The 54,414-nt window shown below is 59.6% G+C and carries 60 protein-coding genes and 3 tRNA genes (2 of these 63 only partly in view); 30 read left to right on the top strand and 33 right to left on the bottom strand.

All coding sequences use genetic code 11. From position 1 onward, the window contains the following. Positions 1-309 carry the 3' end of a DeoR/GlpR family DNA-binding transcription regulator gene (locus tag ACR0MO_RS05665; protein ID WP_480890079.1) on the top strand. It extends 471 nt beyond the left edge of the window, so the window shows 309 of its 780 coding nt (coding positions 472-780); its start codon lies off the left edge, out of view; the stop codon is at positions 307-309. A 39-nt stretch (positions 310-348) separates the two neighbouring features. Here the strand turns inward: ACR0MO_RS05665 and ACR0MO_RS05660 are convergent. From ACR0MO_RS05660 to ACR0MO_RS05635, 6 genes are all read right to left on the bottom strand, one after another. After that, positions 349-423 (bottom strand) — tRNA-Glu (locus ACR0MO_RS05660). 26 nt (positions 424-449) lie between these two features. Next, positions 450-524: transfer RNA gene (locus tag ACR0MO_RS05655), tRNA-Glu, on the bottom strand. 107 nt (positions 525-631) lie between these two features. Beyond that, positions 632-2,374, bottom strand: a complete 1,743-nt coding sequence (recJ, locus tag ACR0MO_RS05650) for a single-stranded-DNA-specific exonuclease RecJ (protein WP_170517690.1) — start codon at positions 2,372-2,374, stop codon at positions 632-634. Positions 2,375-2,468: 94 nt separating this feature from the next. Beyond that, a complete protein-coding gene (gene glpX, locus ACR0MO_RS05645; RefSeq protein WP_170630339.1) occupies positions 2,469-3,449 on the bottom strand; it encodes a class II fructose-bisphosphatase in 981 nt (326 codons plus the stop codon). Between the two features lie 71 nt (positions 3,450-3,520). Further along, positions 3,521-4,807, bottom strand: a complete 1,287-nt coding sequence (locus ACR0MO_RS05640) for a homoserine dehydrogenase (protein ID WP_480890075.1) — start codon at positions 4,805-4,807, stop codon at positions 3,521-3,523. A gap of 118 nt (positions 4,808-4,925) precedes the next feature. Next, on the bottom strand, positions 4,926-5,174 hold the full coding sequence (locus ACR0MO_RS05635; RefSeq protein ID WP_170621565.1) for a hypothetical protein: 249 nt from the start codon (positions 5,172-5,174) through the stop codon (positions 4,926-4,928). Between the two features lie 102 nt (positions 5,175-5,276). On the opposite strand from ACR0MO_RS05635, the gene ACR0MO_RS05630 reads away from it, so the two are divergent. Beyond that, on the top strand, positions 5,277-5,864 hold the full coding sequence (locus ACR0MO_RS05630) for a TetR/AcrR family transcriptional regulator (protein ID WP_170621566.1): 588 nt from the start codon (positions 5,277-5,279) through the stop codon (positions 5,862-5,864). 23 nt (positions 5,865-5,887) lie between these two features. Here ACR0MO_RS05630 and ACR0MO_RS05625 read toward each other — a convergent pair whose 3' ends face one another. Beyond that, the gene (locus ACR0MO_RS05625; RefSeq protein WP_480890073.1) at positions 5,888-6,799 is read right to left on the bottom strand and encodes a pirin family protein; all 912 of its coding nucleotides are present in this window, start codon (positions 6,797-6,799) and stop codon (positions 5,888-5,890) included. A 221-nt stretch (positions 6,800-7,020) separates the two neighbouring features. Here ACR0MO_RS05625 and ACR0MO_RS05620 point away from each other — a divergent pair, with 221 nt between their 5' ends. After that, positions 7,021-7,434, top strand: coding sequence for a hypothetical protein (locus ACR0MO_RS05620; protein WP_170734489.1), 414 nt, complete (start codon positions 7,021-7,023; stop codon positions 7,432-7,434). On the opposite strand, the gene ACR0MO_RS05615 is transcribed toward ACR0MO_RS05620, so the two are convergent. Genes ACR0MO_RS05615 through ACR0MO_RS05605 form a run of 3 tightly spaced genes read right to left on the bottom strand, consistent with a single transcriptional unit; the run spans position 7,431 to position 10,520 of the window. Continuing rightward, positions 7,431-8,033 carry a hypothetical protein gene (locus ACR0MO_RS05615; RefSeq protein ID WP_170451602.1) on the bottom strand — a complete coding sequence of 201 codons (603 nt, stop codon included), beginning with the start codon at positions 8,031-8,033 and terminating at the stop codon, positions 7,431-7,433. The genes ACR0MO_RS05620 and ACR0MO_RS05615 overlap by 4 nt on opposite strands. Next, a complete protein-coding gene (locus ACR0MO_RS05610) occupies positions 8,020-8,622 on the bottom strand; it encodes a TadE family protein (RefSeq protein WP_170517710.1) in 603 nt (200 codons plus the stop codon). Before ACR0MO_RS05610 ends, ACR0MO_RS05615 begins: the two co-directional genes overlap by 14 nt. Further along, positions 8,619-10,520 carry a pilus assembly protein TadG-related protein gene (locus ACR0MO_RS05605; RefSeq protein ID WP_170451598.1) on the bottom strand — a complete coding sequence of 634 codons (1,902 nt, stop codon included), beginning with the start codon at positions 10,518-10,520 and terminating at the stop codon, positions 8,619-8,621. The genes ACR0MO_RS05610 and ACR0MO_RS05605 overlap by 4 nt, the downstream gene beginning before the upstream one ends. A gap of 327 nt (positions 10,521-10,847) precedes the next feature. Here ACR0MO_RS05605 and ACR0MO_RS05600 point away from each other — a divergent pair, with 327 nt between their 5' ends. The 4 genes from ACR0MO_RS05600 (at position 10,848) to rpoD (ending at position 16,837) form a co-directional block, all read left to right on the top strand. Continuing rightward, entirely contained in the window at positions 10,848-12,278 is a 1,431-nt protein-coding gene (locus tag ACR0MO_RS05600) for a Glu/Leu/Phe/Val family dehydrogenase (RefSeq protein WP_170451596.1), read from the top strand. Between the two features lie 130 nt (positions 12,279-12,408). After that, positions 12,409-12,705: a hypothetical protein gene (locus ACR0MO_RS05595; protein ID WP_170451594.1), complete on the top strand. Its 297-nt coding sequence runs from the start codon at positions 12,409-12,411 to the stop codon at positions 12,703-12,705. 79 nt (positions 12,706-12,784) lie between these two features. Beyond that, positions 12,785-14,734 carry a DNA primase gene (gene dnaG, locus ACR0MO_RS05590; RefSeq protein WP_480890070.1) on the top strand — a complete coding sequence of 650 codons (1,950 nt, stop codon included), beginning with the start codon at positions 12,785-12,787 and terminating at the stop codon, positions 14,732-14,734. 114 nt (positions 14,735-14,848) lie between these two features. Next, positions 14,849-16,837 (top strand): RNA polymerase sigma factor RpoD, encoded by a 1,989-nt coding sequence (rpoD, locus tag ACR0MO_RS05585; protein ID WP_480625839.1) that lies wholly within the window; start codon positions 14,849-14,851, stop codon positions 16,835-16,837. A gap of 174 nt (positions 16,838-17,011) precedes the next feature. Here the strand turns inward: rpoD and ACR0MO_RS05580 are convergent, their stop codons facing one another. Continuing rightward, the gene (locus tag ACR0MO_RS05580; protein ID WP_480890068.1) at positions 17,012-18,031 is read right to left on the bottom strand and encodes a helix-turn-helix domain-containing protein; all 1,020 of its coding nucleotides are present in this window, start codon (positions 18,029-18,031) and stop codon (positions 17,012-17,014) included. A 320-nt stretch (positions 18,032-18,351) separates the two neighbouring features. Between ACR0MO_RS05580 and ACR0MO_RS05575 the strand changes: the two genes are divergently transcribed. The 6 genes from ACR0MO_RS05575 (at position 18,352) to ribD (ending at position 21,933) form a co-directional block, all read left to right on the top strand. Further along, positions 18,352-18,789 carry a DCC1-like thiol-disulfide oxidoreductase family protein gene (locus ACR0MO_RS05575; protein WP_170451586.1) on the top strand — a complete coding sequence of 146 codons (438 nt, stop codon included), beginning with the start codon at positions 18,352-18,354 and terminating at the stop codon, positions 18,787-18,789. Further along, positions 18,790-19,332: a DUF4166 domain-containing protein gene (locus ACR0MO_RS05570; protein WP_170621572.1), complete on the top strand. Its 543-nt coding sequence runs from the start codon at positions 18,790-18,792 to the stop codon at positions 19,330-19,332. Positions 19,333-19,411: 79 nt separating this feature from the next. Continuing rightward, positions 19,412-19,810, top strand: coding sequence for a hypothetical protein (locus ACR0MO_RS05565; RefSeq protein ID WP_170451582.1), 399 nt, complete (start codon positions 19,412-19,414; stop codon positions 19,808-19,810). A 21-nt stretch (positions 19,811-19,831) separates the two neighbouring features. Further along, on the top strand, positions 19,832-20,245 hold the full coding sequence (locus ACR0MO_RS05560; RefSeq protein WP_170451580.1) for a secondary thiamine-phosphate synthase enzyme YjbQ: 414 nt from the start codon (positions 19,832-19,834) through the stop codon (positions 20,243-20,245). Between the two features lie 120 nt (positions 20,246-20,365). Further along, entirely contained in the window at positions 20,366-20,836 is a 471-nt protein-coding gene (gene nrdR, locus ACR0MO_RS05555; RefSeq protein WP_170451578.1) for a transcriptional regulator NrdR, read from the top strand. After that, complete coding sequence (gene ribD, locus ACR0MO_RS05550) at positions 20,833-21,933, top strand: bifunctional diaminohydroxyphosphoribosylaminopyrimidine deaminase/5-amino-6-(5-phosphoribosylamino)uracil reductase RibD (RefSeq protein WP_480890064.1); 1,101 nt, start codon at positions 20,833-20,835, stop codon at positions 21,931-21,933. Before nrdR ends, ribD begins: the two co-directional genes overlap by 4 nt. Before the next feature lie 8 nt (positions 21,934-21,941). Here ribD and ACR0MO_RS05545 read toward each other — a convergent pair whose 3' ends face one another. The 3 genes from ACR0MO_RS05545 to ACR0MO_RS05535 all read right to left on the bottom strand — a co-directional run bounded on the left by ACR0MO_RS05545 (position 21,942) and on the right by ACR0MO_RS05535 (position 26,457). Then, positions 21,942-23,930 (bottom strand): capsular polysaccharide biosynthesis protein, encoded by a 1,989-nt coding sequence (locus tag ACR0MO_RS05545; RefSeq protein WP_480890061.1) that lies wholly within the window; start codon positions 23,928-23,930, stop codon positions 21,942-21,944. A gap of 15 nt (positions 23,931-23,945) precedes the next feature. Next, positions 23,946-25,079 carry a polysaccharide biosynthesis/export family protein gene (locus tag ACR0MO_RS05540; protein WP_480581718.1) on the bottom strand — a complete coding sequence of 378 codons (1,134 nt, stop codon included), beginning with the start codon at positions 25,077-25,079 and terminating at the stop codon, positions 23,946-23,948. Positions 25,080-25,158: 79 nt separating this feature from the next. After that, positions 25,159-26,457 carry a capsular biosynthesis protein gene (locus ACR0MO_RS05535; protein ID WP_170451570.1) on the bottom strand — a complete coding sequence of 433 codons (1,299 nt, stop codon included), beginning with the start codon at positions 26,455-26,457 and terminating at the stop codon, positions 25,159-25,161. 163 nt (positions 26,458-26,620) lie between these two features. Between ACR0MO_RS05535 and ACR0MO_RS05530 the strand changes: the two genes are divergently transcribed. From ACR0MO_RS05530 to nusB, 4 genes are all read left to right on the top strand, one after another. Then, the gene (locus tag ACR0MO_RS05530; RefSeq protein ID WP_170451568.1) at positions 26,621-27,208 is read left to right on the top strand and encodes a riboflavin synthase; all 588 of its coding nucleotides are present in this window, start codon (positions 26,621-26,623) and stop codon (positions 27,206-27,208) included. Positions 27,209-27,316: 108 nt separating this feature from the next. Beyond that, complete coding sequence (ribB, locus tag ACR0MO_RS05525; protein ID WP_170621575.1) at positions 27,317-28,438, top strand: 3,4-dihydroxy-2-butanone-4-phosphate synthase; 1,122 nt, start codon at positions 27,317-27,319, stop codon at positions 28,436-28,438. A gap of 2 nt (positions 28,439-28,440) precedes the next feature. Next, positions 28,441-28,992: a 6,7-dimethyl-8-ribityllumazine synthase gene (locus ACR0MO_RS05520; protein ID WP_170621576.1), complete on the top strand. Its 552-nt coding sequence runs from the start codon at positions 28,441-28,443 to the stop codon at positions 28,990-28,992. Then, entirely contained in the window at positions 28,989-29,471 is a 483-nt protein-coding gene (gene nusB / locus ACR0MO_RS05515; RefSeq protein WP_170621577.1) for a transcription antitermination factor NusB, read from the top strand. The genes ACR0MO_RS05520 and nusB overlap by 4 nt, the downstream gene beginning before the upstream one ends. A gap of 156 nt (positions 29,472-29,627) precedes the next feature. Here the strand turns inward: nusB and ACR0MO_RS05510 are convergent, their stop codons facing one another. Continuing rightward, on the bottom strand, positions 29,628-30,407 hold the full coding sequence (locus tag ACR0MO_RS05510; protein WP_170621578.1) for a helix-turn-helix transcriptional regulator: 780 nt from the start codon (positions 30,405-30,407) through the stop codon (positions 29,628-29,630). Between the two features lie 94 nt (positions 30,408-30,501). Between ACR0MO_RS05510 and ACR0MO_RS05505 the strand changes: the two genes are divergently transcribed. Continuing rightward, positions 30,502-30,807, top strand: coding sequence for a hypothetical protein (locus tag ACR0MO_RS05505; protein WP_170621579.1), 306 nt, complete (start codon positions 30,502-30,504; stop codon positions 30,805-30,807). A gap of 213 nt (positions 30,808-31,020) precedes the next feature. On the opposite strand, the gene ACR0MO_RS05500 is transcribed toward ACR0MO_RS05505, so the two are convergent. Then, on the bottom strand, positions 31,021-31,446 hold the full coding sequence (locus tag ACR0MO_RS05500) for an SRPBCC family protein (RefSeq protein ID WP_170621580.1): 426 nt from the start codon (positions 31,444-31,446) through the stop codon (positions 31,021-31,023). Next, entirely contained in the window at positions 31,443-31,763 is a 321-nt protein-coding gene (locus ACR0MO_RS05495; RefSeq protein WP_480625847.1) for an ArsR/SmtB family transcription factor, read from the bottom strand. Before ACR0MO_RS05495 ends, ACR0MO_RS05500 begins: the two co-directional genes overlap by 4 nt. A 115-nt stretch (positions 31,764-31,878) precedes the next feature. Between ACR0MO_RS05495 and ACR0MO_RS05490 the strand changes: the two genes are divergently transcribed. Further along, positions 31,879-32,310, top strand: coding sequence for an MmcB family DNA repair protein (locus ACR0MO_RS05490; protein WP_170451551.1), 432 nt, complete (start codon positions 31,879-31,881; stop codon positions 32,308-32,310). Between the two features lie 6 nt (positions 32,311-32,316). Here ACR0MO_RS05490 and ACR0MO_RS05485 read toward each other — a convergent pair whose 3' ends face one another. Then, positions 32,317-32,505: a DUF6324 family protein gene (locus ACR0MO_RS05485; RefSeq protein ID WP_170451549.1), complete on the bottom strand. Its 189-nt coding sequence runs from the start codon at positions 32,503-32,505 to the stop codon at positions 32,317-32,319. 77 nt (positions 32,506-32,582) lie between these two features. Between ACR0MO_RS05485 and ACR0MO_RS05480 the strand changes: the two genes are divergently transcribed. Then, positions 32,583-33,065, top strand: a complete 483-nt coding sequence (locus tag ACR0MO_RS05480; RefSeq protein WP_170451547.1) for a GNAT family N-acetyltransferase — start codon at positions 32,583-32,585, stop codon at positions 33,063-33,065. A gap of 47 nt (positions 33,066-33,112) precedes the next feature. Continuing rightward, positions 33,113-33,189: transfer RNA gene (locus tag ACR0MO_RS05475), tRNA-His, on the top strand. Positions 33,190-33,261: 72 nt separating this feature from the next. On the opposite strand, the gene ACR0MO_RS05470 is transcribed toward ACR0MO_RS05475, so the two are convergent. The 10 genes from ACR0MO_RS05470 to secG all read right to left on the bottom strand — a co-directional run bounded on the left by ACR0MO_RS05470 (position 33,262) and on the right by secG (position 41,698). Continuing rightward, positions 33,262-34,068 (bottom strand): ABC transporter permease subunit, encoded by an 807-nt coding sequence (locus ACR0MO_RS05470; RefSeq protein ID WP_170451545.1) that lies wholly within the window; start codon positions 34,066-34,068, stop codon positions 33,262-33,264. Between the two features lie 91 nt (positions 34,069-34,159). Beyond that, positions 34,160-35,047, bottom strand: coding sequence for an ABC transporter permease subunit (locus tag ACR0MO_RS05465; RefSeq protein WP_170517773.1), 888 nt, complete (start codon positions 35,045-35,047; stop codon positions 34,160-34,162). A gap of 82 nt (positions 35,048-35,129) precedes the next feature. Further along, positions 35,130-35,879 (bottom strand): transporter substrate-binding domain-containing protein, encoded by a 750-nt coding sequence (locus ACR0MO_RS05460; protein WP_170451541.1) that lies wholly within the window; start codon positions 35,877-35,879, stop codon positions 35,130-35,132. Positions 35,880-35,912: 33 nt separating this feature from the next. Further along, on the bottom strand, positions 35,913-36,689 hold the full coding sequence (locus ACR0MO_RS05455; protein ID WP_170451539.1) for an amino acid ABC transporter ATP-binding protein: 777 nt from the start codon (positions 36,687-36,689) through the stop codon (positions 35,913-35,915). 125 nt (positions 36,690-36,814) lie between these two features. Beyond that, positions 36,815-37,567, bottom strand: a complete 753-nt coding sequence (locus ACR0MO_RS05450; protein ID WP_170451537.1) for a PhnD/SsuA/transferrin family substrate-binding protein — start codon at positions 37,565-37,567, stop codon at positions 36,815-36,817. Next, positions 37,564-38,001 (bottom strand): tellurite resistance TerB family protein, encoded by a 438-nt coding sequence (locus ACR0MO_RS05445; protein ID WP_170451535.1) that lies wholly within the window; start codon positions 37,999-38,001, stop codon positions 37,564-37,566. Before ACR0MO_RS05445 ends, ACR0MO_RS05450 begins: the two co-directional genes overlap by 4 nt. A 20-nt stretch (positions 38,002-38,021) precedes the next feature. Beyond that, complete coding sequence (locus tag ACR0MO_RS05440) at positions 38,022-38,471, bottom strand: tellurite resistance TerB family protein (protein WP_170451533.1); 450 nt, start codon at positions 38,469-38,471, stop codon at positions 38,022-38,024. Between the two features lie 183 nt (positions 38,472-38,654). After that, the gene (locus tag ACR0MO_RS05435) at positions 38,655-39,431 is read right to left on the bottom strand and encodes an isocitrate lyase/PEP mutase family protein (RefSeq protein ID WP_170451531.1); all 777 of its coding nucleotides are present in this window, start codon (positions 39,429-39,431) and stop codon (positions 38,655-38,657) included. Between the two features lie 97 nt (positions 39,432-39,528). Then, positions 39,529-41,172: a CTP synthase gene (locus tag ACR0MO_RS05430; protein ID WP_170451529.1), complete on the bottom strand. Its 1,644-nt coding sequence runs from the start codon at positions 41,170-41,172 to the stop codon at positions 39,529-39,531. Between the two features lie 160 nt (positions 41,173-41,332). After that, complete coding sequence (secG, locus tag ACR0MO_RS05425) at positions 41,333-41,698, bottom strand: preprotein translocase subunit SecG (RefSeq protein WP_170453086.1); 366 nt, start codon at positions 41,696-41,698, stop codon at positions 41,333-41,335. A 151-nt stretch (positions 41,699-41,849) separates the two neighbouring features. On the opposite strand from secG, the gene nthA reads away from it, so the two are divergent. The 5 genes from nthA to ACR0MO_RS05400 all read left to right on the top strand — a co-directional run bounded on the left by nthA (position 41,850) and on the right by ACR0MO_RS05400 (position 45,220). Beyond that, positions 41,850-42,464: a nitrile hydratase subunit alpha gene (gene nthA, locus ACR0MO_RS05420; RefSeq protein WP_170734508.1), complete on the top strand. Its 615-nt coding sequence runs from the start codon at positions 41,850-41,852 to the stop codon at positions 42,462-42,464. Further along, a complete protein-coding gene (gene nthB, locus ACR0MO_RS05415; protein ID WP_480890056.1) occupies positions 42,461-43,138 on the top strand; it encodes a nitrile hydratase subunit beta in 678 nt (225 codons plus the stop codon). Before nthA ends, nthB begins: the two co-directional genes overlap by 4 nt. Further along, positions 43,135-43,473, top strand: a complete 339-nt coding sequence (locus ACR0MO_RS05410; RefSeq protein WP_480890054.1) for a nitrile hydratase accessory protein — start codon at positions 43,135-43,137, stop codon at positions 43,471-43,473. The genes nthB and ACR0MO_RS05410 overlap by 4 nt, the downstream gene beginning before the upstream one ends. 215 nt (positions 43,474-43,688) lie before the next feature. Beyond that, entirely contained in the window at positions 43,689-44,984 is a 1,296-nt protein-coding gene (locus ACR0MO_RS05405) for an adenylosuccinate synthase (RefSeq protein WP_170451521.1), read from the top strand. After that, a complete protein-coding gene (locus ACR0MO_RS05400; RefSeq protein ID WP_170451519.1) occupies positions 44,984-45,220 on the top strand; it encodes a DUF2842 domain-containing protein in 237 nt (78 codons plus the stop codon). Before ACR0MO_RS05405 ends, ACR0MO_RS05400 begins: the two co-directional genes overlap by 1 nt. An 89-nt stretch (positions 45,221-45,309) precedes the next feature. Here ACR0MO_RS05400 and ACR0MO_RS05395 read toward each other — a convergent pair whose 3' ends face one another. After that, positions 45,310-46,860, bottom strand: coding sequence for a midas domain-containing protein (locus ACR0MO_RS05395; protein WP_170451517.1), 1,551 nt, complete (start codon positions 46,858-46,860; stop codon positions 45,310-45,312). 153 nt (positions 46,861-47,013) lie between these two features. On the opposite strand from ACR0MO_RS05395, the gene ACR0MO_RS05390 reads away from it, so the two are divergent. After that, the gene (locus ACR0MO_RS05390) at positions 47,014-47,691 is read left to right on the top strand and encodes a thiamine diphosphokinase (RefSeq protein ID WP_480890052.1); all 678 of its coding nucleotides are present in this window, start codon (positions 47,014-47,016) and stop codon (positions 47,689-47,691) included. Here ACR0MO_RS05390 and ACR0MO_RS05385 read toward each other — a convergent pair. Genes ACR0MO_RS05385 through ACR0MO_RS05370 form a run of 4 tightly spaced genes read right to left on the bottom strand, consistent with a single transcriptional unit; the run spans position 47,636 to position 51,110 of the window. Beyond that, entirely contained in the window at positions 47,636-48,550 is a 915-nt protein-coding gene (locus ACR0MO_RS05385; RefSeq protein ID WP_480625853.1) for a DMT family transporter, read from the bottom strand. The two genes, ACR0MO_RS05390 and ACR0MO_RS05385, sit on opposite strands and share 56 nt — an antisense overlap. 45 nt (positions 48,551-48,595) lie before the next feature. Beyond that, positions 48,596-49,012 carry a GFA family protein gene (locus ACR0MO_RS05380; protein WP_480890049.1) on the bottom strand — a complete coding sequence of 139 codons (417 nt, stop codon included), beginning with the start codon at positions 49,010-49,012 and terminating at the stop codon, positions 48,596-48,598. A gap of 21 nt (positions 49,013-49,033) precedes the next feature. Next, positions 49,034-50,407 carry an L-serine ammonia-lyase gene (locus ACR0MO_RS05375; RefSeq protein ID WP_170517814.1) on the bottom strand — a complete coding sequence of 458 codons (1,374 nt, stop codon included), beginning with the start codon at positions 50,405-50,407 and terminating at the stop codon, positions 49,034-49,036. 1 nt (position 50,408) lies between these two features. After that, a complete protein-coding gene (locus ACR0MO_RS05370) occupies positions 50,409-51,110 on the bottom strand; it encodes a glutathione S-transferase family protein (RefSeq protein WP_480890046.1) in 702 nt (233 codons plus the stop codon). A gap of 169 nt (positions 51,111-51,279) precedes the next feature. Between ACR0MO_RS05370 and rpiA the strand changes: the two genes are divergently transcribed. From rpiA to hflK, 3 genes are all read left to right on the top strand, one after another. Next, positions 51,280-52,068: a ribose-5-phosphate isomerase RpiA gene (gene rpiA / locus ACR0MO_RS05365; RefSeq protein WP_170517820.1), complete on the top strand. Its 789-nt coding sequence runs from the start codon at positions 51,280-51,282 to the stop codon at positions 52,066-52,068. A 125-nt stretch (positions 52,069-52,193) separates the two neighbouring features. Beyond that, the gene (gene gor, locus ACR0MO_RS05360) at positions 52,194-53,552 is read left to right on the top strand and encodes a glutathione-disulfide reductase (protein ID WP_480780423.1); all 1,359 of its coding nucleotides are present in this window, start codon (positions 52,194-52,196) and stop codon (positions 53,550-53,552) included. 72 nt (positions 53,553-53,624) lie between these two features. After that, positions 53,625-54,414: the 5' portion of an FtsH protease activity modulator HflK gene (gene hflK / locus ACR0MO_RS05355; protein WP_170517826.1), read on the top strand. It continues 353 nt past the right edge of the window; the window shows 790 of its 1,143 coding nt (coding positions 1-790); the start codon lies at positions 53,625-53,627; its stop codon lies off the right edge, out of view.

The raw sequence follows: 54,414 nt of genomic DNA, 5'->3' as shown, positions 1-54,414 counted from the left end.
GGGCACGTGGCGCACCGGCAGCTGCAGCGTTATGCCTTTGACCTTGCGATCCTCAGCACCGATGCGATTTCGGACAGCAAAGGGTTTTTGTATCAAAGCCTTGGCGAGGCGGATCTTGCGTCCGCCGTGGTGCAGAATGCGGATCAGGTTGTAATGGCGGCAGCGCATTACAAATACGACGTATCGGCACCCTATGTGGGCCCGGATCCGCGCCGGATTCACATATTGGTAACGGACAAAGCCCCGGACGGAGCGCTGGCCGATCAGATCGCAGAATGGGGCATAGACATGCAAATCGCGTCTGCCTGAGCCATCGCAGCCGTTTTCGTTCGCGATATAGGAAGGAAATGGCAGCCCGTAGGGGAATCGAACCCCTCTTTCCAGGTTGAAAACCTGGCGTCCTAACCGATAGACGAACGGGCCACTGGGTCTTGGCACACAAGCAAAAATGGCAGCCCGTAGGGGAATCGAACCCCTCTTTCCAGGTTGAAAACCTGGCGTCCTAACCGATAGACGAACGGGCCACGCTGGCTTGTGGAGGGCCTTTTACGGTTTCACCCCGACCCCCGCAAGCCGAAAAATGCAGGGATGCGAAAGTTTTTTGGTGGCTCGAAACAGACCGGAAATCCACTCAATTGGCCTCCGCCGCATCCTCAAGCCGAAGCTGTACGTTTTGACGACCACCCCAGGAATTTACTTCGAGCCGGCCGGCAAAATGAAAGCGCGCGCCGCCGTGGTTCGAAAGCCTCTCGCCCAAGGGCCCGTCGAATGCCCCAAAGGCGATGGCGTCCAACCCGCTGCTCAGCCCGTCGGACAGGGAAAGTTTCAGATGCGACTCGCCCACGCGCTTGGCAAACCGTACCTGCAGATCGGGCATGGCATAGCGTGGGGCAGGGGCGCTGGCCCCGAAAGGTCCAGCCTTTTCAATCTGTTCGATCAGGTCTACGGTGGCTGCGCCGGGCATCAGGGCTCCGTCCAGTTTCAGGTCCGCCGGGCCGCCTTGCCCGGCACCCTGTTTCGCCAGCAATTCCGACAGACGCGCCATCGCCGGTTCCAGTTGGTCCCGCATCACGGTCAGCCCCGCCGCCATTTTGTGGCCGCCGCCTTTGACCAGCAGCCCCTCGGCCGCCAGCCGTTGGATCGAGGCCCCCAGATCAACGCCCGACACCGACCGACCCGAGCCCTTACCCTCATCGCCGTCAAAGCCGATCACGATGGCTGGGCGGTTCGCGGCTTCTTTTAGGCGCGAGGCGACAATGCCGACCACACCAGGATGCCAGCCCTCGCCAGCGGCCCAAACCAGCGGCGCGTCCAGTCCGCGTTCCTCAGCCTGTTCCAGCGCTGCAGCACGCACGGCATTTTCAATGTCACGTCGTTCGGAATTCAACGCATCCAGTCGCTGTGACAGGGCCTCGGCCTCGGTCATCGAGTCGGTGCTGAGCAACCGCGCACCCAGATCGGCCTGACCGATGCGCCCGCCCGCATTGACCCGAGGCCCCAGCAGAAATCCTAGGTGATAGCTGTTGGGGGCGGAATCCATCCGCGCGACATCCGACAGGGCAACAAGACCGGGCCGTTGTCGCCCGGCCATGACCTTCAACCCCTGCCGGACCAAAGCCCGATTGGCCCCGATCAAAGGGGCCACATCGGCGACGGTGGCCAGAGCGACGAGATCCAGCAAAGACACCAGATCCGGTCCCTGCGCCCCAGCTTCGCGCATTTGCCGCCCGGCCTCAACCAGCATCAGGAATACGACACCAGCCGCGCAGAGATAGCCCAGATCGCCGCTTTCGTCCTGACGGTTCGGGTTCACCACAGCGACACAGTCAGGCAGGGTCTCACCGCCCAAATGGTGATCCAGAACGATGACATCCGCGCCTTGGGCCGCCGCGATCGGCTCATGACTCAAAGTGCCGCAATCAACGCAAATGATCAGATCATGCCGCGCCGCCAATTCCTGCATGGCGGGAACATTCGGCCCATACCCCTCATCAATCCGGTCGGGCACATAAAGCGTCGCCTGCAACCCCATCTGACGTAACCAAACCAGCAGCAAAGCTGCCGAACTGCCGCCATCTACGTCATAGTCCGCGAAAACCGCGATCCGCTGTTTGTCCCGAACAGCTTTCAGAAACCGCGCCGCCGCAACTTCCATATCCTTCAAGCTGCGCGGATCCGGCAACAGCTCTTTCAGCTTCGGCTCCAGAAACCCCGCCGCCTCCATCGGAGGAACACCGCGCCGCGCCAGAACCTGACAAACCGCGCGCGGCAGGTCGGCTTGTTGGGCCAGCATCTCGGTCGCGCGCTCAACCTCGGGCGAGGGGCCCACCCAACGCCGCCCCGTCAAAGATTGCTCCACCCCAAGAAAACCCATCGCGCCCCTCATGTGCCAAGGCCGGACCCAATCGGACCCGGCCTCTTCATCTTTTTACAAATACTCGCGCCGAAGGCAGCGGCGCAAGCCGCTATCAGGTGTCGTGCGACCACATCGGCGTGCGATATGACATACGCCGAACCGACCCGGTTTTGGACCGCATCAGCAGCGTCGTGGTCTCAACCCAACCCGGTTCGCGCTTGATGCGCGGCAGCAGCGAGCCTCCGGTCACGCCGGTCGCGGCAAAGATCACATCTGCGGTCACCATTTCATCGCGCGCATAGACGCGGTCCAGATCGGTGATGCCCGCTTTGGCCGCACGGCCACGTTCGTCATCATTGCGGAACAGCAAGCGGCCAAAAATCTGACCCCCCATGCATTTCAGCGCGGCTGCGGCCAAAACGCCCTCGGGCGCGCCGCCTTGACCCATATACATGTCGATGCCGGTCACTTCGCTTTCGGCGCAATGCATCACGCCCGCCACGTCACCATCGGTGATCAGGCGGATCGAGGCTCCGGTTTCACGCACTTCGGCAATCATCGCCTCGTGGCGCGGGCGTTCCAGAATGCAGACGGTGATATCGGCAGGCTCGCAGCCTTTGGCCTTGGCCAGGGCCTCAACACGCTCACGCGGGCTCATGTCCAGATTAACGACGCCTTCAGCGTAGCCCGGACCCACGGCCAGCTTGTCCATATAAACATCCGGCGCGTGCAGCATCGACCCGCGCGGACCCATGGCGATCACGGTCAGCGCATTGGGCATGTCCTTGGCCGTCAGCGTGGTGCCTTCCAGCGGGTCCAGCGCGATGTCCACTCCGGGGCCGTTCCCGGTGCCGACCTCTTCACCGATATACAGCATCGGTGCCTCATCCCGTTCACCTTCACCGATGACGACCACGCCCGCGATATCCAGCAGGTTCAACTGCTCGCGCATCGCGTTGACTGCGGCCTGGTCGGCGGCTTTCTCGTCACCGCGCCCCACCAGCGAGGCCGAGGCAAGCGCCGCCTGTTCTGCGACACGCGCAAGTCCCAATGACAACAGGCGGTCGTTAAAATCGATCTTGGCAGCACTCATGCGATGTATTCCTTTGGTCGGCAATGACGGTACGTCTGGCATAGCCTGCACAAGGCGCAGGCCGCAAGGGGTCAGACCTGTTCGATCCGCAAGGCAACAGGCTCACCGGCAACAACATCCGTGTCGCGGAACCCGTCCAGCGCCACGTCAAGGGTCGCGCGGGTGGTCTTATGCGTCACGATCAGAACAGGCGCGGTATCTTCGCTGTGCCCATACTGACGCATCCGGTCGATCGAGACACCCGCATCGCCCAGAATGGCGGCGATTTTGGCCAGTGCGCCCGGTTTGTCGAACAGGGCCAGCCGCAGATAGTAAGGGGCAGGCAGGCCGGTACGGGCCGGGGTGGCGTCTTCCAGCGTGGTCGCCGGGCGTCCGAAGGTCGGGATCTGAAAGCCACGAGCCAGATCACAGACATCGCCCATCACCGCGCTTGCGGTCGGGCCTTCGCCCGCACCCGGGCCACGCAGCACAACTTGTTCCACCGCGTCGCCTTCGATCACGACCATATTGGTTCCGCCTTCCAACTGACCCAGTGGCGAGTCGCTGGGCACAAGGCAAGGCTGCATCCGCTGCTCCAACCCGCGCGCAGTGCGCTGAGCCACGCCCAGCAGTTTGATGCGAAAGCCCATGTCATGGGCCTGATCGATATCTTCCAGGCTGATCTGCTGAATGCCTTCGATCTCGATCCCATCGAAGTTCGGTTTGGTGCCGAACGCAATTGACGACAGCAGCGCCAGCTTATGCGCGGCGTCAATGCCGCCCACATCGAGGTTCGGATCCGCTTCCAGATAGCCAAGTTCGGCACATTCGTCGAACAGCGCGTTATAGCCCTGACGCTGCGATTGCATCCGGGTCAGGATATAGTTGCAGGTGCCGTTCATGACGCCCATGACGCGGGTAATTTCGTTCCCGGCCAGACCTTCGGTCAGCGATTTGATCACCGGGATACCGCCCGCCACGGCGGCCTCGAACCGGATGACGCGCCCTGCGGCCTCGGCCTGTTCCGCCAGGTCCTGACCGTGGATCGCCAGCAGCGCCTTGTTTGCGGTGACCACATCCTTGCCACTGGCCAGTGCCGCCTCGACCGAGGCTTTGGCCGGGCCGTTCTCGCCGCCCATCAGTTCCACATAGACGTCAATGTCGTCGCGCTTGGCCAAAGCGACCGGATCAACCTCCCACGCATAGTCAGAGAGGTTCACGCCGCGATCCTTGTTGGGGTCGCGGGCCGACACGGCCACGATTTCGATCCGACGCCCCGTGCGGGCCTGCAGCAGATCCGCATGACGGCGGATGATCTTGACGACACCCACACCAACCGTTCCCAAGCCCGCAATTCCAAGCCGCAGCGCCTGTGTCATTCCGTGGGTTCCTTTCCGCTCGACATGTTCTGAAACCGGACGCTTTTGTCCGTTCAGCGCTGCCTTAGCGGGTTCAGGCCGGGGGTGCAATCCGTCACTAGGCCCTGACCGGTTTAAGCTAGTTGGTTTCAGCGTTCTGAAGCGCTTCGGCCTTTTTCTTCAGCGCCTCGCTGCGGGTGGTCAGGTCTTCTTCGACCTCTTCCGCCTCGCTGACAGGATCCACCGGTGCGCCCAGCGTGTCCTGCAGCGGGATCAGACGTGGATAGGCGGCTTTTTGGATCCCGCGCGGTTCGACCCCGTCCAACTCCGGAATATCGGCACAGCTTGCCAGAACAACCGTCAGGATCAAAAAGGGCAAAGCTTTCATCGACAAAGGCTCTCTCTGGCGCAGGTCCCCCCGTGATGCACCTTTTGCCGGATCGGATCAAGCGGGCTTCTATCTGAACGTTTGTTCAGATACGGTGTTTTCATGGCACGCACACAGGGATCACATTCGGACATCACCGGACCGCGCATTCGCGGCGCCGCGTTAAGGCTTTTTGCCCGTCACGGCTATGCGGCGGTGTCGATGCGCCAGATCGCAAAAGAGGTCGGGGTACAGGCCGGGGCGCTTTACAACTACACCCCGGACAAACAAAGCCTGCTGTTCCGCCTGATGCGCGAACACATGCAGGATCTGTTGCAGGCCTATGCCGATTTGAACACCGCATCCGATCCGCAAGAGGCGTTGCGCCGCTTTGTTGGTTTCCATATCCGCTTCCATCTGGAACGCCCGGACGAGGTCTTTATCGCCTATATGGAGTTGCGCAATCTGACGCCCGAGAACTTTACCGAGATCGAAGACCTGCGCCGCCGATACGAAGACGCGCTGGAAACGATCCTGCACAAGGGCCAGCAAGCGGGTGAATTTGCGATTTCGGACACCAAGATCGCGACGCTTGCGGTGATCGCAATGCTGAACGGCGTCATGACATGGTATCGGGCCGGAGGGCGGCTGTCGCTGGACGAGGTCGAGCAGATTTACTGGGACATGGTTCGCCGCGCGGTCGCGGCCTGACCGAAGCCAGGCCGCTTTGACGGCTAATGCGCCGGGCGGATGAAGGTGCCGTTGCGCAGTTCGCGAAACGCCTGTTCCAGTTCGGCCCGCGTGTTCATCACAATCGGTCCATGCCAGGCCACAGGCTCATCAATCGGCGCGCCCGAGATCAGCAGAAAGCGCACGCCCTCGGGCCCGGCCTGAACGGTGACCTCATCGCCTGTTCCAAAGCGCACCAGAGTACGGTCGCCGGACATATCGCGGATGTTCACCTCTTCCCCGGCAACCTCTTTTTCCAGCAACACACCGGTCGGTTGCGAGGCGTCCGCAAACGCGGCCTGCCCCTGAAAGACATAGGCAAAGGCACGGCGGTAGGTGTCGATGCGAAAGGTCTTTTTCACACCCGCCGGGATCTGAACGTCCAGATACTGAGGGTCTGCCGCAATGCCATCCACCGGGCCGGTCTTGCCCCAGAACTCACCCACGATCACGCGCACAATTGTGCCGTCATCGTCAATGACCTCGGGGATATCCCTGCTTTGCACATCCTGATAGCGCGGCGCTGACATCTTCTGCGCCGAGGGCAGGTTGCCCCAAAGCTGAAAGCCATGCATCTGACCGCTGGTATTCCCGTGCGGCATCTCCTGATGCAGAATGCCTGACCCGGCGGTCATCCATTGCACATCGCCTGCGCCCAGCGTGCCGCTGTTGCCCAGCGAATCCGAATGCTCGACCGTTCCGGCCAGCACGTAGGTGATGGTTTCGATCCCGCGATGGGGGTGCCATGGAAATCCGGCCTGATAGTCCTGCGGACGCTCGTTGCGGAAATCATCGAACAGCAGAAACGGGTCCAGTTCCGACGGATCCTGAAATCCGAACGCGCGATGTAATTTGACGCCAGCCCCTTCCATCGTGGGCATGGCTTTGCGGGTTTCCAAAGTGGGTCTCAGGGACATGAGTGCCTCCTATTCCTTTGCACAGCATGTAACCCCTGCATTGCTGCGGTCAATTTGCATAAACCCACTGGACTTGTGCGAATTTGTGCAGATATCGGTGGCCCTGTTTTTCCGTGGAAAAAGCGGATAGACGGGTCCCGTACAAAGCGGAGGCATCCATGCAAGATGAAGTGCTGGCAACAATAGAGGCCTCTGCGCCCAGACGCTGGGCGGGGGTTGCTATGTTGTCAACTGTTGGCCTTCTTGTTCTGTATGTCGCCTTTGCCACCCCACCCGCGCTGGTGTGGCAGATTTTCCTGCTGATCGTTGGTGGGGCGGCTATGTGGCTGGCCTATCGCGTCTGGCACGCAACGCAGGACCGGATCGAACTGACCCGTACCGAACTGCGCACCGGAACAGGGCAGGTGATCGCAATCGTGGACGAGATCGAAGCGGTGGACCGGGGCGTGTTCGCCTTCAAGCCGTCAAACGGATTTCTGGTCCGCATGCGGTCGAAACCGGGTAACACCTGGGCACCAGGATTGTGGTGGCGGCTTGGACGACGTGTTGGCGTCGGCGGCATGACCGCCGCCTCCGAGGCCAAGTTCATGTCAGAAATGCTCTCGGCCATGCTGATGGAGAGGGAAGGGGTTTAGCAGTCGTCAGCTGCGACAATCTGCGTATATCCACGCGGTTGAGTGAAAATAAACTTGTCGATGGCGAACGAATGATCCCCGTACCCGATTCTGAAGGGTCGAGTATACCAGTCTTTTGTTTCGACCAGGATCATTGTGGCCCTGTCCGCCATTACAGGAATACGCCCTTTGAATTCTTCGTTAAGAGTTTGGTTATCCAATTCGTCAAAGCTGTCGCCTCGGACGCAAGACCAGAGCTTTTCGTAGCTTCCTCCGTCCGCTTCGTTTTCGCCCGCGTTAAAGCGGACGAAAGAAATTCGCATAGACACAGTTGACCGGTCTGCGACCATGAATTTTTGCAGGTCATACATGTTCGAAATGTAATTGGCCGTAACCAAGTTCTTTTCGCGAGAAAGAATGTCAGCGACTGCATAGGCCGCCTTCAGGTTTCGAGCGCTTTGACGATAGCCGTCAAAGAATGTGTAGGAGGCCCAGATTGACCAGAACAGAAGCGGAAAAATCATGACCGCCTCGATGCTCACGATCCCGTCCTCCTTGCGGAAGAAACGTGCGAGCCGATTGGCTGTTGGTTGAACGATGTACTTCTTAAAACGGTTCATGGACAAACACCGTTGTTGAATGCAGTTCGTACTGGCCGTCTGGGTCTTGTTGGGCCAATCGTCCCAGCGTTGTGCCAAAAAACAGCGGATCGACTTCAATGCAAGCCCGAACGACCATCAATTGATTGGACGTACCGGGCGTGAACAACTGGTCTTCTTTTCCGCGCACTTCTTCAGGCGTATCAACGCAATAAGGGTTGCTGAATACGCTGCCGAGATCTGACTCGGGATTGTCGCTGAAGATACTGTCTTCTGCGTAAGGATTGATCGAGAGCATTTCCAATGCCAGATTGTCGAAACAATCCGGGATGACGCCAGCCTTGTCGCAAATGATCTGTTTCAGCAAGGTATGCGTCCACACTGCGCCGATGCTAGAATCGTATTCTTCAATACGGTTCATACGGACGTCCTGAATGGTCTCATCCAGTGCCCGTTCCAAGTTGGTGTGGTTCCAGGCCACGATCCCCATTTCGACACCGGAATAGGTTGTCATCATGAAGACCGGGAACCAAAAGACGAATTCGATGGTGGCCATTCCGTCTTCTTTGCTGCGAAATCGGCGCAGATTATTTACAAGACGTTTGATCATTGTGTGAGCCTCAGGTTCCGAATGCTCGATGTAATCGAGGCAAATACGTTTGGCAGATCTTCTGGTGTCGCTTCATAATATGTTCCGACGTCCGTGCGGCAGTGCTGCATTATCGCACGGCCTGCGCTCGGGGCTTCCAATGAGATAGTAAAGATTACGACACCCATTTGGTCTTTCGCGTAGGTGCACATCGAGCGCACACGAGGATCTTTCGTACCCTGGCCGCTTGACGAAACGGCGTCATAGTAAAAGTCGTAGGCCCAGCTAGAACCGTAGTAGTCATAGAAGCGCTGGTACAGGTTGTATCGCGTTGCTCGTTCCCACAACTCTGGCCACGTCAGATTGTCCGAAGGCTGTACGTCTAAGTCGAGGTAGGTTTTTACGCGCGGATTGTCCCTATCAAGGCTTACGCATTCACCCGTGGTACCGGAGAAGGCCAGGCAGCGGTACTGAATAAACCCCCTTACGTACTCACCGGTTGGGTCTACTTCTTCAGCTGTCGCGACGCTGTCCGCGTTTACGTAAGTGAGGGTATCGGTGTTTACAATCGTGTTGCCAAAACAAGTGGGCTGGAGCTCGTCTCTAACCCAATACGCGCCGCCATTTGACGAGTCCCATTCGATCATGTCGACATCTGGCCAGATGTAGTCTGTACCGAATTCAATGGTGATTTCGTCATTTTCATCCAACTCTGCGTATGAAACGTATTCGTTCAGCCCATCGTTCCAGCAAACGCCGGACTTACCATCGCGGTAGGGATCGTTCGTCCAGTATTGGGTCGTATTCGCACCGTCCGTCATAAGTATCATAACTTTGAGTGTATCACCGCTTCGCGGGTTGTCTGGGCGAGATGCGAACTCAGATGGAACATCACCTGCGGCCGCCATCTGCGCAACTACGGGTTGGAAGCTGTCGTCAAGCAGGGTCAGGCCCCATTTAACGCCAAGGTCGATCGACGTATTCCCATCCGCGACAAACGATTCAATTTTATCTTTTAGAAGGTCTGCATCCTTCTGAAAGATCATTGCTTCACGGTTCTCGTCGGTCTCACAAATTTCGCTGTAGACCAGATTGTTATTCACCGGGCGCTGGTCGTAATTGTTCCAAGGAGTGAAATGCAGTGTGCGATCATACACCAGGTTCAGATCGAAATCGCTGGTCTGAAATTGAGCGGTTTCAAAGTTGATGCAATTTGCATGCGGATTAACACCGTCGGTGTTCAGGTATCCCATCACAGAATCCGGCAGCGCAACTTGCGTCGCGTAAGGAATGATCGAAATCGACATTTTGCCGTCTTCGGATTTATCGACCATTTCCTGCACAAATTCCTGTGCCGCCAGTTTCAGCGTCGTAAGGCGGCTGTTCCGGTTCATCGAGCCAGAAACATCCAGAACCATCGAAATCTCGACATTCCCCAGCGCTTCTTCCGCGGCGCTGACAACCGAAGTCGTGATCGTATCAACGTCCCACCACTGCATGAAGTGCATTTTGACGGGCATAACTGCGGTCGCCTCGACGCGACGGAAACCTTCAATGGTCACAGCGTCGGAACCGCAAAGGTTTGCAGGTTCGATGACAATTTGATCCTTCAGAAGAAATTCTTTTAAACCTTCTTTATCCAGATAATCTTCGATGACTTCTGTGGGGCAAAGGTCCTGCGCCAGGTCGGTCGCCGCCAAAACTGCACGATCCAGCGAGTATTGAAGCCGCGCGCGCTCGTGGTCAAAGCGCATGATGTCAACGGCAAATCCTCCGACGGCAAATACGATCATTATAAGGACCAGCGTGAAGATCGTCATGGTTCCGTCTTCTGACCGGACAAACGAATGCGGCGCAGATCCATGCCGGTCTGCGCGCTTTGTTTTGTCGATAATCCGCTTCCAGTCAAATTTCTTCATAACGAGTCCCTCTGCCGGTCAGGCACACTGATCTCAGTCCGTCGCAACTTTAATAAATTAGCCGTGGAACGTGGCGAGATTTGGGCGCCTTTGCCACTATGATGCTATTATTGAATGAAAATCGGCCGCAGTTTGGGGCTGCTTGTCAGCTTTGTTTCGTCAGGGAGAACAATTCCGGGGCAAGTCTTAACCGGACGACTCAGCCCCTTAACCGATAACCAATCCTTCAGGAAGTGATGAAAAAAAGTGCAAGAGAAGATTGCAGCATCGAGTAAGTGGTGCGACAAAACGTCATGACGTTTGTCAGTTACCGGTACGGAGGATTTTATGACCGGCATCAAAGAACCCAGCTTTCGTGAGAGTGTTGACCTGATGTTCAACAGGGCAGCGTCCCTGATGGATATGCCCCCGGGGTTGGAGGAAAAGATACGGGTCTGCAACGCCACCTACACGGTGCGGTTCGGTGTTCGATTGCGCGGCGAAATTCACACGTTCACCGGTTATCGCTCGGTTCATTCCGAACATATGGAGCCTGTAAAAGGCGGTATTCGTTACGCCACGGCGGTCAACCAGGACGAAGTCGAGGCGCTGGCCGCGCTGATGACCTACAAGTGTGCGCTGGTTGAAACGCCCTTTGGCGGCTCGAAAGGCGGGCTATGCATCGATCCGCGCCAGTATGAGGAACATGAGCTGGAACAGATCACGCGACGCTTTGCCTATGAGCTTGCCAAGCGTGACCTGATCAATCCGTCGCAAAACGTTCCAGCCCCAGACATGGGGACCGGTGAACGTGAAATGGCCTGGATGGCCGACCAATACGCGCGGATGAACACGACCGATATCAACGCTCGGGCCTGTGTGACCGGCAAGCCGCTGAACGCGGGCGGCATCGCCGGGCGGGTCGAGGCAACGGGGCGCGGCATTCAGTATGCTCTGCGCGAGTTTTTCCGCCACCCGGAAGACATCGCCAAAGCCGGGTTGTCCGGCAAATTGGACGGGAAACGCATTGTGGTGCAGGGGCTCGGCAATGTGGGCTATCACGCTGCGAAATTCCTCAGCGAAGAAGATGGCTCGCGCATTGTGGGGATCATTGAATGGGATGGAGCGCTGTATAACCCTGACGGTATCGACGTCGAAGCCGTGCGCCAGTGGATCGTCAAGCATGGCGGCGTCAAGAATTACCCGGACGCGACCCACTCTGCCGAAGGCGGGGCCGTGCTGGAGGCCGAATGCGACATCCTGATTCCGGCTGCTTTGGAAGGTGTGATCAATCTCAGCAACGCTGAGCGCATTCAGGCGCCGCTGATCATCGAAGCCGCGAATGGTCCGGTGACGGCCGGGGCAGATGAAATCCTGCGCAAAAAGGGCACGGTGATCATCCCTGATATGTATGCCAATGCGGGCGGTGTGACGGTGTCCTATTTCGAGTGGGTCAAGAACCTCAGCCATATTCGCTTTGGCCGGATGCAGCGCCGTCAGGAAGAGGCGCGGCATGAGCTGATTGTCAGCGAATTGGAGCGGCTCGATCGCTATCTCGGTGATGCCTGGTCGATGTCGCCGGACTTCAAGGCCAAGTACCTGAAGGGCGCGGACGAGCTGGAGCTTGTGCGGTCGGGCCTGGATGACACCATGCGCATTGCCTACCAGTCGATGCGCGAGGTCTGGCACAGCCGCGACGATGTCGAGGATTTGCGGACCGCGGCCTATATTGTCGCAATCGACCGCGTGGCCAGCAGCTATCGGGCCAAGGGACTCTGATCTCGGCCGGAAGGGGGGGCGGTTGGTCCGCCCCCTCATGAAACACCAACAACCTTTCCGAAATGGGCAATGGCAGGTCTGGCTGCGGGCGGGTAAGCTGCCGTCGAACAAACGATTCCGGGAGACCTAAATGTTGCGTATCGCTATCGCCGCCGCTGTGCTTGCCACGCCCTTGGCCGCTGCTGAAACCAAGGAAGAAAGCTGCAAGTATCAGGCCGATGTGGTTGCCGCGATTCAGCAGGCGCGTTTGGACAGGGTGAAGGAACGCGATGTCCCGCAGGCCGTTGCCGACAGCAGTCCGACCTGGCCCGAGAACTACAATGCCGCGATCCCGCTGATCACGCCCTGGGTCTACGAACAGAAGATGCGCGACGTGCGTAAAAAGGACCTCGGTGCCGCCTGGTTGGAGCTGTGTTTGCAGCAGTAATCCACAATCCCGCATTTCCTTGTGGATAAGCCCGTGCCTTCCCCTTGGCGCGGGTTTTCATTTCTGGCAGGTTTGATCCATGTCTTTGCCCCCCGGATTTCTGGATGAGTTGCGCACCCGGCTGAGCCTGTCTCAGGTCGTTGGCCGCAAGGTCATGTGGGACCCGCGCAAATCCAATCAGGGCAAGGGAGATATGTGGGCGCCGTGCCCGTTTCACCACGAAAAAACCGCGTCATTTCATGTAGATGATCAAAAAGGATTTTATTACTGCTTTGGCTGCCACGCGAAAGGCGATGCCATCAGTTTCGTGAAAGAGACCGAGAATGTCTCGTTCATCGAAGCGGTCGAGATTCTGGCGCGCGAGGCCGGGATGCCGATGCCTGCCCGTGACCCCAAAGCGCAGGAAAAGCAGGATCGCCGCTCGCAACTGGCTGATGTGATGGAGCAGGCGGTGCAGTTTTTCCGCCTGCAACTGAAGACCGGGGCAGGGGCTGCCGCGCGCGATTACCTGACACGGCGCGGGCTGGATGCTCAGGCGCTGGATCGGTGGGAGATCGGCTTTGCCCCCGATGGCTGGCAGGCACTGTGGGATCACTTGACCAATAAGAACGTGGCCGAGGACTTGATCCTTGGCGCAGGTCTGGCCAAACCGTCGAACAAGGGCAAGAAACCCTATGACACATTCCGCAATCGGATCATGTACCCGATCCGCGATCCACGCGGGCGCTGCATTGCCTTTGGTGGCCGCGCGATGGACCCCAATGACAACGCCAAATACCTGAACTCGCCCGAGACGGACCTGTTCGACAAGGGCCGCAGTCTTTACAACCATGGCCCCGCGCGTCAAGCGGCGGGCAAGGGGCAGCCGCTGATCGTGGCCGAAGGATACATGGACGTGATCGCGCTGGCCGAGGCCGGGTTTGGCGCGTCCGTGGCCCCTTTGGGGACGGCGATAACGGAACATCAACTGCAACTGCTGTGGCGTGTTTCGGACGAGCCGATCATTGCGCTGGATGGTGACACGGCGGGCCTGCGTGCGGCGATGCGAGCGGTTGATCTGGCCCTTCCTTTGCTGGAGGCCGGGAAGTCCCTGCGCTTTGCCATCATGCCCGAAGGGCAGGACCCAGACGACCTGCTGCGCGCCGAGGGGCCGGGGGCCGTACAGGCGGTTCTCGATGGCGCGGTCCCCATGGTCAAGTTGCTGTGGCAGCGTGAAACCGAAGGCAAAGTGTTCGACAGCCCCGAACGCAAGGCGGCGCTGGACAAGGTGCTGCGCGACAAGATCAAGCTGATCCGCGACCCATCGATCCGCTCCCATTACGGGCAAGAGATCAAGGATTTGCGCTGGCAACTGTTTCGCCCGCAGCGACAGTCACAAAACCGTGCGTGGCAACCGCGTGGCAAATGGCAGCCGCCGAAACAACCGGCAACGCCGGGCGCGCGGTCGTCATTCCTGGCCTCTTCGGAGAATGCGGATATCCACCTGCGCGAAGCGGCCATTCTGGCCATCGCCATTCTGAACCCGCAGGTGGTTGTTCAGTTCGAACACCAGCTTGAGGATATGGAGTGCCGCGATCCGGATCACGCGGCCCTGCGCGATGCCATTCTGCGCCACGCCATCGACGACCCGGACAATCTGAAAGACCACATCGCTGAAACTTTGGGGCCCGAGCCCCTTGAAAACCTGCTGGGCCTTCGCCATGTCGCAGTGATCCCCTGTGTGTTCAAACCGGGCGACGTTGAAAAGGCCGAGATGACGCTGGCCGAGGAACTCGCGAAAATCAAAGCGCTCCGGGGGTTGGATGCTGAGATTGCCGAAGCAACTGAGGAACTGTCCGACTTGGCTGACGAGTCACTGACGTATCGGGTGGGTCAGGCCGCCGAAGAGCGTAACCGCGCAAGCCGCAGCCAGAACGAGGACAGGGCCATTTTCGACATCGCCGACAACGGTGCGCGAATCAACCGCGACGAGAAGGATGCGTTTGAGGCGATCATGTCCGGTATCAATTTCGAGCGGAAACGCCGGTAAAGTGGTGTTTTCATAAGGCACTGGAAAAGAAAAACGGGTAAACGGGTGGCCGAATCAGTTTCACGCGCTAATGATTCGGTTCCAACGAATCACCCATCCCTGCAGGAGCATTGAATGGCCGCCAAGGATACGAACGAAGACCGCAAATCCGACGAGCAGGAACAGGAAATCTCGCTGGACATGAGCCAGGCCCAGGTCAAGAAGATGATCGCCGAGGCCCGCGAGAAAGGTTACATCACCTACGATCAGCTCAATCAGGTCCTGCCGCCTGATCAGGTCAGTTCGGAACAGATCGAAGACGTTATGTCGATGCTGTCCGAAATGGGCATCAACATCATCGAAGATGAAGAGGCCGAAGAGGAAGAGAACAAGGGCTCGACCGAACTGACCACCACGGAAAGCAACCGTGAGGTTGCGCTGGCTGGTGCCGCCACCGAAAAACTGGACCGTACCGACGATCCCGTCCGTATGTATCTGCGCGAGATGGGTTCGGTCGAACTGCTCAGCCGCGAGGGCGAGATTGCCATCGCCAAGCGGATTGAGGCTGGCCGGAACACCATGATCGCCGGTCTGTGCGAAAGCCCGCTGACCTTCCAGGCGATCACCATCTGGCATGACGAATTGCTGTCCGAAGACATCCTCTTGCGCGATGTCATCGATCTGGAGACCACTTTTGGCAACCAGATGGACGAGGACGGCGATGTTCAGGAGCCTGTGGTGGATACTTCCGCCGTTCAGGCCACCAAACCCGCCAAGGACACCGGCCCCGAACTGGATGCCGACGGTAACCCGCTGAACAATGACGACGATGACGACGACGACGATCAGGCCAACATGTCGCTGGCCGCGATGGAAGCCGCGCTGAAAGATCAGGTTCTGACCACGCTGGAACGGATCTCGACCGACTTTTCGATGCTGTCGGAAATGCAGGACAGCCGGATTTCAGCGACTCTGAACGAGGATGGCTCGTTCAGCGAAAAAGACGAAGAGACCTATCAGAAACTGCGCGCTGAAATCGTCGAGCTGGTGAATGGCCTTCACCTGCACAACAACCGGATCGAAGCGCTGATCGACCAGCTTTACGGCATCAACCGCCGGGTCATGTCGCTGGACAGCTCGATGGTGAAACTGGCCGACCAGGCCCGTATCAACCGTCGTGAGTTCATCGATGCCTATCGCGGGCGCGAACTGGACCCGAACTGGCTGGCCGAGATGACCGAAAAGCCGGGCCGGGGCTGGCAGATGTTCATTGAACGCTCGACTGACAAGGTTGAAGAGCTGCGCAACGACATGGCTCAGGTCGGTCAGTATGTCGGTCTGGATATTTCTGAATTCCGCCGCATCGTGCAGCAGGTTCAAAAGGGCGAGAAAGAGGCGCGTCAGGCCAAGAAGGAAATGGTCGAAGCCAACCTGCGTCTGGTGATCTCGATTGCCAAAAAATACACGAACCGTGGCCTGCAATTCCTTGATCTTATTCAGGAAGGTAACATCGGACTCATGAAGGCGGTGGACAAGTTCGAATACCGCCGCGGGTACAAGTTCTCGACCTATGCGACATGGTGGATCCGTCAGGCGATCACGCGGTCCATCGCGGATCAGGCGCGGACGATCCGTATTCCGGTTCACATGATCGAAACGATCAACAAGCTGGTCCGGACTGGCCGCCAGATGCTGCACGAGATTGGCCGCGAGCCGACGCCGGAAGAACTGGCCGAAAAGCTGCAGATGCCGCTGGAAAAGGTTCGCAAGGTGATGAAAATCGCCAAGGAACCGATCAGCCTGGAAACACCCATCGGCGACGAGGAAGACAGCCAGCTTGGCGATTTCATCGAGGACAAGAATGCCGTTCTGCCGCTGGACAGCGCCATTCAGGAAAACCTCAAGGAAACCACGACTCGCGTTCTGGCCTCGCTGACCCCGCGCGAAGAACGGGTTTTGCGGATGCGCTTCGGCATCGGCATGAATACCGACCACACGCTGGAAGAGGTCGGCCAGCAGTTCAGCGTGACCCGCGAACGTATTCGCCAGATCGAGGCGAAGGCGCTGCGCAAGCTGAAACATCCCAGCCGGTCGCGCAAACTGCGATCTTTCCTGGATCAATAGAAATCAAAGGCGCCCCGGATCCGAGGCGCCTTTTTTCTTTGCCATCACGGTTGGCTAGCACGCCAAACACATTGGCGCGAACTCACAAGGATCGGGTTCAGCACATCCTTATATCGGCCCTGTCCACTCATGGGACGGGCCGGGGCGAGGCGCAATCGCTGATGACCCCCGGTTCTAGTTGCGGATCGGATGTTCGACACGGGTTTTGAAGGCGCTGGGGGCCTGACCCGTCCACCGCTTGAACGCGGTCGAAAATGCCGCCTGATCCGCATATCCCAGCGAATAGGCGATCTCGGCCAGCGGCATCCGGTTGGTGATGAAGGTCTGCGCAAGATCGCATCTCAGGTCTTCGACAATCTCGCGGAAGCTTGTGCCTTCATCCTTTAACCTGCGCGCAAGAGTTCTGGGACTCATGCCCAGATTGGCGGCGGCCTCTTCGGCCTGAATGATATGGCCGGGCAGCGAGCGGGTGATCAGCCCTTCGACCTTGGCGCGGGTCTTTTGCTGGGGGGACCGGCGCTCGGCCAGGATACGCTCGCCATATTCCAGCAGATGCGCGCGCAGCTTTGGGTCATAGGTTGGGACGGGCAGGTCCAATGAGGACAAGGACAGAATGATCTCCATCCGCTCTGCACCAAAAACAACCGGAAAGCCTGCAAGTTTCTGAAAGGCCTTCGCGTTTTCGCCGATCTCGTGCTGAAACCGCATTTCGATGGGATAGAACTGTGTCTGGGTCAGGTTCCGCATTCGCGCCAGCGCGGCGAACAACAGAAACTCGGTTCTGCGATGATAGCGGGCAAAGCCGGGGTCTTTCCAATCCGCCTCGAACGCTGCGAAATTCCCGGCCATGCGCAGACTGAACGCTATGGAGGGATCAATTATGCCGTGAAACCGGGACGTGTTTTCGGTCACTTGCTTCAAATCGCGGGAATACTTGCTGATATATCCTGTCAGGGTTGAAACCGAGGTCACGTCCAACCCGGCCCGTGCGGCAAAGGTGATGTCGCGAAGCGCGTCGCAGGCATAGCGGACAAACAGCGCTTCTTTATGCGCGTCATAGGTGGTGGCGGCGGGATCCATATGGTCGGGTGCCAACCCGCTTTGCGCAAGAACACGTTGCGAGGTCGAGGCATTGCCGCTGTGCCGGTCCAGCGATTGGGTCAGGATATGAAGACGGCCGATATCAACATCCATTGCGGTGCCCTAATGCAACTAACCAAAACCGCCCTAGGTGGTGTGAAACCTGTTAGGCGCATTGGGATCATAGGCTGAAATGTCCGGAAATCGAATGGAATTGTCCGATGCGATCAAGAGATTGCCCCGAACGTATCCTACATCGTCAGTGCTGTCGGGTCGCGACCTTTATGGGGATGAGGTCAGAGCCACCATGCGATCGCCGCGATCGCGCGGAGGCTCCCCGGCACGCGCGCCGTCCCGCCATTCTTGTCGCATTGCCTGATCGAACGCTGCGTGACACCGTATTTTTGCGCAGATCGCGGAAAGGCGGTGATGTCATGCAAAAGTCTGATGTTTCGCGGAAAACTCACGATGGCAGCCTCATCGTCTTTGATGGGGTCTGTGTCCTGTGTTCCGGGTTTTTCCGCTTTATGCTGCGGCATGACAAGGCGCAAGTGTTTCAGTTTGCTACAGCTCAGTCACCATTGGGGCAGCGCCTTTACCGGGAACTCGATCTGCCAACGCAGGATTTTGAAACCAATCTTGTGATTGTGAATGGCGTGGTTCATCAGCGCCTCGATGCCTTCGCAGTGGCGATGGGGCAGTTGCGCGGGCCATGGCGTATTCTGTCGCTGTGCCGGATCCTGCCTAGGTTTGTGAAGGATCCGCTTTATCACGCGATTGCACGCAACCGATATGCCATCTTCGGAAGGTCGGAAACCTGCCTTGTGCCGGATGCGGCGACCCGCTCGCGCTTTGCTGTGCAAGGGTTTTAGATGGATCCATTTTTGCAGGCTGCGGCGGAACCGACAGGGCTTCCCGAGGCGTTACATGACTTGCACAGCAAGGAAGGCACATACATCGGTCGCTGCGATATTCAGCGGGGACAAGGGTGGCTGGCCGGTTTGTCTTTGTGGTTAGGGGGGTTCCCCCACTCCGGGCGCGACGTTTCGGTCAGGGTCACGGTGTCTCGGCGCGGGCCGGGATGGGAATGGAGGCGCGATTTCGGAGGGCATATCACCCAGTCCCGCTTGTCTTTTGATCGACAGTCCAACTGCGTGCGAGAGGATTTTGGTGCCTTGTCCATCTGGTTGAAACCGGTTGTGGCCGGGGCGCGTTTGCAGATCAATATCCGGCGTTTGACCCTGTGGGGCATTGCCGTTCCAAACGCGCTGCTTCCGCAGTCGTCAACGGTCGAATGGCAGGACGATCAGGGCCGGTTCCGGTTTGACGTGTCCGCCCGCGCACCGATGGTCGGGCAGTTGATCCGCTATCATGGCTGGCTCACGCCAGATCACAGTCACCCGCCAGTGGTCTGAACAGGTTGTGAGGGTGCCTGTTCTGCGCCGGACCCGATCCTAATATTTTGACCACACACAATCAGGGAAGAGATTAACAATGAAACAGATTTTAGCCTGCGTAACGCTCGCCGCCTTTGCCCTTGGCATTCCCGTGACCGCGGACGCCGCCCGCAATGGGTACCGAACCGAGCCGATCAACAGCACCGATTTCGAAGTCATCCCACGCGCCCAGCAATTCACGGACGGGTATTGGTGTGCGGCCGCCGATTTTGCCCGGCGCAAATTGGGTGCCGGCTGGCAGCAGCAAATTTACGTCCTGCGCGGATATGGGCCCAGCGTGACCACCGGGCGCAAAACGGCCGTTCAGTTTACGCTGAAAAAACCGGCCGAGGTTCCCGCGCAACCCAGCTTTGTCTTGACGCCCTTCGTTCCGGGGTCCAGCGTATCTGTACAAGGGGCCGAGGCACGGTGCAGGACGCGCCCGTTCATAAACTGACGCAGTGGTGAAACAGCGCGGATGCAGGCAGAATTCTCGATCCAGACGCAAGGCCCCGGACTCTATGAATTCACCAAGGATGTGCATCGCTGGCTGAACCCGGTGGCGAAGGATGGCGTATTGACGCTGTTCGTTCGCCACACCTCATGTTCTTTGCTGATTCAGGAAAACGCTGACCCCGAGGTTCAGACCGATCTGCACGCGTTTTTTGAACGGCTTGTGCCGCCCTCGAACCACCCTTCGATGGCCTATCTGCACCACACATATGAGGGGCCGGACGACATGCCAGCGCATATCAAGGCGGCGCTTATGCCGGTCTCGCTTTCGATCCCGGTCTCTGGGGGTCGTATGGCACTTGGGACATGGCAGGGGATTTACCTGTTCGAACACCGGACCGCACCGCATCGCCGTTTGGTCGCTGCGCATCTGGGGTAACCCTTTATCTAGGGGTTGAAAATTCCGACTACCCAAATCCTAGCGGCTGCCCTATAGTTGTGGATAAGTAAGCCGTAGCGCTTACAAAAAGAGGCCGAACATGGGACGAGGAGACGGCGGATGCGCTGCCCGTTTTGCGGAAATATCGACACTCAGGTGAAAGATTCACGCCCGGCAGAGGATCACGTCGCGATCCGCCGACGCCGCTTTTGTCCGGCCTGTGGGGGTCGGTTCACCACCTATGAACGCGTGCAACTGCGCGATCTGGTGGTGATCAAAACCAACGGCAAACGCGAGGATTTTGACCGCGACAAGCTGGAACGGTCAATCCGCATCTCGATGCAGAAACGCCCTGTTGATCCCGAGCGGATCGATCAGATGATCTCGGGGATTGTCCGGCGTCTGGAAAGCATGGGAGAGACCGACATACCCTCCGAAAAGATCGGTGAGATTGTCATGGAAGCTCTGGCGCGGATCGACACCGTCGCCTATGTTCGCTTTGCGAGTGTCTACAGAAACTTTCAGGCGGCCGATGATTTCGAGGAGTTTGTCCACGAACTGCGCCCGCCGCAGCCTCCGACGGACGAGTGAGCGAAACAGATAAGCGATTTATGGCGCTGGCCTTGTCATTGGGTCAGCGCGGCCAAGGGTCATGTTGGCCTAACCCGGCAGTCGGGTGCGTTGTCGTGCAGGGTGGCAGGATTGTCGGGCGAGGCTGGACCCAGCCCGGCGGGCGACCCCATGCGGAAACCGAGGCTTTGGCTCAGGCAGGAGACGCGGCCAGGGGCGCGACGGCCTATGTGACGCTGGAACCCTGTTCGCATCACGGTAGGACACCGCCTTGCGCTGCAGCCCTGATCGAGGCTGGGGTCGGGCGTGTTGTTGCAGCCGTGGAAGACAGTGATCCCCGCGTGGCGGGGCAGGGCTTTGCCATGTTGCGCGAAGCCGGGATCGAGGTTGAAACCGGCGTTCTGGCCGAGCAGGCCGAACGGGATCTGGCAGGCTTTTTCCTGAAGACCGAGCAAGGCCGCCCCTTTGTTACCCTGAAACTGGCCAGCAGCTTTGACGGGCGCATTGCAACCCAGACCGGGCATAGCCAGTGGATCACGGGCCCCGAGGCGCGCCGCGCCGTTCACGCGATGCGCGCGCGTCATGATGCGGTGATGGTGGGTGCAGGCACGGCGCGGGCGGATGATCCGTCGCTGACCGTGCGTGATCTGGGCGTCGCGCAGCAGCCTGTGCGCGTTGTCGTGTCCCGCCATCTCGACTTGCCGCTTATGGGGCAGCTTGCGCGCACCGCAGCCGAGGTTCCGGTCTGGCTGTGCCACGGCCCCCATCCCGATGCCGAACGTGCGCGCGCATGGGACGGGCTGGGCGCGCGCCGGATCCCCTGTGCCTTGCAGGATCACCATATTGATGCGGCGGATCTGTTGCAGCAACTGGGTCAGGCCGGGCTGACCCGAGTGTTTTGCGAAGGCGGGGCCGCGCTTGCTGCCTCACTATTGGAAAAGGACCTGGTGGATGAGCTGGTCGGCTTCACCGCGGGCCTGACCATCGGGGCCGAGGGTTTGGCCGCAGTTGGTCGGTTGGGGCTGGAAAAGCTGGACGCGGCCCCCCGGTTCGAACTGATCGAAACCCGCGCTATCGGTCCCGACATTCTGCATCGTTGGCGACGTCCAACGCAGTGACGTTCCGGTCAGCGCCACAAATGCGCATGTGTGGCAAACGCCCCCTGAAGCTTGGACAGAAACCGGTTCAAAGGCCCCGTTGGCGCGGCCGTGTCACTCACCAACCGATCAACGGCGACTTCGACCGGGCAGGGCTGTCCGGTCAACGGATCCATGTAGCGCGGGTAATCAATCAGCGTCGCATGAACCAGCCCTATCAAGGACGGGCGCGCGCCGCGCCGGACAGGCACCGCACCCAAATCGGTTGTCAGCCCCCAACCGGCATAAAAGGGCGCGCCCAGCGTCGTGACCTGAACACCGCGTAAAAGCGCCTCGAACCCCAGTAGCGAGGTCATGGTCCAGACTTCGTTCACATGAGGCAGCAAAGACGCCGGATCGCAATTGTCGAGGATCAGATCCGCCAGTTCCTCCGCCTCAATGCGCCCCTCACGCAGCCCGGCTTCGACATCGGGATGAGGTTTGTAGATCAAAACGGCGTCCGGATTCGCTTCCCGCGCGGTTTGCAGCAACTCAAGATTGGTGCGCACGCCGCTGGTGCCCAACAGGATCGAGGCATCATCCTCAACTTGTCCCGGCACAAGAATGCGGTGCCCATCTGGCAGGGTCGGCGCGGGCTGGCCGGTGTTGTATTTGCTCAGACCGTCCGAGAGCAGCCTGCTGACCAGCCGCTCGGCCCGCCGTTCCTGATCGGGGCGCAGGGTTTCGCGCTGGGCGATCAATTCCTCCAACCGGCTAGGCCGTGTGGGGTCGTAGTAAATCCCCAGATCGTCCGTCACCAGTGACAGAGGCGGAACCAGCTCGGCCCCCAATCCGCGCGAGCGCAAAAAGCCATCCTCGACCCGAATGGCCCCTTCGGCATCCCGGGCCTGATTGGCCCAGACCATGTGGGGGCGATCGGACGTTGTCGGCGGGGCCGAGGTGAATTGCATCTTTTTGTGACGCCCAAACATCTGTTGCAGATGCTTGCGCTTCCACAGCCGCATGCCCGACGCGGTCCAGCCAAACCGATCCTGCCGCCACGCGCGGCTCAGCGCTTCGAGCGTGTCCAGAACGGTTTCCAACTCGCACAATTGGTCCTGATATGGGTCGTACCAGACTGGGTAAAGCAGCATGGATGCCGCGAACAATTGCGGTCGGGTCAGATTGCGGGTACGGCGCGGGATTGGGTCTTCATCCTGCGTCAGTCCCCAACCCGCATAGAAAGGCTGCCCAAAGACGCGGGGCTTGTGTCCGGCCAGAATAGCCTCGAACCCCAGTTGCGACGATAGTGTGTAAACAGCAACCGCGCCTTCCAGCAGGGACCACGGGCTGATCGGGTCGCTTAGAAAGGACACCCGGTCAGACAGGTCCTGATCGCTGAAATGCCCCGCGCGATGACCGGCCTGCGTTTCCGGGTGCGTTTTGATGAGAATCCTTGCGCCCGGGTTTTCCTCTTGCGCGATCACCAGCATTTCTCGGAAGCGGGCATAGTCGCCGCCACTGGCCGTAACTGCCGCATCGCCTTGGGTCTGATCGATGACCAGCACATATCCGGGATCGGGCGGTGCAATATCCAGATCAAAGGCCGAGTATTTGCTGAGATGCAGGTCTTTCAGTCGCGCGATTGCCCCCCGAGCCCGGTCCAGCAGCGCAGTGTCATCCAGCGGGTGCGTGGCCAACAGGGTCTCAAGATCAGATCGCGCAGACGGGTCGAAATGCAACCCGGTCCGATCCACCAGCAAGCCCAGCGGCGCTTCGCCCTGACGACCGGGGTGAAGCGAGCGCAGAAACGCGTCTTCGACCCGCAGGACCGGGGCATCGTACTTACTCGCAACGCGCAGGCCGCGATGGGCGGTCGGACTATTGCCCCAAACCCCAACTATGTCGCCGGGTTTCGGCAGGCCCAGACGAATGTCATAGCCAGCCAAGGACAGGATGTGCCGAATGCGCCGATTGGTCAGAAATCCCCCATTATACACAAACAGCCGAAAGCGATCCGCCCCGGCTGCGGTGTCCATTTCGGGGGTCACGGATCAGTTGCCGGTCAGGGTCGCGACGTTTGCAACCGGAGTCAGCCCGCCCGCGATAAGCGAGATCGATTTGCTCCACTGCGCATAGGGTGCTTCGGTCACGTAGATCGTGTCGTCGTCGCGGATGACAAAGTCACGGGCGATGAACAGGCCATTCGGCGCGGTGAGGTTGAGCAGGTAGATCATCCGCTGATCGCCCTGCAGTTCGGCCCGGCCCGTAACGCTGCGGGCGATGTCCTGACGTTCTTTCCGCAGGATGAAAATCCCGGTCGGATCCGATGACAGGCCTTGCAGGCCGCCGACCTGCGCCAGGGCTTCCAAAGCTGACAGGTCCTGAGTGTCAAAGGCGATACGAGATTGCCCGCCGGTTGCGCCAAGCGCGATGTAGGATCGGCTGTCCGCCTCGACCAGAATACGGTCGCCGCCACGCAGCGCCACATCCAGCCTTGGATTGGTGAACAGGTCTTCATACCAGACCGTGCCCTTTTGGTCGCCCCGGATCAGGGTGACCAGCGCAATGTCCGATCCGACGGCCACGCCGCCCGCCTGAGACAACATGCCCAGCAAGGTGCGGGTGGGGCGTTCGATCGGGTAAATGCCGGGGGCTCCGATTGTGCCTGTGAGAGACACGGTCGAGCCATCGCCGGCAACGCGGCGCACCTCGACCTGCGGGTCAGGGGTTTGTTCTTGCAAGCGGTTGGTGATCAGGATGCGCAACTGCTCGGGCGTGTTCCCGGCGGCGCGCAGGCGTCCGGCATAGGGTACAAAGATGAAACCTTCGCTGTCGACCTGCACTTCGTCCAGCGCAGTGGCCGAGCCGGTTTCGCCCGCCAGCAACCCGTCATCCACGTTTTCCCAGATGGTCAGGCCCAGAACATCGCCGGGGCGCACCGTATCGGCCGCCACGCTTTGCGCACTGCTGAACGACGACGAAAAGCCAAACTGCGGAACGCTGGAGGTTGCCCGTGTGACGCGATCATCAACTTCAACCACGAAGGCATTGCCGCCATTTTCGACCGAGCCTGCCAGAATCTCTGATTTGTTCGGTCCGGATTTGGGAAGCTGACACGCGGCCAAAAGGCCGCAAAGGCCCACAAGGGTAATCCCCCGCATCCATCGGATTGGAAAGCTCTGCACTGCCGATGATCCTCAGTATTCTTAGTTTTGGGAAACTTACCCGCTTCGGGATACAACATCCAGCAGAGGATGCCCCATTTCACTCAACGAGCCGCAACTGTGGCGTCAGTGCCTCGTTGTTTCTGAGGACACTCTGATAAGGATCGTTGGCGCGCAACATCATATCTGCGGCGCGGCGCAGCAGTTGCCGGCGCCCCCGGCGCGAATAGAACCCGCCCGGAACCTGACTGGTTTCCAACAGGAACTGACGATAGATGCGGTAGGCCTTGGCGTCCGGCATATCGGGATTTGCATAGAAGTCTTCGATGGCTTGATGCGACACGAATTCTGGCTTGTCATAGACCGATTTGCCGAAGATCCGCAGCGGAATGCCTCGCCACAGCACCTGTTGACCGGCCGTTGAGTTGATCGTGACGGCCGAGTTCGCCTCATCCAGCAGTTTGGCCAGCTTGCCGCCCGGCACATAGTGAACGCGATCTTCGATCCCAAGCGCGCGTGCCATCTGACGTACGCGGCGACGCAGCGGTTCGCGGTGGTTTTCCAACGGGTGTTCCTTGATCACCAGCCGATGATGTCCCGGCGCGCCCTTGGCAAAACCCGTGATCATCTGTTCGAGAAACGCGCTCATCCCTGAGTAATCGGAATGCGCCTGAACCGAGCTGTCGTGACCCAGTTGCAAAAGAACAAGGTGATAGGGGTGGGGGCTTTTGCGGACCAATCCCGTGGACCAACCCCTTTGAATGCGATGGAACGGCATCAGCGCCAGCCGCTTGAAATATAGCCGGAATTCTTTTGACACCGGCAATTCCCGGTGCGGGCGGAAGTTCCGGTAACGGCGGTTCAGGAACAACACGAACCAATGGTAAAGCGCGCCGTAGAAGATGTGCTGGCGCATATCCCCCCAATGCGACGGTGGCGGCGGGGACTGCGTGTCCGAATGCTCCAGCGCCTGTTGCATATCCTCGACATTCAGCGACATGAGGCGCGAGTTTCCGTTCGAGCCGCCACGCTCATACGTGACCCACCAGGGCCTCAGATACCCTTCTTCGAATACATGCACGGTGATGCCGCGCGACCGCGCGATTTCAACGGCGCGCGTATGCACCGGGCGGGTGTCGCCATACAACACAATGTCGGTCACGCCTTTTCCGACGATCAGGTCAATCAGGGTTTCGGACCAACGATCCGGCGTGTCGCGAAAAGGGATATAGCTGGATTTGTCGAACCAGAACGCCCGATCACCTGCGTTGAACCCCACGCGCCAGACTTGCGCGCCCGATGCCTGCAACATCCGCCCAAGGGCGCTGAAAAACGGCCCATGGGGCCCCTGAAGAAACAGGAAGACGCGGTTATTTCGTGCGGTGGTTGAGTGGTTCATCTTGGTGACAATATCCAAACTTCTGGGCGAATCTATGCCGTATCTCGCCAGTTTTTTGTTCAATCCGGCCTTTTTTACCGTGTCGGGTCCTTGCCCGCGCAAGGGGATGGGCGTACCTCAGCTTGTGAAAACACGCTCAGGTTAGGGAACGAGGGTTAACAGGATGTTTACAGGGATCGTCACCGATGTCGGCACTGTCACCGAGTTGGAGCAGCAAGGCGACCTGCGCGCCCGCATCCAGACTGCCTATGACACGTCCGGCATCGATATCGGGGCGTCGATTGCCAGCGATGGCGTGTGCCTGACCGTGATCGCGCTGGGCGACGATTGGTATGACGTTCAAATCAGCGCCGAGACGGTGTCTAAAACCAACCTGAACAGCTGGACCACCGGATCGCGGGTGAACTTGGAACGCGCCTTGAAGGTGGGTGACGAACTGGGCGGTCATATCGTCTCGGGCCATGTCGATGGCGTTGCCGAGGTTGTTGCGGTTGAGGATGAGGGCGACAGCACAAGGGTCACGTTGCGCGCGCCTGCGGATCTGGCGCGGTTCATTGCGCCGAAAGGGTCGGTTGCGCTGAACGGAACCTCGCTGACCGTCAATGACGTGGACGGTCGTGATTTTGGTATCAACTTTATCCCGCATACCAAAGAGGTCACGACCTGGGGTGATGTTGCTGTCGGGGATCACGTTAACCTCGAAATCGACACGCTGGCCCGGTACGTCGCCCGCCTGGCCGAGATGTCCTGACCGCGAAATACGTCGCGTCCTGACAGGCCAGCGCCGTTTGCGCTCTGGCCTTTGGGCGCAGTGTGGTCTATCCCGCCTTGCAGAAATGCTCTTGTGAAAGGCTGCCCCATGAGCTTTGAAACCCCCGGTCCGGTCGAGGCCCAACTGCGTGACGCGATCAGCCCGATCGAAGAGATCATCGACGAGGCGCGCAAGGGCCGGATGTATATCCTGGTCGATCACGAGGATCGCGAGAACGAAGGCGATCTGGTGATCCCGGCTGAATTTGCCGATGCCGAGGCGATCAACTTCATGGCCACCCATGGGCGCGGGCTGATCTGTCTGCCGATGACCGCCGAACGCGTGGATGCTCTGGGCCTGCCGATGATGGCCGTGAACAACTCGTCGCGTCACGAGACGGCCTTCACCGTGTCGATTGAAGCGCGCGAGGGTGTATCCACCGGGATTTCCGCCGCCGACCGCGCGCTGACGGTGGCAACTGCGATCAACGAGCAGAACACGATGGCCCATATCGCAACCCCCGGCCATATCTTCCCACTGCGTGCCAAGCGGGGTGGGGTACTGGTGCGTGCAGGCCATACCGAGGCCGCCGTAGATATCTCGCGTCTGGCGGGGCTGAATCCGTCGGGTGTCATCTGTGAGATCATGAAGGCTGACGGCACCATGGCGCGTCTGCCCGATCTGGTGGAATTCGCGCAAGAGCATGACATGAAGATCGGTACGATCAGCGATCTAATCACCTACCGGTCGCGCAATGACAATCTGGTAGTCGAAACCTCGCGTGAAACCGTCAACTCGGAATATGGCGGCGAATGGGAGATGCGGATTTTCACCGATCAGACGCACGGCATCGAGCATGTGGTGATGGTCAAAGGCGATGTGACTACACCAGAGCCGGTTCTGACCCGCACCCACGCCCTGCACGAAGCGCCGGATATTCTGGGCCTCGGCCCCAAATCCTCGCGCGAGTTGCCGCGCGCGATGGAGAAGATCGCAGAAGAGGGGCGCGGCGTGGTCTGCCTGTTCCGGCAGCCGCGTAACTCGCTGTATGCGGCCGAAGATGAAGGCCCGCGCACGATCAAGCAAACCGGTCTGGGCGCGCAAATCCTGTCCAAGATGGGCATTCAGGAACTGGTGCTGCTGACGGACTCGCCTGAAACCGTATATCTGGGGCTCGACGCGTTTGGCCTGTCCATCGTCGGTACCCGTTCGATCCTGAAGGAAGACTGATCATGGCTGCTCAAGACGAACATGGCGTTTTGCCGACACCCAAATTCGACAAGCCGGTGAAGCTGTTGATCGTGGCGGCCCCTTTCTATCGCGCGATTGCAGACAACCTGATCGCCGGTGCGAAGGCCGAGATCGAAGCAGCTGGCGGCGCCTGTGAGGTTGTCGAGGTGCCCGGCGCGCTGGAGATCCCCACCGCCATCGCTATGGCGGACCGCCAGTGCAATTTCGACGGCTATGTCGCACTGGGCTGCGTCATTCGCGGTGAGACCACGCACTATGAGACTGTCTGCAACGACTCCAGCCGCGCCATTCAGTTGCTGGGCCTGCAGGGCCTGTGCATCGGCAACGGCATCCTGACTGTGGAAAATGACGATCAGGCCGAAGTTCGCGCCAACCCCGAAAAGATGAATAAAGGCGGCGGCGCGGCTGCTGCGGCCTTGCATCTGATCGCGCTCAGCCGTAAGTGGGGCTCTTCCAAAAAGGGCGTCGGATTCAAGCCGCCGTCCGAGTCCATCCTTGTGGCGGGCGACAGCAACGGACCCTCGACAGCATGACCAAGACAGACGCGCCGAAACCGGCCAACCAGAAACGCCTGATGAAATCCGCCGCCCGGCTTTATGCCGTGCAGGCGCTGTTCCAGATGGAGCAGTCGGGCCAGACGACCGAAGCCGTCGTGAATGAGTTTCTGGATCACCGGTTTGGCGCTGTCTATGAAGGGGACGAGATGCTGGATGGCGATATCAGCGTCTTCCGCTCGCTGGTGGACAATGCTGTGAACTATCAGGCTCCGATTGACCAGATGACCGACCGTGCGCTGGTCGCCAAATGGCCGATCTCGCGCATCGATCCGACCCTGCGGGCGCTGTTCCGCGCCGCCGGGGCCGAACTGACCCAAAGCGACACGCCGCCCAAGGTGGTTATCACCGAATTCGTCGACGTCGCGCGCGCCTTCTTCCCTGAAGGCAAAGAGCCGAAATTCGTCAACGCCGTGCTGGACCACATGGCGCGTGAGGCCCAGCCCGAGGCGTTCTGAGCCACATCACCGGACGACAAGAATAAGGCGCAGACTCGAAACCGAGCTGCGCCTGAACGTTTGCAATACACTTGTTAAAACAAGCCTCCGGTGTCCACCACTCACAGTTTTATCCAAAGACACCAGCACTTTAACGGAAATCCTCTGACGCGCCACCTATCGATTCCGATAGCGCTGCGGATCGATCAGGCCCAGCTGCATCGCGCGGACCAAGGCGGATTCGCGGGTTGGGGCCTGCAGTTTGTCACGCGCGTTTTTCAGATGGGTGCGTATCGTGATCTCGGACAGGCCCAATTGTTCAGCGATCCTGTCGTTGCGGTGGCCAAGCGCCAGCAGGTTCAGAACCTGCAATTCCCGCAGTGTCATGTCCGGCGCGGTCGGTGCGATGCTGGCGATGTCGTAGACACGGCCATGATTGCTGGGGATGTCCGACCCCAGATTGGTGGCCAGCACGGTGGCCAAGACGCGCATGTCCCGCTGCTGTTCGGTCATCATCAACTGGACGTCCTGTTGGTCCGAGGCCAGCACGACCAGCTTGGCCTCGTTGTCGGGGCAGGGCACGACCAGAGAATACAGGTGGATATATCCGGCCTTCTCCAGATCGTGGTTCAGACCCAGCGCCTTGTCGGAATGGCCATCCGACGGTTTCAGGCTTGCGGCCTGCACGTAAAGGCTTTCCTTGCCGTTCTGAACCTGCGCCAGCATGGGGTCCGCTTCGGCATAGCCTTGCGTGTCGTAGCGGTTCAGCCAGCCCTTGGACATCGAACTGCGCACCCAATGGATCGCGCCGGTCTCGGGCGTGAAGCACACCATGTTCAGCGCGTTGAATCCGATCTCGGCCAGCCGGTCTAACGTGAACTCCCACCGTTCCTGATCGTCGTGACGCAAAGACAGCGCTTCGAGTAGGTCAAGCGCGAACAGGCTGAGGGCATTCATTGAAACTCCGCATACAGTGTCGCACCCCGGCGGGGCGCGGTTTACTCTGTCCGACCATGCGCTATCCTCGTGGCATCAGACAAGGAGCTTTGTGATGCCCAAACTGATCCGCCTTTACATTACGCAAGTTGCATGGGGATTTGTGATCTCGGCTGTGTTTGTCGGCGTGCTGCTGGCGCTGAATGTCGCGAACCTGCGGGGGCTGATTTTCGGGTCCGAGGTCGGGTTGATCGCGCTTGCGATGATCTGGTTCATGAACGGGATCGTCTTTGCCGGGGTGCAGTTCGCCTACAAGATCATGAGCATGGCCGAAAAGCCCGGTGGTCCGCGTCGCGGATCGCCCGTCGTGCACAGCTTCAAGCCCGCTATGGCCAAGCAGGAAGCCCGCGCAGAGCGCTGAATTTCAGGGGAAAAGTGGCGGGACCGCCAGCCAACCGTGCGGTGTGATTCCCGAGGACCTGTATGTACAGGTGGGCGCCGGGTAATCAGGCCAGGACCTGAACAGAGCCAGCCCCCTCGGAATTGCTTAAGGCCACCAGAATGCTACCTGTCACAAGAAGGGCAGAACCCGCCAAGCGCTTAGTTAGGGCGTCTGACGGGTTCGCACAAGGGGTCACGCATCAACAGTTTCGTGCAATGCCGTGCGCATCTTGCCGAAATGCTCGTCCCAGCCGTTGTCCAGCGCCAGGATAAGGCCGAAGGCGTCGGCATTCTGCGGCAGGCCTTCGTGCAACAGGCTCAGACGCGTTCCGCCCGCAACCGGAGTAAGCGTCCATTTGACCACGCTGACGGCGTCGCCCATGGGTTTCACGGTGAAGGTGTATTCCAGATATTCCGGCGCGCGCGCCTCGCGGACGTCGCCCCAGATCAAAAGGTCGCCGCTGGTGGTTCCGTACATCTCAAGCTTTTGACCCTTGGCCAATGGGCGCTGGGGTTTGTGGAACCATTCCGCCAGCCTATCGGGCTCGGTCAAATAGGCCCATACGGTTTCCGGTTCGGCCCGCAGAAAAATCGTTTTTTGTAATACAGATTTGGTCATTTGTCTTTCCTTTCAATAGCTTCCTTGAGAGAGTTGAGGCGGTCATCCCAGAACTGGTCAAAGTAGCTGAGCCAGTCCAGAACCGGGGCCATACCGCGGGGTTCTATGCGATTGATGCGTTCACGACCGCGCGCCTCAACCGTGATCAACCCGCCATCAGACAGGACCGTCAGGTGTTTCTTGACGGCGGCGCGGGTCATGTCGAAGCGGTCCGTCAGTTGGCCGATTGTCATATCCTCGCACGCCAGCAGTTTGACGATGTCACGCCGGGTAGGGTCGGCCAGCGCACGAAACGCGTTTTGGGTTAGGGTCTGCATTTGTCACCTCGGTAAAGATACCATTTGGTATCATATTAATGCAGTACCATACGGTATCATGTCAAGTCCCGTGCGGAGGCTTTACATTTGTTCACGAATTGTTCACATTTCTCACATGACACTGGATCTGCAACCCGGACAGAAACTTGCGCGTGGCGTGGCGCGTCACCTGACCGCGCATGGTTTTGTTTCCGTTGAGGAATTCGTTCCGGCGCGTGGCCTGCGCGTCGATGTGATGGGGCTGGGCCCGAAGGGTGAGCTTTGGGTGATCGAGTGTAAATCCAGTCGCGCCGATTATCAGTCGGATTCGAAATGGCAGGGCTATCTGGAGTGGTGCGACCGATTCTTTTGGGCCGTGGATACCGAGTTCCCGACCGAGCTGTTGCCCGAGGAAACCGGCCTGATCATCGCCGACGCTTATGATGCAGAGATCATCAGAATGGCACCCGAAGACAAGCTGGCCCCGGCGCGGCGCAAGAAGATGATCCAGAAATTTGCAACCGACGCGGCCCGCCGTCTGCTGGCGCTGCGTGATCCGCGAATTTGAAGCTGGTCAGTCTTTGACGGCGCGCGCCGCCTGTGCTGCTGCGCGCAGTTCGTCGGCGATTTCTTCAGCCTCTTCGGGGTCGAAATCCATTGGAATTTCGATGCCATCGGCCTCGATGAACAAACGCACCATCCCCTGATCGGTAGGCCCGATCTGAAGGTTGGCCTGAATGTCTCGTTCGGTGTTGATACCCATACGCGCCTCCGGGACTGAGCACTCGTGCTAGCGCGCGCGGGGTTGAGAATCAAGCCGCCAATGCGCTCAGATATGGCATGGCAAATGTGGATCTCAGACAATTCCGGGCCGAAGATGCTCCGTGGCTGGTTGAACGGCACGGCACGCTTTATGCGCGGGACGAAGGCTTTGATGAGACATTCGCCCCGCTGGTGGCGCGTATTCTCGACGACTTCATCGCGGATCATGATCCGACCTGCGAGCGCGGCTGGATCGCCGAGCGGGACGGAGAGCGGTTGGGCAGTATCTTTTGCGTCAGGCTGGATGACCAGACGGCAAAACTCCGTCTGTTCCTCTTGGTGCCCGAGGCGCGCGGTTTGGGGCTGGGCAAGCGGCTTTTGGCAACCTGTATGGGTTTTGCTCGGGCTGCCGAATACAGACAGATGCAGCTATGGACCCATGAAAGCCACAAGGCCGCCTGCGCGCTGTACAAGGCCACCGGTTGGCAGTTGGTGGACAGCAAACCGGTGCGGTCTTTCGGGGTCGATCTTGTCGAACAAAGCTGGAAAATTCAGCTTTAATCCTCTTGCATTCCCCGGGCGCGTTCGGTAAATCGCCCCTCACGAGTGCCGCCTTAGCTCAGTTGGTTAGAGCGCTGGATTGTGGATCCAGAGGTCCCCTGTTCAAGCCAGGGAGGCGGTACCACTTCCCCAATATGAAACACAAAACTCGCGCTTTTTGGCGGGTCATTGCGGTGTGCCAATGGCGCGCCTGAATTCAGCGCGCCAGGTTCAGTTTGAACTTCATCTTGCTCTGTTTCGCGGCGGGCAAATGCCGGTTCAGGCGTTTGTTGACCAGTCCAAAGCCCCAGATGATCACCAGCGTCAGCAGGATGAAGTAGAAGGCCAGAATCGGGTAAGGCACAAACGGGTTGAACGTCTTGTCCGCGAAATAGCTGGCGTAATACAGCGCATCTCCGCGTTGTTGCCAGGCGGGGAAGGCCGAGAAGAAGACCAGCGTTGTGGCGTGGAACAGAAAGATCGCCTCATTCGTGTATGCAGGCCATGCCAGTCGCAACATAGTGGGCCATACAATCCGGCGGAAGCGGGCCCAGCCGGTCATGCCATAGGCATCCGCCGCCTCGATATCGCCTTTGGGGATCGAGCGCAGGGCGCCATAGAAGATCTCACCCGTATAAGCGGCGGTATTGAGGAACAGAACGATCAGCGCCCCCAGCCAGGCCGACGTGAAGGCGTCGAACATCGGATAGGGTTTCTTCAGCGACAGGAAGAAGAAATAGGCAAAGAAGAACTGGATGAACAAAGGCGAGCCGCGGAACAGAAAGATGAACCATTCCGCAGGCTTGCGCATCCATTTGTTCGGGGACGCCTTGCCGACGGCCAACGCGGTGGCCAGAAAGAACCCGGTCGCAAGGGCCATGATCCCGAAATAGACATTCCAGATCATGCCCGAACCAATCAGCGTGAACTGCTCGCACAGGGTAAAGTCGGATTTGGGCAACAAGCGCTCGCCAATGCCGACAGAGCGGAGGGCGTAGTCCTGAATTGTCTGGATGCAACTCATGCCCGGGCTCCTTGCAAAGGAGACCGCGTGCGCGAAAGCCATTGCATTGCAATCGCGTGCGGCACCCGGTTGAGGTTTTGAAGCGCGATTGTCATGCCGTCGTCTCCTTGCGCAGCAACTCTCCGCCCGCGGTGGCCTGACCGTGGGACAGGCGGCGCATCAGCTTTTCAAGCACGATTTCCGAGATGCGGGTCATGCCGAGATAGAAGATCAGCAGGAACAGGAAGTACCACATGCGCCAGTCGCCATGCGGGTAATCGGTGAAGCGCGAGGTTTTGGTGCCACCCAACTCTCGGGCCCAATAGACGATGTCCTCGATGCCCAGCAGGAACAGCAGTGGCGTCGCCTTGATCAGCACCATCCACAGGTTCGACAGGCCGGGCAGGGCGTAGACCCACATTTGCGGCACGAGGATTCGCCAGAACGTCTGGCGGCGGGTCATGCCATAGGCTTCGGCGGTCTCAAGCTGGGCATGCGGAACCGCCCGCATCCCGCCGAACAGCACGTTGGCTGCAAACGCACCGAAGACGATCGAGAAGGTGATGACGGCCAGCACGAACCCGTAGGTTTCGTGTACCCATTCCGGTGCGCTACCCAAGGGCAGTTTTGCGGCCTGACAGACGATGAAGTCATTGCCCTGACGCACCGGGTCGGTCCATTCGGGACACATAACTTGGTGGCGTGTCCATTCGAACGCCTGATCCAGAGCAATCACAAAGAACAGAAAGAACGCGATGTCGGGCACGCCGCGTACGACCGCGATGTATCCTTTGCCCAACCAGCTGAGCGGAGCGAAATGCGACCGGGCTGCCATTGCACCTGCAAACCCGAAACTCAGCGCGACCGGGGCGGTCACGGCCAGCAACCCGAGGACCTTCAGAAACGACAGGTAGAACGACCAGTGCACACCGTTGGTCAGGTAGCACGAGAACCAGCGGAACGTGCCCAGCGTGTCGGGATCAGCGCAATAGGAAAACATACGGCGTCTTTCGAACGTCAGCCCCGGCGCAAGGCCAGGACAGGTTCGGCGCTATGAGGGGCGCCGAACCCATGTGTGCAGATCAGTTGGTGACGACCGAACCGTCAGAGTTATAGGTCGGCACGCCTTCGCCGAACCACTTGACGATCAGCTCGTTCAGCGAGCCATCGGCCTTCATCGAGGTGATCGCCTCGTCGAACTTGCCGCGCAGCTCGCCATCGGATTCGCGGATGCCCAGGCCAATGCCGCCGCCCAGCGGGACGTCATCACCGACAAAGACCAGCTCACCACCGGATTCCTCGACGATCGGGACCAGGAAGTCCTTGTCGGCGAAGACAGCGTCAGCCTCACCGTTGCGGACGGCTGCGATGGTTTCTTCCGGGGTTGCGAATTCAACCAGAGTCGCGCCGGATTCGGCGACGTGACCGGCCTGAATGGTTGCAGTCTGCGCCGCAACGATGCCGCTGCTCACGTCAACGCCATCAGATGCGCCGACATAGGCCGAGGCTGCAGGCGGGAAGTAGTTCTGAGTGAAATCAATAACTTCATCGCGTTCGTCGGTGATCGACATGCCCGCGATGATGGTGTCGTAGTTGCCCGAAACCAGGTTCGGAATGATCGAATCCCAGTCGTTCTTGACCCATTCGCAGTCCAGATTAGCGCGTTTGCACAGCTCGTCGCCCACTTCACGCTCGAACCCGTCGATCTCGCCGGCGTCGTTGATGAAGTTATACGGAGGGTAGGCGCCCTCGGTCCCCATGCGGACCGTGTCGGCCATGGCGATACCGGCGGTTAGGGCCAGCGCTGCGGTGGACAGAATCAGGTTTTTCATTGGTTACTCCCCAGTTTGGTTCTGTTTTTGAAACTATGCCGCCTGAGTGGCAGAGAGAAAGCCCCGAAGCCGTTCGGATTCGGGAGAGGTAAAGATATCTTCGGCCGTGCCCTCTTCTTCGATCCGGCCTTGGTGCAGGAACACGACATGGCTGGAGATATCCGCTGCCATCTTCATGTCATGGGTCACGATGATCATCGTCCGCCCTTCGGCGGCCAGGTCCTTGATGACCTTGATGACTTCCTGCTCCAACTCGGGGTCCAGCGCCGAAGTCGGCTCGTCAAACAACAGCGCCTCGGGCTCCATGCACAGGCCGCGCGCGATGGCCGCGCGTTGCTGTTGGCCGCCGGACAGTTGCGCGGGGTAGACGTCGCATTTGTCACCGATGCCAACCTTTTCAAGGTACTTACGCGCGCTGTCTTCCACTTCGGCCCTGTCACGGCCCAAAACGGTTACCGGAGCTTCCATGACATTTTGCAAAATGGTCATGTGCGCCCACAGGTTGAACTGTTGAAACACCATCGACAGGTTGGTGCGAATGCGCAGGACCTGCTTGGGATCGGCAGGGCGACGTCCGTTTCCTGACCCGTTCCACTTCACCGGCTCGCCCTTGAACATGATCTCGCCCTGCTGGCTGTCCTCCAACAGGTTGCAGCAACGCAGAAGGGTGGATTTGCCAGAGCCGGATGAGCCAATCAGGGACACGACGTCGCCGCGTTTTGCGGTGATGTCCACGCCCTTGAGCACCTCGAGATTACCGAAGCTTTTGTGAAGGTTCCTGATCTCGATTACGGCAGATGCGTCTGACACGGAAGGTCCAGTTGTTGTTGGTATTGGTGCGGTAATAGGGCGGAAAAACGGGCGCAATGCAATGCGCAAATCACAGATTCGTGCGGTTAATCAACCAAAATGGCCAGAGGGTATGACCAAATCGGTCAGCTTCTGCGCGCAAATGCTTCGGGCGTGGGCGGAGTTGGAACCGCAAGGTATTGATCCGCCGGAATATCGATCAACCCGCAGATGTGAAGCCGCCGCCTGTCATCATCCGAAAGGTCCACAATGGCGGACCGAACAGCCTTGGCGATCTGGTCCGCATCTTGGCCGAGCGAGGTTATGAACGGCAAGGCAGGGGTCGGGGTCGTGCGGGCGATTTCGCGTAAACGGCTGCCCAGATCTGTATGCTCTTTCAGCAACTCCCATGTCAGCGCATCCAACGAGGCAAAGTCTGCGCGACCCTCCGCCACGGCCTGAGCGGACAGCGCGTGGCCGCCTGTTTCCAAAAGCTGGGTCGGAGCCAGACCCAGCGCGGTCAGATGCGTGATCGGGGCAGCCCAACCGGATTGAGACAGCGCCTCATTATACGCAAAAATTCCGTTGGTCAGATCGCCCAGATCGCGCGGATCATTCGCACGGGCGACAAGGACCGAGCAATAATGGCCAGCGGGGCATCCGGGCAGGTCGTAATCCGGGGTGCCAACCAACTGCACCTGACCATGCAGCCGGGTGCGGTAGGGCATCCCGCAGGTCTGGGCAAAAATCAGAGCGGAATCCTGCCAGACGTCCCAGACATCTCGGGATCGGTCCAGATGCTGCGGGCCATAGCCCAGATTCGCATGGATCAAAGACCAGAATCGGTCATTGGCGGCGCGCAGGGCGGGCATGTCATACATGCCCAGCATCGCTGTCACGCTTTTGCAGCCTTCTGACGGGCGCGCGCCGAATCCACGTCGCTGACGCCCAACAGGCTGACAACCAGACGCAGCAGCGAATCCTCTTCGCCGGTGCGCTGACCATCGGCCAGCGCGACTGACCACATAGCCTGAACCACGGCCAGACGATCCTCGTAGGCGACGGCCTCTTTTATGGCGCGGGTAAAGCGGACGGTGTCGGGGGCTTCGGCCTCAAGGTCTTCGGCCTGGGCGCGCAGGGCTGCGGCCTCGAACGGTGACAGGCCATAGCGCTCGGCCGAGACCTTGTCGATCCCGGCCATTTCAGTGTCGGCATAGTCATTGTCGGATCGCGCGATGCGGACCAACAGGGCCGTCAGGGCCAGCCGGGCATCGTTTTCGACCAACGGGTCGGGATCGGGCTGGGTCAGCCGGGACAGAAAATCACTAAACATGACACAGATATAGACGCGGCTTAGCTGGCTTCCAAGCGGCTTTGCACACGTTCGCGCGCGGCCTTGCTGTCGTTAAAGCTGAGCCCCATGGCAGCGCGGGCTTCCTCGACGATCTTGATCTCACCCTCATCCGAGTCGCCATCGGCCAGCACCACCTCCCACAGGGCGTCCAGCGCGGCCATGCGCTCCTCAAGACCCGTGGTCTCGCGGATCAGCTTGCCGAACGTGTCGGTTTCGGGGGCGGCTGCATGCAGTTTCTCGCAGGTTGCGCGCACCTTGGCGGCTTCGATTGCGTTATGCTGATAAAGGCGCGCCAGAATCCGGTCGATCAGGCTGATTTCTTCCAGCTTGTAATCGCGATCCGCCTGCGCCACCCGCACCATCAACGCCCCCAACGCCAGTTCGGCATCAGGGTCAGGCAGTTGCTGGGTCTGAGGCGGTCTGAACGCCTGAAAGAACTTTTTCAACATGAGGTCAGGTTAGTCCATATTTTGTGGCGCGCCAAGCTGGGACTACCCGTCATAGGCATGAATATTCACAAGATCGCCGAGAGCGACCGAATCCCGCCCAGCCTTGGCGAATTGGTATCCGCATTTTTGTGACACGTCGGGATACTGAGATTGTCCGGTCCCTGAATCTAGGTCACCAGACGCCTACTTGGCGTAGTCGATGGCGCCACGTGCCTGTTCCGTCAGCCATGCCACCATCTGGCGATAGGGCACTGGGCCATAGCTGACACGCGCCACGCCCAACGTTGCCAATCGCGGTGTGTCCGGGGTGCCGGGCAGGGCGATGATGTTGACCGGCAGCTCCGTTGCTGCGCAGAGCTGCTCAATCATCGCTTCGTCCTTCAGGCCGGGGGCAAAGAACCCGCTGGCCCCGGCGGACTGGAACGCCGCCGCACGGGCAACCGCGTCGTCCAGCATGGCTGCGTTATGCGTGTCGGCGTGCGCTTTCAGGAAGATATCGGTCCGGGCGTTGATATAGGCCGGAACCCCTGCCGCATCACACGCCTTGCGCATCGCTTCAATCCGTGTGGCCTGCTCGGCAATGGGGTAAAGGCCATCACCGCCGACGATCTGATCCTCGAAGTTGAAGCCCACCACCCCGCAGTCCAGGGCCCGCAATACGTTTTCCGCAATCCCGTCAGGATCAGCGGCATAAGCCCCCTCAAAATCCAGAGAAACAGGCAGATCGACCGCGGCCACAATGCGTTTTGCATTGTCCAAGGCGGCCTGCAGCGGGATATTCTCGCCGTCCTTGAACCCCTGCGCCATCGCGACCGGGGCACTGCCGGTCGCGATCGCCTGCGCACCTGCGTCGCGCACGGCCGCGGCGCTGCCTGCGTCCCAGATGTTGAACAGGATGACCGGATCACCTTTCTTGTGCAGGCGGGTGAAGGTTTCGGCGTGTTGGGCTTGGGTGGTCATGGGGTATCTCCTGTCGAAGCTTGTTCAACAGTTAACCCCATGCCGGGCATTCGCTAAGCGCTTAATTGTGTCGGTACATCACTTTGCAGCGACCGGATCAGACCAGACGCGACGTGTCCTTGGCCGCGCGCACAAAGTCGCGGAACAAAGGGTGCGGATCGAACGGTTTGGATTTCAATTCGGGGTGGTATTGCACACCGATGAACCACGGATGATCCGACCATTCGACGATTTCCGGCAACCGGCCATCGGGGGACATGCCCGAGAAATTCAGGCCCGCCTTTTCCAGCTTGTCGCGATACTTGATGTCCACCTCATAGCGGTGGCGGTGACGTTCCTCAATCTGAGTGCCGCCATAGACCTCTGCCACTTTGGAGCCGTCGGCCAGAACCGCGTTATAGGCCCCCAGCCGCATTGTGCCGCCTTTGTCATCGCCGACCTTGCGCTCGACCTTGTGGTTGCCCTGCACCCATTCTTTCAGGTGGTAAACCACGGGTTCAAACCGCCGCTTGCCCGCTTCGTGGTCAAATTCCTCGGACCCTGCCTCGGCGATGCCCGCCGCATTGCGCGCCGCTTCGATCACGGCCATCTGCATCCCCAGACAGATACCCAGATAGGGCACCTTGTGCTCACGTGCATATTGCGCCGCTTTGATTTTGCCTTCGGTTCCACGCTCGCCAAACCCGCCGGGCACGAGGATCGCGTGGAAGCCTTCCAGATGCGGGGCGGCGTCTTCGGTGTCGAAAATCTCGGCATCCACCCACTCGACCTTGACCTTGACGCGGTTGGCCATGCCGCCATGGGTTAGCGCCTCGGCAATCGATTTATAGGCGTCTTCCAGCTGGGTGTATTTGCCAACGATGGCCACCTTCACCTCGCCCTCGGCGTTGTGGATGCGGTCACTGACGTCTTCCCATTTGGCCAGATCGGGCTTGGGTGCAGGGCTGATCTGGAACGCATCCAGAACCGCCTGATCCAGACCCTCGCGGTGATAGGCCAGCGGGGCGTCGTAGATGGTCGAAAGATCCTGCGCCGCGATCACGCTGTCCGGGCGCACGTTGCAGAACAGTGCCAGCTTCTCGCGTTCCTTGGTCGGAATCGGTCCTTCCGAGCGGCAAACCAGAATATCGGGGGCCAGACCGATGGACCGCAGTTCCTTGACCGAGTGCTGGGTCGGCTTGGTTTTCAACTCACCCGACGCCTTGATATAGGGCAGCAGCGTCAGGTGCATGAACAGGCACTGACCGCGCGGCTTGTCCTGGCTGAACTGACGGATGGCTTCGAAAAAGGGCAGGCCTTCGATATCGCCGACAGTGCCGCCGATCTCGCACAGCATGAAATCAACCTCATCCTCGCCGATGGCGATGAAATCCTTGATCTCGTTGGTGACGTGCGGGATCACCTGAATGGTTTTGCCGAGGTAATCCCCGCGGCGTTCCTTTTCCAACACGTTGGAGTAAATCCGCCCCGAACTGACCGAGTCGGTCTTGCGGGCCGCCACGCCGGTGAAACGTTCATAGTGGCCAAGGTCCAGATCGGTCTCGGCCCCGTCATCGGTGACGAAAACCTCGCCATGTTCAAACGGCGACATGGTGCCGGGATCGACGTTCAGATAGGGGTCCAGCTTGCGCAGGCGCACCGAATATCCCCGGGCCTGCAACAGCGCGCCCAAGGCCGCCGAGGCCAGTCCTTTGCCCAAGGACGAAACCACACCACCAGTGATGAAAATAAATCGCGCCATAGTTTTTCGGCTGCTCCCGTGAGACGTCAAAATCAGCTGCCCGACGGTTCCGAAAAACCGCTGCATCACGGGACTTCACGTATAAAGGATTCGCGCGCATAGCGCAAGAGAACCGCAAGATGCTGTTGCAGTTCTCTTTCAGGTTTCTAGGTCTAGTGGATCAGTCGGCCTGCGGGATCAGCGGCGCGTTGTCGCCCTCTGCCGGGGGCAGCAGATCATCCGCCGACGGAACCGCCGGTGTGCTTTCTTCGGTCGCGGCAGGAGCCGGAACACCCAAACGGTCGATCACCGAACTGCCCGAAGATTTCTGTGCCGCCAGAATGGTCAGCGTGATCGAGGTCACGATGAAGCAGGCCGCCAGAATCCAGGTCACTTTGCCCAATGCAGTCGCCGCTGCGCGGCCGGTCATGGCACCGCCGCCACCGCCACCCATGCCAAGGCCACCGCCTTCGGACCGCTGCATCAGCACAACGGCAATCAGGCCCAAAGCCAAAAGAAGGTGGATGATGAGAACGACGTTTTCCATGGTGGTCCCGTGCAGCGTGACGTGTATCGCGTGGTACTTATGCAAGTTTCATCTTGGGGGCAAGACACGAGTTCACATCACCCCGCGTGATGTATCATATCACAGCAAAGGGACTGGACAGAGCGGTAAATCCTGACGCAGGCTTCGGCCTATGCCTCATGACGATCCCGACCATCCGCACGCCCTTTTGCCACCCGAACCCGCGCTGCGCGTCAAGGCGCTGGAGACGATTCTGATCCGCAAGGGGCTGATCGATCCGGCAGCGCTGGATGAGATCATCGACACCTATCAGAACAAGATCGGCCCACAAAACGGCGCGCGCGTCGTGGCAAAAGCCTGGAGCGATCCTGACTTCAAAACGGCACTGTTGGAAGATGCCACGCCGGTCGTTGCCGAGCTGGGGTATTACGGCCGTCAGGGTGAACACATGGTCGCCGTCGAAAACACGCTCCGGCAGCACAACATGGTCGTCTGCACTCTGTGCAGTTGCTACCCGTGGCCGCTGCTGGGTATCCCGCCCGGGTGGTACAAATCCGATGCCTATCGCGCCCGTGCCGTGCGGGAGCCACGAAAAGTACTGGCCGAGTTCGGCGTTACCTTACACGAAAGCACCGCAGTGCGTGTCTGGGATTCGACCGCCGAGATTCGGTACCTTGTCTTGCCGATGCGTCCCGAAGGCACGGAAGGTATGGGCGAGGATGAGCTGACCGCATTGGTGACACGCGACAGCATGATCGGGACAGGCTTGCCCAAGGTGCCCTCATGACACGTGTTCACGACATGGGCGGACGCTTTGGCGATGGCGAAATCCGGCCCGAGGCTGAGGACGCGCCGGTCTTTGCCGAAGACTGGCACGGGCGGGCTTTGGCCGTGACGCTGGCTGCCGGTTTTCTGGGGCAATGGAACATCGACATATCTCGCCACGCGCGCGAGAGGTTGTCGCCCAAGGATTACACCCGGTTTTCCTACTATGAGAAATGGCTCTCGGGCCTTGCCGATCTGTTGGTTGAACAAGGCGTACTGACCCTGGATGATCTGCGAGGGGCCGGAGATGATGCGCCGCATCCCTTGACGGACAAGACGCTGAAGGCCGAGGCTGTCGCCGCTGCACTTGCAAAAGGCGGACCAGCAGATCGGCCTTCAAACGTTGCCGCGCGTTTTACGATCGGTCAGCAGGTGGTGACAGCGCGACCAGCCGCCAATCGCCTTGTCGATGGTGGTCACACGCGCTTGCCTGTCTATGCTGCCGGCGCGCGAGGTCGTATCCTGCGATTGCATGGCACCCATGTCCTGCCGGATTCCAACGCGCATCGTTTGGGAGAGGCGCCGGAACCGCTATATGCCGTTGTATTCCCGGCATCCGAGCTTTGGGCCTCCCCTGAACACCCGGATGATGAGGTCGTGCTGGACCTCTGGCAAAGCTATCTGGAGCCCGCATGAGTGACTGCACCACACATTCCGCGCTGGAACCGGTGTTTGCCGAGCCCTGGCACGCGCAGGTCTTTGCCGTAACGGTTGCCCTGAATGAAGCCGGACGTTTCGACTGGCCCGATTGGGCGGCCCGGTTTTCAGACACGTTGAAGCGCAACGGGCTGGACCGTGAACTGGACGGCGGAGACGACTATTTCCACGCCTGGCTGGAAACGCTTGAAGGGTTGCTGGTCGAACAGGGCGCGGCGGTGTCGGAAGACGTGCAGATGCTTCACCGCGCGTGGGAGCAGGCGTATCTGACCACACCCCATGGCCAGCCGGTCTACTTGCGACTAGGCGGGTAGGGGGCGCTGCCCCCGCCGCCCGTTCCGGGCGACTCCCCCGAGATATTTTTGGCCAGATGAAGCAGGGGATCCGATCTTCATCTGGCTACAAATACCTCCGCCGGAGGCATCGCGCGGCAGCGCGATTTCCATCTGCGGCGAAATAGCGGTTTCCCTGTCCTCTGTGCCCCGTTATACGAGCCGAGTTTGATTACTCAGCACGAAAAGGACCGGATATGGCCAACGTGGTTGTTGTCGGCGCCCAGTGGGGTGACGAAGGAAAAGGCAAGATCGTCGACTGGCTCAGCGAGCGGGCGGACGTCATCGCGCGTTTTCAGGGCGGACATAACGCCGGGCATACTCTGGTTATTGATGGCGAGGTTTACAAGCTGAACGCGTTGCCCTCGGGCGTGGTGCGTGGCGGAAAGCTGAGCGTGATCGGGAACGGCGTCGTTCTGGACCCGTGGCATCTGGTCACTGAGATCGCGTCAATCCGTAAGCAGGGCGTCGAGATCACGCCCGAGACTCTGATGATTGCTGAGAATACGCCGCTTATCCTGCCGATCCATGGCGAGCTGGATCGTGCGCGGGAAGAGGCGGCCAGCAAGGGTACGAAGATTGGCACCACCGGTCGCGGAATTGGTCCGGCCTATGAGGACAAGGTCGGGCGACGCTCTGTCCGTGTTGCCGATCTGGCCGATGACGCGACGCTTGAGGCGCGTGTAGACCGCGCGTTGCAGCACCATGATCCGTTGCGCAAGGGCCTGGGCATTGATCCGGTCGATCGCGACGCGCTGGTAGCGCAGTTGAAGGAGATCGCTCAGCAAATCCTGCCGTTCGCCGCCCCGGTCTGGAAGGTGCTGAACGAAAAGCGCAAGGCGGGCAAGCGGATCCTGTTCGAAGGCGCGCAGGGCGCGTTGCTGGATATTGATTTCGGAACCTACCCGTTTGTGACCTCTTCCAACGTGATTGCCGGTCAGGCGGCGACGGGTGTGGGTATCGGCCCGGGGTCTGTTGATTTTGTGCTGGGCATCGTCAAAGCCTATACCACTCGTGTGGGAGAGGGGCCTTTCCCGACCGAGTTGGACGATGATGACGGGATGCGCCTAGGGACCCGTGGCCACGAATTTGGCACGGTAACAGGCCGCAAACGCCGGTGTGGCTGGTTCGATGCCTGCCTTGTACGCCAGACCTGCGCGACCAGCGGCGTGAACGGCATATCGCTGACCAAGCTGGATGTTCTGGACGGGTTCGAGACGCTGAAAATCTGCACCGGTTATGATTTGGACGGAGAGCGTCTGGACTATCTGCCGACGGCTGCCGACCAACAGGCGCGCTGCACCCCGATCTACGAAGAGATGCCGGGTTGGAGCGAATCCACCGAAGGCGCGCGCAGCTGGGCCGACCTGCCGGCCAACGCGATCAAATACGTGCGCCGCGTCGAAGAACTGATCGAATGCCCCGTGGCGCTTTTGTCCACCAGCCCGGAGCGGGACGACACCATTCTGGTGACCGACCCGTTCGCAGATTGATGGGCAAGGACAAAAAGCCGGGCCTGAGTTACAAGGCCCGCCGCCGCTGGTCGCTGGTGATTTTGCTGGTCGGCCTGCCGCTTTACATTGTTGCGGTGGTGACCGTTGTGAACTGGCTGGATCGCCCGTCGATCCTGGTTGAGCTGTTGGTTTACATTGCCCTTGGCATTGTCTGGGCCTTGCCCTTCAAGTTCGTCTTCCGGGGAGTTGGCAAAGAGGATCCGGACGAGTCTTGACTCGATACTGAGACATCGCCGCCTAAACTGCTGGCAAAAGAAAAGGGCCGAGAGGTATCTCTCGGCCCTTCGTCTTTCTGATTGAGTGATCAGCCCGCCGCGCGTTCATCATCCGGGCGGAAACCGATCAGGTTCGAGGCTGCGAACCGGCCACCGCCTGCTTTCTGGATCTTGCCGTCGCGCAGCAATTGACCAAAGGAGCGCAGGCTTTCTTCGCGGTTGAATTCGTTCTGCTTCAACGAGCGGACCTTGTTCATCAGCTGCGGGCGCGAGAACTGTTCCTGACCTTCGATGAAGGACAGATAGGCCGCCGCCGCTTCCAGAAGATCGGGCAGGGACTGCGCGCCCTGATCCTGCGCGAATTGCGCAAAGCCGCCTTCATCCGCTGCGCTGTCGTCCTGCTGCGTGGTTACGCGGCGGGGCATGACCGGGCCGGCTTCGACGGCTTCGTCGTCTACACGCTGTTCTGCAACCAGTTTCAGCGGCGCGGCGTCATCGGATTCCGGACGCATGCTGGTGACCTGAATTTCCGGGCGGCGCGGGCTGACAACCGAGGCAAGATCGCCACGGTATTGCTGGTCAGGTGATGCCTTGTCGATTTCACCTTCGGCTTCGGTGGCCGCTACAGCAGTGCGCAGGTGCGAATATGTCTCACGCGCGTCGCTGGTGGCCGGGTCGCCCATCTGTTCATCAGCTTTGGCCATCAGGCGTAGAACGTCCTGATCCGATGCGCGCTCATCCGGCTGTTTCTGGTCCACGCGGTCGGACATATCTGCCTCGACGCTCGAGATTTTGTTCAGCAGGTTGACCTCGTCGTCCAGCGTCAGAACACCGGGCGCAACGTCTTCCTGAGGTTCTTCTTCGGCTTCCGCCTTCGCTTCGTGATCGCTCAGGATGTTCAGAATGCCATCATCACCCGCATCGTCTTCAGCGATATCTTCGAAATCCGAGAACAAGACATCGGCGGGCTGATCGTCTTCCGCCTCATCTTCGAAGAACGCGGCCGGAGCAGGCGCCGGTTCTTTCATGGCCACGGGCTGCGGTTCGAACGTTGGCTTCTGCGGCTCGAGGTCTTCGGCGCTCAGCGCACCGGCCTCGAACGCGGCGGTTACGGCGTCAACCGGAGCCGGGGCGGCGCTGAGCAGGGCCGAGTCATCATCTTCGGAATAGGCGACAGGGGTGGCGTCCGAATGCGAGACCACGGCGCGGATGCGCTGGAGTTTTGCGGCGATGCTGTCGGCAGCAGGGGCAGGTACGGCATCAGCTTGTTCAAACGACGTCTGCGGCGCGGGCTGGTGCACCGGCATCGGGGCCGGAGTTCGGGCCACGTTCACCTCAGATGGTACGGGGGCAGGGGCAGGCGCGGCCAACGGTGCGGGGGAGGCTTCGGTGGCGCGCAGCAACAGGCCGCTTTCGCTTTGCCGGGCTTCCACGTGCTGCGAGGCGTCGCGCTGCGCAATACGGGTCAGCATCTCGGCGTCGGGCTGGGGGGGTTCCGAACCGAAATACCGGTCATCTGCTGCGAGGTCGCGAAAATACTCGGCAATGGACTTCATCGTTTCGAACGAGTCGTCAAACCCTTCCAAAGTGCAGGAGAAAGTCCCATAAGAAACGGTCAATACCTTGTTATTCTGTACCATCAGACGCACGTCCTCTACAAACTACGAGAGCCAACCTACCCGGAATCGGGCACACACATCGGCTCAGAACTTTCTGCATGAACCTATCATTTTGTGGTCTGAATGTGTCCAAATCCGGGAAAAATGATCAATCTTAGAAAAAATGAGCCGATTGTGCGTTCAAACGGTCCAATTGGCCTGTTTGGAGGGGGATTTGTCGGGTTTGATGACCTGGATTTGGTGCTGAATCGCGTCAGATCGGTTGTCGCGGCGGATGGCGGAGCGGCCATTTTGGTCGATTCGGACATAATTCCCGAGGCCGTGATCGGCGATTTCGATTCGATGAGTGAGCCTGTGAAGGCGCAGCTGCCAGCGGATCGGTTGTTTCAAATCTCAGAGCAGAACAGTACGGATTTCGACAAGGCGCTGAGGCACATAGAGGCCCCGCTGGTGCTGGGCGCCGGGTTTCTGGGCGGGCGGTTGGATCATCAATTGGCGGTTCTGAACACTCTGGTCGCGCGCTTGGATCGTCCCTGCATCCTGCTGGGTGAACATGAGGTGGTGTTCCACGCACCGCCCCGGATCACCCTGCACCTGACACCCGGCGATATCGTGTCCTTGTTTCCGATGCGGCGTGTCACGGGTCGCAGCCAGGGTTTGGAATGGCCGATCGAAGGGTTGGTGTTCGAACCGGATGGTCGGGTCGGAACCTCGAACCGCGCGGTGTCGGATGTCGAACTGCATATGGACGGGCCGGGCATGTTGCTGATGGTGCCGCGCGCGGCGCTGGATCAGGTTATGCAGGCGTTTCTGTCGGACCAGATCGGGCGGTGGCCCTCTCACGCAGAATGACGTAGAGCCCGGCACCGATTGTGATCAGAATGCCAAACGCCGCGATCCCGTCGGGCAAGTCGTGAAAGATCAGCCAGCCGATCAGGGTCGCAACCGGGATTTCCAGATATTGCATCGGTGCCAGCGTGGCCGACGGCGCATAGCGCAGCGACCAGGTCATCAGCAGATGCGCGACCGTTCCCAGCACGCCGATGGCCAGCAACAGCCAGTGGGTGTTGCCAGCGGGGATGATCAAGGACAATTCCCAAATCCCCGCATTGGTGCCCCAAAGGACCACCGGCAGCAGCAGGACCGTGGCAAACACCCCGGACACGGCCTGCAGGGAGACCGGATCGGTTTCCTTGGCGATCTGACGCGTCACCAGCATGAACAAGGCAAAAACCACGGCCACGATCAGGGGCAGCAGGGCGGGCAATCCGACCTCGGCAAAGCTGGGCTGGATCACCAGCAAGGTCCCGATGAAACCGACGATACAGGCGATCAGGCGGCGCGGGCCGACCTCTTCCTGCAAGACGTATCTCCCAAGCAGCAGCATGATGAAGGGCATGACAAAGGCGATGGCAATTGCATCCGCCAGCGGCAGAAACTGCAACGCACTGAACATGGCGGTTATGCCGATGATGTGCAGAACCGTGCGGATCAGGGTCAGCCGCAGAACGCGCCCCCGCATGCGCCATGGCCGTCCCGTGACTGCAATCAGCGGGATCAGAATCGCCGCCTGTATGGCAAAGCGCACCAGCACCAGCAGGCCCAGAGGCGTTGTTTCCCCCAATAGCTTGGCCATCGAGTCGCCAAGCGGCGCAAGCACGCAAAAGCCGAGCATCAGAACGATGCCGAATACGGGACGATCCTGGGTCATGGTCGCGACGCTAGCGGTTTCGCGGCGCGGGGGAAAGCTCTGTTCTCAGGCGTCCAGAAGGGGTTGGACCTTGGTGTAATCCGGGCCGGTGCAGGTCGGCAGACCATCATCCAGATGCAGCCAGTCCAGTTTCTCTTCATGCGACACATGCAGGGTCGGTTGCAGCGCTTCGGGGGTTTCCAGCGTCGCAACATACAAGTGCAGCACATCCGACATCTTGGCCGAGCGGAAAGAGATCGGCGTTCCGCAATGCGGGCAGAATGTGCGCACGACACCGGGAGAGGAATTGAAACTCTTCGGTTCCTCTTTGGTCCAGCGCCATTGGGTGTCGCGGACCGCGAAATAGGTGGTCATGGGTGCGGCGCATTGGCGGCGGCAGCTGTCGCAATGACACGAGACGCAGGACAGGATCGGAGGATCAACCTCAAACGCGATCCTGCCGCATAGGCAATGTCCACGCATGATGCCGCCTCCTGTCTGACCTCAGCAGTTTGGGATGTTCACAGCCAAGCCGCCAAGCGATGTCTCTTTGTACTTCTCATGCATATCATGCCCGGTCTGGCGCATGGTTTCTATGACGGAATCCAAGGGTACGAAATGCTTGCCGTCCCCGCGCAATGCCAGCGACGCGGCCGAGACGGCCTTGATCGCGCCCAGGCCGTTGCGCTCGATACAGGGCACCTGCACCAGACCCGCGACCGGATCGCAGGTCATGCCCAGATGATGTTCCAAGGCGATCTCGGCGGCGTTTTCCACCTGCTCGGGCGTGCCGCCCATCACGGCGCACAAACCGGCGGCGGCCATGGCCGAGGCGCTGCCAACCTCGGCCTGACATCCCGCTTCGGCCCCCGAAATCGAGGCGTTGAATTTCACCAGACCCCCAATAGCGGCGGCGGTCAGCAGGAAATCCTCGATATGGCTTTCCGATGCACCGGGCACGTGGTCCAGGTAATAGCGCAGCACCGCAGGCAGAACGCCCGCCGCACCGTTGGTGGGGGCGGTGACAACCTGGCCTCCGGCTGCGTTTTCCTCGTTCACGGCCATGGCGTAAACGCTCATCCAGTCGTTGATCGTGTGCGGCGCAGTCAGGTTCATGCCGCGTTCAGCCATCAGCGCGTCATAGATGCCCTTGGCGCGGCGACGCACGCTCAGACCGCCGGGCAGAATGCCATCGGTGTGCAGGCCGCGTTCGATGCAATCGTTCATCACTTGCCACAGACGCGCGCTTCCTTTGGCGAAACTCTCCGCGCATCCGCGCGCGATTTCGTTCTCGCGCTTCATCTGGGCGATGGACTTGCCGCTGGAGGCGGCCATTTCCAGCATCTCGACCGCTGACTTGAAGGGGAACGGAACGGGTGCGCCTTCATCTGTCGCTTTGCCTTCGGCCAGTTCCTCTTCGGTCAGAACAAAGCCGCCGCCGATGGAATAGAACACCTGCCGCAGGATCACATCGCCCTGCGCATCGGTGGCCATCAGGATCATGCCATTGGCGTGGCCAGGCAGGTTGTGGTCGTAGTCAAAGACCAGATCGGCCTTGGGGTCGAACTTCAGGGTCGGCAGCCCCTCGGGCGTGACCGTATGCGTCTCGGCAATCGCGGCCAGAGCGGCCTCGGCCTTGTCGTTGTCATAGGTGTCGGGCACGAACCCGGCCAGACCAAGAATTGTCGCCCGGTCGGTGGCATGTCCCACGCCTGTAAACGCCAGTGACCCATGCAGCGACCCGCGCAGCCCGGCGAACTCAAACGGTGAGGCGCGCATCATGTCAAGGAAACGCGCCGCAGCGACCATCGGGCCCATTGTGTGAGATGAGGACGGGCCGATGCCGACTTTGAACATATCAAAAACGGAAAGGAACATGTCAGATAGCTGAGCCTTCTGGAGGGTTGGCGTGGATCGGAGAGGTGAACGGGGTGACCCCAAGACCTTCGGCTGCAACGGCCGCACGGGTCGCGGGGCGGGATTCAAGCTGCATCAGGATAGCCTGCAAATAAGGCGTGTCGGCCAACTGATACCAACTGCGATCCGCGCTTGCCGGGTACAGCGCCATCCAGCGCATCATGCAGGCGAGATAGTAGGTCAGGACCGAGGGTTTGTCAGCGCTCAGCCAGTCAGGGGCCTTTGCGGCCTCGGTATCCAGATGTTTCAGATGGGTGCGCAGCCTTGGACGGATACCTTGGCGCAAAGGCTCGGCCTGCGCGGCATCGATGTATTTCTCGGCATAAAACAGGATACGCAGATCGGCATGCAGCGTGTTTGAGGCAAAAAACAGCCATTTCAGGAACGCCGCCCGATCCGGGCTGTCCGGTGCAGGGGCAAGTTGCCCATGTGTGTCAGCCAACCACAACAGAATGGCCGCTGTTTCAAATATTGGTCCGTTGGGCGTTTCCAGAACCGGGATCAGCCCGTTTGGGTTCAGCGCACGATAGGCCACGCTGTCCTGTTCGTTCTGCCGCCGGTCGACCAAAACGGTGTCAAAGGGTTGGCCCATCTCTTCCAACACCAGCCGGATCACCAGCGAGGCGTTGTCGGGGGCATAGTGCAGGCGGTAGGACGTCGTCATGAGGTCTATTTATACCGCACCGCAAATCCAAAAAGACATGATTGCGACGTTTCCTATCGGAAACGCGTAGTCTTGCGACATCTTTCGCAGGGATGCCGGGTGAATTGGGTCTCGAAGTCGCGATGTGCATTCCGTATAAGTCTGGCAGACCAATCAGGGAATGCTGCCAATGACCGGAGAATTGTCGCCAATCGATACCGCAAAATACGTCGCGGCCCGACGCGCGGCAGAGATGGTCGAAGACGGGATGCGTGTCGGATTGGGAACCGGCTCGACCGCCGCCTGGCTGGTGCGACGTTTGGGTGAGCGCACGCAGCAAGAAGGGTTGCGGTTCAAGGGTGTCCCGACCTCGACCCGTACTGCGCAATTGGCCCGAGAGGTCGGGATCGAGGTCGTCTCGCTGGATCAGGCCGGGTGGCTGGACCTGACGATTGACGGCGCGGATGAGTTCGACGGTGATCTGAACCTGATCAAGGGCGGCGGTGGCGCGCACCTGCAGGAGAAGATCGTCGCTACGGCCAGCGATCAGATGGTAGTCATCGCCGATGCAGGCAAAGAGGTCGAAACGCTGGGCGCGTTCCCTCTGCCGGTCGAGGTGATCCCGTTCGGCTGGCAAACCACGCGCACCCTGATCGAAGAGGCGCTGGATACGATGGATGTGCTCGGCACGACCTCGGCCCTGCGCATGAATGGCGAGGCGCCATTTGTCACCGACGAAGGCAATCATATTCTGGACCTGCATCTGCAACGGATCGGCAATGCGCGACAGATGGCGCTGGTTTTGAACCAGGTGCCCGGTGTGGTCGAGAATGGCCTGTTCATCGACATCTGCGACAAGGTCGTGGTCGGCCACGGCGATGGCCGGGTCGAACTGCGCGATATCAATGCAGGCACGATTGAGATGGACCAATTGATCGGCGGCGCGCGCGAAAACCTGTTTTCGGACCTTGCGGATTGATCCCGGCGCGACCTTTGATGCAAGCATCCGTGAAAAAACCGAAATATGTGCATCAAGGGGTTGGCAGTCTGGTTTTTGCGCCCAGATACCCAGAGACTTTTGAAAGCTGAACGAAGGAACCCAGCATGAGCTTTGACTATGATCTGTTCGTCATCGGGGGCGGCTCGGGCGGGGTTCGCGCGGCGCGCGTGGCCGCTGGCGAAAACGGGGCTAAAGTGGCACTGGCGGAAGAGGATCGCTATGGCGGCACCTGTGTGATCCGGGGCTGTGTGCCGAAGAAACTGATGGTGTTTGCCAGCGAGTTTTCGGGCATGGTTGGCGATGCGCAAGCCTATGGCTGGGACATTCAGCCCGGCGCGCTGAACTGGAACACGTTCCACGACAAGCTGGTGACCGAACTGGATCGTTTGGAAGGCATCTACCGCAATATCCTGAAGAACAACGGCGTTGAAAGCTTTGATCAGCGCGCCAAAGTTGTTGATCCTCACACGGTCGAACTGGCTGATGGCACCCGCAAGACGGCCAAGCACATCCTGATTGCCACTGGCGGTCGCCCGGTTGTACCGGACTTTCCGGGCTCGGATCTGGCCATCACCTCGAACGAGATTTTCCACCTTGAGAAGCTGCCCGAAAGCATCCTGATCGTCGGGGGCGGCTATATCGCGAGTGAATTCGCCGGGATCATGAACGGGATGGGTGTGAAAACCACTCAGTTCTATCGCGGGGCGCAAATCCTGCGCGGCTTCGATGAAGAGGCGCGCGGGCTGATCTGTGAAGAGATGCGCCAGAACGGCATCGATGTGCGTCTGGGCACCAACGTGCTTGAGATGACCCAAGAAGGCGACAAGATCCGCGTCAAGGCCACGGATGGCACCGAGGATCAGTTTGACGTGGTCATGTATGCCACGGGCCGTGCGCCCAATGCCGACAATCTGGGTCTTGAAGAGGTCGGGGTCGAGCGTGGCCGCAAGGGCGAGATCATCGTGGATGAATACAGCCAGACTGGTGTACCTTCGATCTACGCCATTGGCGACGTCACCGACCGTGTGAACCTGACCCCGGTTGCGATCCGCGAAGGTATGGCCTTTGTCGAAACCGTGTTCAAAGGCAACCCAACGCCGGTGGATCACGAGTTGATCCCGACCGCGATCTTCACCCAGCCGGAATTCGGCACCGTGGGCCTCAGCGAAGAAGACGCAGCAGCGCAGGAGCCGATCGAGGTCTATGCGACCTCGTTCAAACCGATGCAAAAGGCGTTTGCCGGAGGAACGCAGCGCGTTTTGATGAAGCTGCTCGTCAGTCAGGCGACGCGAAAGGTGCTGGGATGTCATATCGTTGCGCCGGGCGCGGGTGAGATGATCCAGCTGGCAGGCATTGCCGTAAAGATGGGCGCAACCAAGGAAGATTTCGACCGTACGGTCGCGGTTCACCCGGTTATGGCCGAAGAACTGGTGACAATGCGGCAACCTGTGCGCACTGCTTGATTTGCAAGCGCGCGCACACAAGTTACAAGAGACCCCGTGATCACACGGGCCTAAACGAAGGAATTGATACATATGGCGGGCAACAGCGGTGGCCCCTGGGGGGGCGGAGGCTCCTCGGGCGGCGGAGGAAATCGGGGAAATAACGGGGACGGGCGCAAGCCCCCCGAAGGCGACGGCCCGCAGATCCCCGAGATCGATGAGCTGATGAAAAAAGGCCAGGAACAGCTGCGCGTCCTGATGGGCGGTCGCGGCGGTGGCCGTGGCGGCAATGGTCAGGGTTCGGGCGGCGGTGGCCCGATCTTTACCAAAGGCACTGTAATAATCGGTGGCTTGGTGGCGATTGGCCTTTGGGCGGCTGCAAGTTTCTACACGGTTAAGCCGGAAGAACAATCTGTTGAGCTGTTTCTGGGCGAATTCTCTGCTGTGGGTAATCCGGGTCTGAACTTTGCGCCGTGGCCATTCGTGACGGCCGAGGTACTTCCGGTTACCCGTGAACAGACGGAAGACATGGGCGGCGCGCGCGGCAGCGATGATGGTCTCATGCTGACCGGTGACGAAAATGTGGTCGATATTGACTATCAGGTCGTATGGAACATCACCGAACCGGACAAATTCCTGTTCAACCTGCGTGATCCGCGTCAGACGATCCGTGCCGTGTCGGAATCGGCGATGCGCGAAATCATTGCACAAAGCGAGCTGGCACCGATCCTGAACCGGGATCGTGGCATTATCGCGGATCGCCTTCAGGAATTGATCCAATCCACAATGGATAGTTACGATTCTGGTATCAACATCGTACGCGTGAACTTTGACAAGGCCGACCCGCCGCAGGACGTGATCGCCGCTTTCCGCGACGTACAGG

The sequence above is a fragment of the Ruegeria sp. K5 genome (genome assembly GCF_056531805.1).
Note: the sequence above shows the minus strand (reverse complement) of the source record. Positions and strands in the feature narration are given on the sequence as shown.

What these genes read in the sequence shown, in the direction of transcription:
- recJ (WP_170517690.1), bottom strand. Translation starts at nt 2,374, where the DNA reads ATGGGTTTTCTTGGGGTGGAGCAATCTTTGACGGGGCGGCGTTGGGTG.
- glpX (WP_170630339.1), bottom strand. Translation starts at nt 3,449, where the DNA reads ATGAGTGCTGCCAAGATCGATTTTAACGACCGCCTGTTGTCATTGGGA.
- ACR0MO_RS05640 (WP_480890075.1), bottom strand. Translation starts at nt 4,807, where the DNA reads ATGACACAGGCGCTGCGGCTTGGAATTGCGGGCTTGGGAACGGTTGGT.
- ACR0MO_RS05635 (WP_170621565.1), bottom strand. Translation starts at nt 5,174, where the DNA reads ATGAAAGCTTTGCCCTTTTTGATCCTGACGGTTGTTCTGGCAAGCTGT.
- ACR0MO_RS05630 (WP_170621566.1), top strand. Translation starts at nt 5,277, where the DNA reads ATGGCACGCACACAGGGATCACATTCGGACATCACCGGACCGCGCATT.
- ACR0MO_RS05625 (WP_480890073.1), bottom strand. Translation starts at nt 6,799, where the DNA reads ATGTCCCTGAGACCCACTTTGGAAACCCGCAAAGCCATGCCCACGATG.
- ACR0MO_RS05620 (WP_170734489.1), top strand. Translation starts at nt 7,021, where the DNA reads ATGTTGTCAACTGTTGGCCTTCTTGTTCTGTATGTCGCCTTTGCCACC.
- ACR0MO_RS05615 (WP_170451602.1), bottom strand. Translation starts at nt 8,033, where the DNA reads ATGAACCGTTTTAAGAAGTACATCGTTCAACCAACAGCCAATCGGCTC.
- ACR0MO_RS05610 (WP_170517710.1), bottom strand. Translation starts at nt 8,622, where the DNA reads ATGATCAAACGTCTTGTAAATAATCTGCGCCGATTTCGCAGCAAAGAA.
- ACR0MO_RS05605 (WP_170451598.1), bottom strand. Translation starts at nt 10,520, where the DNA reads ATGAAGAAATTTGACTGGAAGCGGATTATCGACAAAACAAAGCGCGCA.
- ACR0MO_RS05600 (WP_170451596.1), top strand. Translation starts at nt 10,848, where the DNA reads ATGACCGGCATCAAAGAACCCAGCTTTCGTGAGAGTGTTGACCTGATG.
- ACR0MO_RS05595 (WP_170451594.1), top strand. Translation starts at nt 12,409, where the DNA reads ATGTTGCGTATCGCTATCGCCGCCGCTGTGCTTGCCACGCCCTTGGCC.
- dnaG (WP_480890070.1), top strand. Translation starts at nt 12,785, where the DNA reads ATGTCTTTGCCCCCCGGATTTCTGGATGAGTTGCGCACCCGGCTGAGC.
- rpoD (WP_480625839.1), top strand. Translation starts at nt 14,849, where the DNA reads ATGGCCGCCAAGGATACGAACGAAGACCGCAAATCCGACGAGCAGGAA.
- ACR0MO_RS05580 (WP_480890068.1), bottom strand. Translation starts at nt 18,031, where the DNA reads ATGGATGTTGATATCGGCCGTCTTCATATCCTGACCCAATCGCTGGAC.
- ACR0MO_RS05575 (WP_170451586.1), top strand. Translation starts at nt 18,352, where the DNA reads ATGCAAAAGTCTGATGTTTCGCGGAAAACTCACGATGGCAGCCTCATC.
- ACR0MO_RS05570 (WP_170621572.1), top strand. Translation starts at nt 18,790, where the DNA reads ATGGATCCATTTTTGCAGGCTGCGGCGGAACCGACAGGGCTTCCCGAG.
- ACR0MO_RS05565 (WP_170451582.1), top strand. Translation starts at nt 19,412, where the DNA reads ATGAAACAGATTTTAGCCTGCGTAACGCTCGCCGCCTTTGCCCTTGGC.
- ACR0MO_RS05560 (WP_170451580.1), top strand. Translation starts at nt 19,832, where the DNA reads ATGCAGGCAGAATTCTCGATCCAGACGCAAGGCCCCGGACTCTATGAA.
- nrdR (WP_170451578.1), top strand. Translation starts at nt 20,366, where the DNA reads ATGCGCTGCCCGTTTTGCGGAAATATCGACACTCAGGTGAAAGATTCA.
- ACR0MO_RS05545 (WP_480890061.1), bottom strand. Translation starts at nt 23,930, where the DNA reads ATGGACACCGCAGCCGGGGCGGATCGCTTTCGGCTGTTTGTGTATAAT.
- ACR0MO_RS05535 (WP_170451570.1), bottom strand. Translation starts at nt 26,457, where the DNA reads ATGAACCACTCAACCACCGCACGAAATAACCGCGTCTTCCTGTTTCTT.
- ACR0MO_RS05530 (WP_170451568.1), top strand. Translation starts at nt 26,621, where the DNA reads ATGTTTACAGGGATCGTCACCGATGTCGGCACTGTCACCGAGTTGGAG.
- ribB (WP_170621575.1), top strand. Translation starts at nt 27,317, where the DNA reads ATGAGCTTTGAAACCCCCGGTCCGGTCGAGGCCCAACTGCGTGACGCG.
- ACR0MO_RS05520 (WP_170621576.1), top strand. Translation starts at nt 28,441, where the DNA reads ATGGCTGCTCAAGACGAACATGGCGTTTTGCCGACACCCAAATTCGAC.
- nusB (WP_170621577.1), top strand. Translation starts at nt 28,989, where the DNA reads ATGACCAAGACAGACGCGCCGAAACCGGCCAACCAGAAACGCCTGATG.
- ACR0MO_RS05510 (WP_170621578.1), bottom strand. Translation starts at nt 30,407, where the DNA reads ATGAATGCCCTCAGCCTGTTCGCGCTTGACCTACTCGAAGCGCTGTCT.
- ACR0MO_RS05505 (WP_170621579.1), top strand. Translation starts at nt 30,502, where the DNA reads ATGCCCAAACTGATCCGCCTTTACATTACGCAAGTTGCATGGGGATTT.
- ACR0MO_RS05500 (WP_170621580.1), bottom strand. Translation starts at nt 31,446, where the DNA reads ATGACCAAATCTGTATTACAAAAAACGATTTTTCTGCGGGCCGAACCG.
- ACR0MO_RS05495 (WP_480625847.1), bottom strand. Translation starts at nt 31,763, where the DNA reads ATGCAGACCCTAACCCAAAACGCGTTTCGTGCGCTGGCCGACCCTACC.
- ACR0MO_RS05490 (WP_170451551.1), top strand. Translation starts at nt 31,879, where the DNA reads ATGACACTGGATCTGCAACCCGGACAGAAACTTGCGCGTGGCGTGGCG.
- ACR0MO_RS05485 (WP_170451549.1), bottom strand. Translation starts at nt 32,505, where the DNA reads ATGGGTATCAACACCGAACGAGACATTCAGGCCAACCTTCAGATCGGG.
- ACR0MO_RS05480 (WP_170451547.1), top strand. Translation starts at nt 32,583, where the DNA reads ATGGCAAATGTGGATCTCAGACAATTCCGGGCCGAAGATGCTCCGTGG.
- ACR0MO_RS05470 (WP_170451545.1), bottom strand. Translation starts at nt 34,068, where the DNA reads ATGAGTTGCATCCAGACAATTCAGGACTACGCCCTCCGCTCTGTCGGC.
- ACR0MO_RS05465 (WP_170517773.1), bottom strand. Translation starts at nt 35,047, where the DNA reads ATGTTTTCCTATTGCGCTGATCCCGACACGCTGGGCACGTTCCGCTGG.
- ACR0MO_RS05460 (WP_170451541.1), bottom strand. Translation starts at nt 35,879, where the DNA reads ATGAAAAACCTGATTCTGTCCACCGCAGCGCTGGCCCTAACCGCCGGT.
- ACR0MO_RS05445 (WP_170451535.1), bottom strand. Translation starts at nt 38,001, where the DNA reads ATGTTTAGTGATTTTCTGTCCCGGCTGACCCAGCCCGATCCCGACCCG.
- ACR0MO_RS05440 (WP_170451533.1), bottom strand. Translation starts at nt 38,471, where the DNA reads ATGTTGAAAAAGTTCTTTCAGGCGTTCAGACCGCCTCAGACCCAGCAA.
- ACR0MO_RS05435 (WP_170451531.1), bottom strand. Translation starts at nt 39,431, where the DNA reads ATGACCACCCAAGCCCAACACGCCGAAACCTTCACCCGCCTGCACAAG.
- ACR0MO_RS05430 (WP_170451529.1), bottom strand. Translation starts at nt 41,172, where the DNA reads ATGGCGCGATTTATTTTCATCACTGGTGGTGTGGTTTCGTCCTTGGGC.
- secG (WP_170453086.1), bottom strand. Translation starts at nt 41,698, where the DNA reads ATGGAAAACGTCGTTCTCATCATCCACCTTCTTTTGGCTTTGGGCCTG.
- nthA (WP_170734508.1), top strand. Translation starts at nt 41,850, where the DNA reads ATGCCTCATGACGATCCCGACCATCCGCACGCCCTTTTGCCACCCGAA.
- nthB (WP_480890056.1), top strand. Translation starts at nt 42,461, where the DNA reads ATGACACGTGTTCACGACATGGGCGGACGCTTTGGCGATGGCGAAATC.
- ACR0MO_RS05410 (WP_480890054.1), top strand. Translation starts at nt 43,135, where the DNA reads ATGAGTGACTGCACCACACATTCCGCGCTGGAACCGGTGTTTGCCGAG.
- ACR0MO_RS05405 (WP_170451521.1), top strand. Translation starts at nt 43,689, where the DNA reads ATGGCCAACGTGGTTGTTGTCGGCGCCCAGTGGGGTGACGAAGGAAAA.
- ACR0MO_RS05400 (WP_170451519.1), top strand. Translation starts at nt 44,984, where the DNA reads ATGGGCAAGGACAAAAAGCCGGGCCTGAGTTACAAGGCCCGCCGCCGC.
- ACR0MO_RS05395 (WP_170451517.1), bottom strand. Translation starts at nt 46,860, where the DNA reads ATGGTACAGAATAACAAGGTATTGACCGTTTCTTATGGGACTTTCTCC.
- ACR0MO_RS05385 (WP_480625853.1), bottom strand. Translation starts at nt 48,550, where the DNA reads ATGACCCAGGATCGTCCCGTATTCGGCATCGTTCTGATGCTCGGCTTT.
- ACR0MO_RS05380 (WP_480890049.1), bottom strand. Translation starts at nt 49,012, where the DNA reads ATGCGTGGACATTGCCTATGCGGCAGGATCGCGTTTGAGGTTGATCCT.
- ACR0MO_RS05375 (WP_170517814.1), bottom strand. Translation starts at nt 50,407, where the DNA reads ATGTTCCTTTCCGTTTTTGATATGTTCAAAGTCGGCATCGGCCCGTCC.
- ACR0MO_RS05370 (WP_480890046.1), bottom strand. Translation starts at nt 51,110, where the DNA reads ATGACGACGTCCTACCGCCTGCACTATGCCCCCGACAACGCCTCGCTG.
- rpiA (WP_170517820.1), top strand. Translation starts at nt 51,280, where the DNA reads ATGACCGGAGAATTGTCGCCAATCGATACCGCAAAATACGTCGCGGCC.
- gor (WP_480780423.1), top strand. Translation starts at nt 52,194, where the DNA reads ATGAGCTTTGACTATGATCTGTTCGTCATCGGGGGCGGCTCGGGCGGG.